A 55633-nucleotide genomic window follows, 5' to 3' on the forward strand; every position below is an offset into this window, starting at 1 on the left:
TGGCTGGCGGGGACGGCGCTGCAACTGCTGGCGTGGTGCGTGTTCCTCGCCCTGGCCGGTGAGGGCGAGGGCGTGGCGGCGGCCCGGTCCCACCACGGCCGCTACTTCCTCTTCAGCGACTTCGCCCCGGCGGACCAGCGGCCCTGGTTCGGCGTGTCGCTGCGCGAGCTGATGGCGCGCGCCCAGGCCGCCGTCCGCGCCGTCCTGGAGTCGGAGGTCAACGCCGCCGGGCTGCTCGACGACACCGCCAACGCCGTCCTGCTGCCCCGGCAGGAGTGGGAGATCGCGCAGGCGCTCGCCGACCTGACCCGTGGCGTCCGCCGTCGAGGACGGGCCGGTCGACCTCACCTTCGTGGTCACCGGCGACCGCGGCACCGCCAAGGTGTCCTACACCGCGCCCGACGGGTCCGGGGACGAGGAGGACGTCGCCCTCCCGCAGCGCCGGCGGTCCCCGCGCAGGGCGACGGGCTGCTGCCCGGCGAGTCCCGGCTCGCGCGGACGGTGAAGGTGAAGCGCTACCCGGGGAAGGGCTCGCCGCCCGCCGGCAGGGCGACCGACGACCAGGCGCGCCTGTCCTACCTGTCCTTCGGCGGCGACTGGAACGGCAGCCGCGCCGTCGACCCGGCCATGGCCGGGTTCTCGCGCGCGCAGAGCTTCGACACCGAGGCCGACTGGAAGGCCGTCATCGCCTCGGGCCTCGTCCGGGGCGAGCAGATGCGGCGCGGCGCAGGCAAAGACAGGCTCCGCGAGATCGCCGGGGCGATGCAGGACTACCGGCAGACCATGAACTTCGACGAGACCGCGCGCGGCACCGACGTCGCCTCGCAGCCGGTCACGGTGAGCGGCCGCGAGGGCTGGGTCGTCGTCCGGCGGATCCGGTTCGAGGAGAAGGACGTGCGCGCGACCCTGGACCTGTCGGCCATGATCGTGGTGGACACCGGGCGGCCCCGCGCGTCCTACCTGTGGATCGACATCCCCGACACCCACAAGCGGCTCTGGCCCGACGTCAACACGCTCCTCGGCTCGGTGCGCCTCGCGTCGGGGTGACGCACGTCACGACAACCTTCCGCCCCCCTCGATGATCATTTATAGAGAAGATGATCATCAAGGGGGGCGGATGGAGTTCATGCGGCGCTACGCGCTGGCACTGCTGGCCGGCCTGCTCGACCGGGGGCCGGGCGCGGCTAGATCTCGAACAGGCCGGACTTCTCGCGGGTGTACGCGAGGACGGAGTCGTGACCGTAACCGCTGTCCTTGTAGCCCTCCAGCGGGAACATGACCTTGCGGAAGGTGTTCACCCAGACGGTGCCCGCCTCCAGCGCGCGGAACATGCGCTGCGCGGTGCCGAGGCTGCTCGTCCACACGCCCGCGGCGAGGCCGTAGGACGAGTCGTTGGCGATCGCCAGGGCCTCCTCCTCGGTGTCGAAGGGCAGCACCACCGCGACCGGCCCGAAGATCTCCTCCTGGCAGATCCGCAGCGCGTTGTCGGAGGTCGCGAACAGCGTCGGCTCCACCCAGTAGCCGGCCGAGAACGGCCCCTCGCCGACGGCCTCGGCGCCGAACCGGCCGCCGAACGCCAGCTCGGCGCCCTCCTTGGCGCCGATCTCCAGGTAGGAGGTGACGCGCTCGAACTGCTCCCTGGAGACGATCGGGCCCATCGTCGTCTCGGCGGACATCGGGTCGCCGAGCCGGATGCCGGCCGCGATCGCCTTCATCCGCTCCAGCATCTCGTCGTAGACGGGCCGCTGGATGAGGACGCGCGACCCGCCGTAGCAGATCTGCCCCGCGTTGGCCGTGAAGATCGCCTGGGTGGTGACGCCGGTCGCGGCCTTGTCCAGGTCGGCGTCGGCGAACACGATGTTGGGGGACTTGCCGCCGAGCTCCAGGGCGAGCGGCTTCAGGGAGTCCGCCGACGCCCGCGTGATGATCTTCGCGGTGTCCACCGAGCCGGTCAGGCTGATCTTGTTGACGCCGCGGTGCCGGACCAGCGGGTCGCCGACCTCCTCGCCGAGGCCGGACACGATGTTGAGCACGCCGGGCGGCAGCACGCCCGCCAGCAGCTCGCCGAGCCGGAGCGAGGACGCGGTGGCCTGCTCGGCCGGCTTGATGATCGCGGTGTTGCCGGCGGCGAGCGCGTAGGCGGCCTTCGCCGACAGCGTCGAGATCGGCGAGTTCCACGGGATGATCCCGAGCGTCACGCCGTAGGGCTCGCGGCGGGTGACGCCGAGGCTCCTCGGCCCGAAGTCGACGCTCCTGCCCTCGGTGGCGGCCGTGCACTGCGCGGCGGCCTGGTTCCACAGGTAGGTCATGCCGGGCAGGTCGCGCTTGGCGGTCTCGGAGAGGATCCGGCCGTTGTCGCGGGTCTCCAGCTCGGCGAGCTCGGCGGCGTTCTCGGCGAACACCGCCGCGACCTTGCCCAGGTAGTGGGCGCGGGCGGCGGCCGGCAGCCCCGACCACTTCGGGAACGCCGCGCGGGCGGCCGCGACGGCCGCCTCGGCGTCCGGCGCCGTGCTGCGCGGGATCGTCGCCCAGGCCTCCCCGGTGGCCGGATCGACGGAGTCGAGCGTGCCACCGCCGGACGCGGGCGCGAGCTCGCCGCCGATCAGGTTGGAAAATGCGCGCAGTTCGGTCATCGCCGTCCCTTCGAGCCCTCCGGTACAGCAAACAAGCGTACGCTTGGTACCCTTGCCAAGGGAAGCGGGGGCTAAGGGAAGCGGGCCCGCTCGCCGTGCGGGCGCGGCAGCGCGCGGCCGGTGCGCTCCTCCAGCAGCCGCAGCGCCGCCTCGACGTGCGGGGCGCGGGCCGGGCCGAGCGGGAACAGCAGGTCGCCGTCGCGCCGGTCGGAGGGGTGGCCGAAGCGGCGCGGCAGCCGGTGCAGGTCGCCCGCGCCGAGCGCGCGCTCGGCGTAGACGGCCCAGTGGCCGCCGCGCTCGCGGCCGGGCGCGGGCGGGCGCCGCACCCGGTGCACGTCCAGCCGCTCGATCTCCGCCCACGCCCACCGGACGGTCGCGTCGTCGAGGTAGAAGGTCAGCCCGGACGCGTCGGCGGCGAGCCCGGCCGCCCCGGTCCGCAGCCGGGGCCGCACGATCTGCGGGTAGGCCATCCCGAGCGGCGGGACGAGCAGCAGCGCGCCGAGCTTCGCCAGCCCCGGCGCGGCGACCAGCACGGCGAGCGCGGCGACCGCGAACGCCGCCGCGGCCGCCGTCCACGCGCCCGCCTTCACCCGCGCGCTCGGCGGCACGTAGGCGAACCGCCAGCGCAGCGCCCGGGGCGCGGCGGGCGGGGGAGCGGTGCCGTCGCGCAGCATCCGCACCAGGTCGCCGGCGGACGGGCGGGCCGCCGGGTCCTTGGCGAGCGCGGCCGCGACGACGGCGCGCAGCGGGCCGTCCAGGCCGCCGAGGTCGGGCTCGGCGGTGGTGATGCGGTGGAACACCGCCGGGACGGTGTCGCAGCCGAACGGCGGCCGGCCCGTCGCGGCGTAGGCGACCGTGGCGCCCCAGGCGAACACGTCGGCGGGCGGCCCCACCTCGGCGCCGCCGACCTGCTCGGGCGCCATGTACGCGGGCGTCCCCATGATCAGGCTGGTGGACGCCGTCGCCGCGTCCGCCGCCCGCGCGATCCCGAAGTCCACCACCCGCGGCCCGCCGTCCGCCAGCAGCACGTTGGACGGTTTCAGGTCGCGGTGCGCGACGCCCGCGCCGTGGATCGCCGCGAGCGCCGCCGCCGCGCCCGCCGCGAGCGCGGCGAGGTCGCCGCCCGCCAGCGGGCCGCGCACCCGCACCGCCTCGGCGAGCGACGGGCCGTCGATGTACTCGGCGACCAGGTAGGGGTGCGGGCCGCCGGCGTCGGCGGCGAGCACCCGCGCGGTGCGGGCCGAGGCGACCCGCCGCGCCGCGCCGATCTCGCGCGCGAACCGGGCGCGGGCGCGGCCGTCGCCGTCGAACCGGGCGTGCAGCAGCTTCACCGCGACCGGCGCCCCGTCCGCGGCGTGGCCGAGGAACACCGTGCCCTGCCCGCCCGCGCCGAGCCGGCCCGACAGGACGTACCCGCCGATCTCGCCGGGGTCGCCGGGGCGGAGCGGTGAGAGCGGCATGAGCCGTGATGCTAGGCGCCCGGACCGCCCGCGTCGCGCAGCCGCGCCAGGCATTCCGGCAGGTCGCCGGCGTGCACGACGGTGAGCCGGCGCGTCGGGCGGGTCACCGCGACGTACAGGTCGTGGCCGCCGCGCGGCGACTCGGCGACGATGCCCGCCGGATCCACCACGATCACCGCGTCGAACTCCAGGCCCTTGGCCTCCTCGGCGGTCAGCACGACCGCCGCCGCGTCGAGCGCCTCGGGCGCCGCGCCCCGCGCGGCGTCCGGCAGCGCGGCGAGCACGGCGGCGTGCCGCGCGCCCGAGGAGATCACCGCGAGCCGCCCGGCGCCGATCCCGGCGAGCTCGGCCGCGACCAGCCCCGGCAGCTCGGCGACCGGCAGCCGGACGGCGACCGGCGGCGCCCCGTCGTCGCGGACCGGCACGGGCGGCGTCTCGCCCGGCGCGACGGCGGCGAGGACGTCGGCGGCGACCCGCGCGATCGCCGCGGGCGTCCGGTAGTTGACCAGCAGCCGCTGCTCGCGCCACCGGCCCGGCACGTAGCGGTCCAGCATCGCGCCCCACGACCGCGCCCCCGCCGGGCTGCCGGTCTGCGCGGTGTCGCCGACGGCGGTGACCGACCGGGTCGGGACGCGCCGCATCACCGCCCGCCACGCCATCTCCGACAGCTCCTGCGCCTCGTCCACGATCACGTGGCCGTAGGCCCAGGTGCGGTCGGCGGCGGCGCGCTGGGCGGTAGTGCGGTACGGGCCGTCGTCGTGGTGGCGCTCGGCGAGGAACACCGACCCGACGCGCTCGTCGCCCTGCCCGTACGCCGCGCCCGGCCGCAGTCGGTCGCCGATGAGGACCTCCTCGTCGGCGCGCTCGCGCTCGGCGGCGCGCGCGTCGGCGCCCGCCGAGTCCAGCACCTCGCGGGCGTACCGCTCCTCCTCGGCGCGCCGCAGCTCCGCCGCGCGGGCGCGGGCGCGGCCCTCCACGTCGTCCTCGCCGAGCTGCTCGGCGGCCTCGTCCAGCAGCGGCACGTCCGACACCGTCCACGGCGAACCGGCGGGGCGGGCGAGCAGGTCGCGCTCGGCGTCCGTCAGGGTGCAGGCCAGGCGGTGCAGGGCCTCGGGGGAGGCGAACAGCTCCTCCAGGAGGGCCTGCGGGGTCAGCTCGGGCCAGAGCTCGTCGATCGCCGAGCGGACGCGCGGGTCGGCCCACAGCTCCTCCTTGGCGAGCCGCAGGTCCTCGGCGTCGAACAGGGACTCGTTGTCGGACTCGTCCATGAGCTCCTGGAGCCACGTGGGCGCGCCGCCCTCGGCCGCCATCCGCTCCAGGGGCTCGTCGGCGATCCGGTCGTACTGGTCGGCGCGGTCCTGCGCGAGGGCCTCCAGCAGGTCGTGAGCGTAGAGGCGGCGCTGCACGTTGTGCGGGGCGCGCACGGCGCGCGCCCGGTCGCGGGCCTTGCGGACGGCCGCGGCGTCGGCGTGCAGCGTCAGGCCGTCGACCTCGACCGACAGGCCGTCCTCGGGGGCGCGCTGGCGGTCCAGGACGGCGGCGCGCACCGCCTCGGCCATCCGCAGGTCGCCCTTGACGACGGCCGCCTCCGGTGCCTCGTGCGCGATGGCGCGCACGCCGGGGAACAGCTCGCCGACGGAGGTGAGCACCACGTCGGTCTCGCCGAGGCCGGGCAGCACCTCCTCGATGTAGCGCAGGAACGTGGCGTTCGGGCCGACGACGAGGACGCCGCGCCGCTCCAGCACGTCCCGGTGGGTGTAGAGCAGGTAGGCGGCCCGGTGCAGCGCCGCGACGGTCTTGCCGGTGCCGGGGCCGCCCTGCACGACGAGCACGCCCTGCAGCGCCGACCGGATGACCTGGTCCTGCTCCTCCTGGATGGTGGCGACGACGTCGCCCATCCGGCCCGTGCGGCCGGTGCGCAGAGCGGCCAGCAGCGCCGCCTCGCCGACGAGCTCGCCGCGGTCGCCGGCGCCGAGCCCGTCCAGGTCGAACACCTCGTCGTCCAGGCGGACCACCTCGCGGCCCCGCAGGTGCAGGTGGCGGCGGCGGGCGAGGGTGCCCGGCGCGGACGCGGTGGCGGTGTAGAAGGGGCGGGCCGCCGGGGCCCGCCAGTCGATCAGCAGCGGCTCGTGGTCCTCGTCGCGCAGGCCGATCCGGCCGAGGTGGAAGGTGCCGCCGCCGTCGCGGTGGTCGATGCGGCCGAAGCAGAGCGCGCGCTCGACGCCGTCCAGCCGGGCGAGGCGCCGGGCCGCCTCCTCGCCGCTCACCTCGCGCTCCACCCGTGCCTGGAAGCCGGCGCCGCCGCCCGCCCCCGGACCGGCGGCGAGGGCGGCCCCGGCGGCGGCGCGCTCGGCGTCCAGGCGGGCGTAGACCCGCGTCACGTAGCGCTGCTCGACGTCCTCGGGGGAGGGGTTGACTTGACGGTCACCCATGTGTCCCGTACACTCCTGTGTAGTAGGTTAGATGCGGCTAGTTCTATGCCGCACGCGTAATCGGTCAGTTTAGCAGCGGCGCCCGTCCCCGGGCGCTTTTTTGTTGATCATCTGTGTTGGTGCTCCGGTCACTCGCGCGGCACGCGCCGTCCACCGGCCTTGATCAGGCTGTCCGACGTCCCCTGTCGGATCTGCCCGAAAGGTCATCCCCCATGGCCGTCCCGAATGGCCCCTTGGACAGGCGATCGTTCCTGGTCACCTCCGGCCTCGTCGCCGGCGGCTCCGCGCTCGCGACCGGCCTCGCCGCCGGCCCCGCGCAGGCCGCCCCGGCCGCCCGGAGCCCGCTCCCCGCCGACCCGTTCACCCTCGGCGTCGCCTCCGGCGACCCCTCCCACGACGGCTTCGTCCTCTGGACGCGCCTCGCCCTGGACCCGCACGCCGACGACGGCCTCGGCGGCATGCCCGCCAAGGACCAGCTCGTCCAGTGGCAGGTCGCCGAGGACCCGCGCTTCAAGCGCGTCGTCCGCCGCGGCCTCGCCACCGCCCGCGCCAAGGCCGCGCACAGCGTCCACGTCGAGCTGTACGGCCTGCGCCCCGGCCGCGAGTACTGGTACCGGTTCAAGACCGGCTCGCACGTCTCGCCCGCGGGCCTCACCCGCACCGCGCCCCGGCCCGACACCTTCGGCCCGGCGCTGTCGATGGCGTTCGTGTCGTGCTCCCAGTACGAGCACGGCTACTTCACCGCCTACCGGCGGCTCGCCGAGGAGCACCCCGACCTCGTCCTGCACCTCGGCGACTACCAGTACGAGTACAAGAAGGGCGTCTATGTGATCGCGGGGGGCAACCCGCGCGACCACGACGGCCCCGAGACCGTCACGCTCGCCAACTACCGGCAGCGGCACGCCCAGTACAAGGCCGACGCCGACCTGCAGGCCGCGCACGCCGCCGCCCCCTGGCTCGTGGTGTTCGACGACCACGAGGTGGAGAACAACTGGGCCGGCTACATCCCCGAGGCCGGCTCGGACACCCCCACCCTGGAGCAGTTCACGGCCCGCCGCGCCGCGGCGTTCCAGGCGTACTACGAGAACATGCCGCTCCGCCGCAGCTCGATCCCGCACGGCCCCGACATCCAGATCTACCGGCGCGTCCGGTGGGGCCGCCTCGCCGGGTTCCACATGCTCGACACCCGCCAGTTCCGCGACGACCAGGCGTGCGACGACGGCAACAAGGTGTGCCCGGCCGCCGAGGACCCGGCGCGCAGCATCACCGGCGCCAAGCAGGAGAAGTGGCTCGCCGACGGCTTCCGCCGCTCCGAGGCGCGCTGGGACATCCTCGGCCAGCAGGTGTTCTTCGCCCAGCGCGACAGCGACGCCGGCCCCGTCAAGAAGACCAGCCAGGACGCCTGGGACGGCTACGTCGCGTCCCGCAGGCGCATCACCCAGAGCTGGGTCGACGCCAAGGTCCGCAACGCCGTCGTCCTCACCGGCGACGTCCACGCCCACTGGGCGAGCGACCTGAAGCTCGACTACGACGACCCGGCGGCCAAGCCGGTCGGCTCCGAGCTGGTCTGCTCCTCGATCACCAGCACCGGCGACGGCGCCGACTCCGACCCGGCGGCGCACCCCTACCTGAAGATCAACCCGCACCTGAGGTTCTACAACAACCAGCGCGGCTACGTCCTCACCAAGATCGGGAAGGACAGCCTGACGGCCGACTTCAAGACCGTCTCCTACGTCCGCACGCCCGGCGCCCCGGTCTCGACCAAGGCCACCTTCGTGGCCGAGGACCGCGTCCCGGGCCTGCACCAGACCTACCTGCGCCCCCTCCCGTCGACGCTGCGCAGCAAGGCGGCGCCGAACGACCAGGCGATCATCGACCAGACCATCGCCAACGAGCGGGAGCCGTAACCCGCCGGCCGTCCCGGCCCGCGGCGCCTCCCGCGTCGCGGGCCGGCCGGCCTAGCTCACGCAGAACTCGTTGCCCTCCGGATCGGTCATGACGATCCACTCGCTCCCGTTCTCCTTCACGTGCGCCTGCACTGCGGCGCCGAGCCCCCGGATGCGCTCCACGTCGGCGTCCCGCTCGCCCGCCTTGCTGTGCACGTCCAGATGCACGCGGTTCTTCACCGTCTTGACCTCCTCGTCCGGCACGCGGTTGAACAGCAGCCGGCGGCCCCGGCCGATGCCGCTCTTGGCGTCGAACGGGTCGTCGGGGTGGCGCGCGCCCGCCCCGTCCCGCCAGGCGCGCCGTCCGCGGTGCTCGGTCACGACGTCGTCGGAGACGACGCCGGCGGCCAGCAGCTCGCCGACGAGGACGCTGTGGTCCTCGACCACGTACCCGAGCGCGGCCGCCCAGAACTCGGCCTGCGCGTGCGGGTCGTGCGCGTCGATGACGATCTTCCAGTGCAGCGGTGTCGAGGTCATGCCTCCCTTATAGCCCCCGCCACCGACATTCCTAGTACACGACCAGGACGCTGAACCGGTCCCGCCGCCGGGCCATGCCGGACTTCGCCGTTCGCCTGATGGGGGCGGGTCCGCTGCCTACATTGGCGGGATGGACGCGGACGCGATTCCCGAGGCGCTGGACGTGGACGAGGCGCGGGCGCTGCTCGGGCCGATCGTGCGGGCGGCCCGGCGGGGCGGGGCGGCGCCGCTCGTGACGCTGGCGGGGCGCCCGGCGGCGCGGGTCGTCCCGGCCGAGGACGCCGACTGGGAGGTCGGCGGCGCCTGGACGCCCGCCGCGCGGCGGGAGGCGGCGCGGACGGCCTGGCGGGTGCGCCTGGAACTGGACGGCCTGGAGCGCGCCGAGATCGTCGCCCGGCACAACCGGGCGTTCGTCGGCGGCCCGCGGGCGGACGCCGAGCGCGTCGAGTGCGGGCGGGTGCTGCGCCTCCTGGACGCGCAGGGCCGCGGCACCTTCCACCTGCGCGACGACTGGGCGTTCTTCGTCGGCGACACGACGGGGCAGCGCGCGCTCGCCGTCGCCGAGGCCGTCCACCACCTGCGGGGCCGCGGACCCCGCGACGACGTCGCGGGCCTCGTGGCCGCGGCCGCCGAGGTGGGCCTGTCGGCCGTGCCCGGCGCCGTGGACGGGACGCCCGTGCTGACGCTCGCCGGCGTTCCCTACCCGGTGCTGACGGGCGCCACGGCAGGCGGGGGCTGCACGCTCGCCGCGCGCCGCCTGCTCCGGGGGCCCGACGACCTCGACCTGGACGAGGCGGACGGCGAGCCTCATGGCGACGTGCCCGTTTCCGCCGATCATGACGGTGCGGGGCCGGCCGGCCATGCGCACGGCGACGTCTGAAGCGCGCTACGCCTCCTTCGGGTGCGGGCCGGAGAAGATGTGGTCGAGGTCGTAGGCGACCGGCTCCTCCAGCTGCTCGTAGGTGCAGGTCTCCGGGCGGCGGTCGGTGCGCCAGCGGCGGAAGCGGGCGGTGTGACGGAACCGGTCGCCCTCCATCGCGTCGTAGGCGACCTCGACGACGAGCTCGGGGCGCAGCGCCATCCACGCCAGGTCCTTCTTGCCCGTCCAGCGGGAGACCGCGCCGGGCATCCGGTCGGCGGTGTCCTCGGTCTGGCGGGCCCAGCCCTCCCAGGGGTGCCCGGCGAAGTCCTCCATCCGGTAGGGGGCGAGCTCCTCGACGAGCTCGGCGCGGCGCTTCATCGTGAACGACGCCGCCACGCCCACGTGCTGCAGGACGCCCGCGTCGTTGTAGAGGCCGAGCAGCAGCGACCCGACGATCGGCCCGGACTTGTGCCAGCGGAAGCCCGCGACGACGCAGTCGGCCGTCCGCTCGTGCTTGACCTTGAACTGGGCGCGCTTGTCGGGCTCGTAGGGCCGGTCGAGCGGCTTGGCGATGACGCCGTCGAGGCCGGCGCCCTCGAACTCGTCGAACCAGCGGAGCGCCGTCGCGTAGGCGTCGGACGCGGGGGTCACGTGGATCGGCGCCTCGACCCCGCCGAGTTCGGCGACGAGCCGGGCGCGGCGGTCGGCGAGCGGATCGTCCAGGAACGCCTCATCGCCGAGGGCGAGCAGGTCGAACGCCACGAACGACGCGGGCGTCTCCTCCGACAGCTTCTCGATGCGCGACGCCGCCGGGTGGATGCGCTGCTGGAGGCGGTCGAAGTCCAGGCGGGCGCCCCGCCGCATGACGATCTCGCCGTCGACGACGCAGCGCTCCGGCAGCTCGCGCTTCACCGCCTCGACCAGCTCGGGGAAGTAGCGGGTGAGCGGCTTCTCGCCGCGGCTGGACAGCTCCACCTCGTCGCCGTCGCGGAACACCACGCAGCGGAAACCGTCCCATTTCGGCTCGTACAGCATCCCGGCCTCGGGCATGGCCTTCACGGCCTTCGCCAGCATCGGCGCGAACGGCAGGCTGATCGGCAGGTCCATGGACCCATCATGCTCGCCGCCACCGACAGAACGGCCGCCCGGCCCCCTTCGCTAGGGTCGCAGGTCATGCACCGTTTGCTGCCCGGCCCCGCCGCCGACGTGGACCCCTACGACGCCTACCGGGACGCGCCGGCGCTGCGCGTCGGCATGGTGATGAGCGCCGACGGCACCGTCACCGACGCCGACGGCTGGACCGACGGGCTCGGCGGCGACGCCGACTTCCGCGTCTTCCGGACGCTGCGCGCCCTCGCCGACGCGATCCTCGTCGGCGCCGGCACCGTCCGCACCGGCCGCCTCGGCCCCGCCCGGCTCCGCGCCGACCTGCGGGAGCGGCGCGGCGCCCCGCCCGCCCCGATCGTCGTGGTGTCGGGCAGCCTCGATCTCGACTTCACGCTGCCGCTGTTCACCGCCGCCGAGACGCCGACGATCGTCGTGACGTCGGCGGCGGCGGCCGCCGCGTCCCCTCCCGCCGCGCCCGTGCGGGTCGTCGCGGCGGGGGAGCGGGAGGTGGACCTCGCCGCGGCCGTCCGCGTCCTGCGCGAGGACCTCGGCCTGCCCCGGCTGCTCTGCGAGGGCGGCCCGGCGCTGACGACGGCGCTGCTGCGCGCGGGCCTGGTGGACGAGCTGTGCCTGAACATCGCGCCCGCGCTGCACGGCGGCGACCACCACACCCGCCTCGTCAACGGGCTGCCCGCCGAGATCGCCCTCGACCCGGCGGCGGTGTACCTGGACGAGGGCGTGCTGTTCGTCCGCTACCGCGTCACCAGGTAGCGCAGGAACAGGAAGTCGTCCGCCTCCAGCGCGCCCGCGAGGCGCAGGCGGACCGCGGCGGGCAGCGCGGGGGCGTTCAGGATGCGCGTCGCGTCGCCCGCCGTGAGCTGCGGGCTCACCGTGAGGCACAGCTCGTCGAGGACGCCCGCCGCCGCGATCTGGGCGAGGACCGCGGGGCCGCCCTCGGTGAGGACGCGGCGGTGGCCGCGCTCGCCGAGCAGCCGGACGCACGCGCCGAGGTCCACCAGGTCGTCGCCCGCCACCAGCACCTCGGCGCGCTCGCGGACCGCCGCGACCCGGTCCGCCGGGGCGGCGGCGGAGGTGAACACCAGCGTCGGCGCCGTCGCCTCGGTGAACAGCGGCGAGGCGAGGTCCAGGTCGAGGGAGCGCGACACGACGGCGATCGGGACGCCCTTGTCGCGGGCCGGGCCGTAGCCCTCGACGCGGACGGTGCGCGCGCCGACGAGGATCACGTCGGCGAGGCCGCGCAGCACGTGGAACAGGGTGTGGTCGTCGTCGTTGGCGAGGCCCGCGCTCACCCCCTCGCTCTGCGCGGCCCCGTCCACGCTCGCGACCATGTTGGCGCGCACCCAGGGGCCGGGGGAGTCGGGGTAGGCGTACAGGTCGCGGAGGGCTGCCGGATCGGCAGGGAAGCGGTCCATGGCGGGGAGGGTAGCCGAACCGGCGGTCACGGTTCGTACCGCCATCTTCACGTTTCGGCCATCGCGCCGCCGCCGCCCGGGGGACACTGGGGGCGGAGAGGCGAAAGGAGTCGATGGGTGGACCTCGCTGCGCTCGTCACCTGGGTGCTGACCGCGTCGGCAGGGCTCTACCTGCTGGTCGTGTGGATCGTCAACGGCGGGGGCCTGCGCGGGCAGGCCACGAAGGTGACCCGCTTCCCGGTCGCCGTCCTCGTCGGCCACCCGTCCGCCGCCGTCGTCGGGCTCGCCGTCTGGATCGGCTACCTGTGGTCGGGCGCGGCCGCCCTCGCCTGGACGGCGTTCGGGGCGCTGCTCGTCACCATCGTGCAGGGCGTGCTGCTGTTCACCCGCTGGCTCGTCGGGCGCGGCGGCCGGCACGCCCGCGGCATCGAGCAGCCGTTCCCGGCGGTCGCCGTCATCGCGCACGGCGTCGTCGCCGCGACCACCCTCGTCCTCGTCCTCGTCACCGCGATCCTCGCCACCCGCCACTGACGCCGCTCCGGGCGGCGCCGCTCAGGAGATGCGGCGGAGGACCAGCAGCGAGCGGTCGACGAGGTCGACCTGGTCGAGGGCCTTCAGGCGGGGGCGCTCGCCGATGGTGCCGGGCTCGGCGGTGTCGAGGGCGTACTCCCAGCGCTCGCCGTACTCGGGGCCCGGCAGGGTGAAGGCGAGCGGGTCGGCGCCGGCGTTGGCGAGGAGCAGGAAGGAGTCGTCGCGGACGGGGCGGCCGCGCGGGTCGGGCTCGGTGATGGCGTCGCCGTTCAGGAAGGCGCCGATGCACTTGGCGTAGCCGGCGTGCCAGTCGTCGTCGGACATGACCTCGCCGGCGGGGGTGAGCCAGGCGATGTCGGCGAGGCCGCCCGCGCCGTTGCTCGCGCCGCTGAAGAAGCGGCGCCGCCGGAACACCGGGTGTTCCTTGCGGAACGCCGTCAGGGTGCGGATGAACGCCAGGTCGCCGGTGTCGTCCCAGCGCACCCACGACGTCGCGTTGTCCTGGCAGTAGGCGTTGTTGTTGCCGCCCTGCGTCCGGCCGAACTCGTCGCCGTGCGACAGCATCGGGACGCCCTGCGACAGGAACAGCGTCGCGAGGAAGTTGCGGCGCTGGCGGGCGCGCAGGTCCAGGATCGCCGGGTCGGACGTCGGGCCCTCCACGCCGCAGTTCCACGAGCGGTTGTCGTCGGTGCCGTCGCGGTTGTCCTCGCCGTTGGCCGCGTTGTGCTTGGTGTTGTAGGACACCAGGTCGGCGAGCGGGAACCCGTCGTGGCAGGTGACGAAGTTGATGGACGCGAACGGGCGCCGCGCGCTGTGCTCGTACAGGTCCGAGGAGCCGGTGAGGCGGGAGGCGAACTCCGGCAGCGTCGCGTAGGAGCCGCGCCAGAAGTCGCGGACGGTGTCGCGGTACTTGCCGTTCCACTCGGTCCACAGCGGCGGGAAGCCGCCCACCTGGTAGCCGCCCTCGCCGACGTCCCACGGCTCGGCGATCAGCTTGACCTGCGACACGACCGGGTCCTGCTGGACGAGGTCGAAGAACGCGGCGAGCCGGTCGACGTCGTGCAGCTCGCGGGCGAGCGCGGAGGCGAGGTCGAAGCGGAACCCGTCGACGTGCATCTCCAGGATCCAGTACCGCAGCGAGTCCATGATGAGCTGCAGCGCGTGCGGGCTGCGGACGTTCAGCGAGTTGCCGCAGCCGGTGTAGTCCAGGTGGTAGCGCTTGTCGTCGTCGCGGAGCCGGTAGTAGGCGGCGTTGTCGATGCCGCGGAACGACAGCGTCGGGCCGAGGCTGTCGCCCTCGGCGGTGTGGTTGTAGACGACGTCGAGGATGACCTCGATGCCCGCCGCGTGCAGCGCGCGGACCATCGCCTTGAACTCCAGCACCTGCTCGCCGTGCTCGCCGGAGGAGCTGTAGGCGTTGTGCGGGGCGAGGAACCCGATCGTGTTGTAGCCCCAGTAGTTGCCCAGCCCGCGCGCGACGAGCGCGTGCTCGGGCACCGACTGGTGCACCGGCATCAGCTCGACGGCGGTGACGCCGAGGTCGCGGAAGTGGTCGATCATCACCGGGTGGGCGAGCGCGGCGTAGGTGCCGCGCTGCTCCTCGGGGATCGCCGGGTGCAGCGCCGTCAGGCCCTTGACGTGCGCCTCGTAGATGACGGTCTCGTGGTAGGGGATGCGCGGCGGCCGGTCGGCGCCCCAGTCGAAGAACGGGTTGATGACGACGTTCTTCGGCATGTACGCGGCGCTGTCGTCGACGTTCGGCTCGTCGGGGTCGGCGAAGCGGTAGGAGAACAGCGACTCGTGCCAGCGCACCTCGCCCGCCACGGCCTTGCCGTAGGGGTCGAGCAGCAGCTTGGACGGGTTGCAGCGCGCGCCCCGCGTCGGCGCGTACGGGCCGTGGACGCGGTAGGCGTAGCGCTGCCCGGGGACGACGCCGGGCAGGTAGCCGTGCCACACGTGCCCGTCCACCTCCGACAGGTCGTGCCGTGACTCCCGCCCGGCCGCGTCGAACAGGCACAGCTCGACGCGGTGCGCGACCTCGGAGAACAGCGCGAAATTGGTTCCCGTGCCGTCCCACGTCGCACCCAGCGGGTACGGCGTGCCGGGCCAGACCTCCGGCATCGTCCACGACTCCTTGCTCTCGGGGCGGTCGACCGTGTCGATTGTGGCCTACCCGTTCCCCGGGCGCGGGCCGCAACCCGGCATCGGAGGTTATGCCACCTTTGCCCTAGATGACCGTCACCGCACGGCAATGTCCCCGGACCCGCCCCCTCAGAAGCCCGGCGGGACCTCGCCCCTGACGACGCCTGCGCGCCTGGCGAGGATCCGCGGGACGCGGTCGAACTCGCGGCACTGGACGGCCAGGGGCTGCGACAGGCGGCCGAGCAGTTCGTGCAGGACCCCGTGGTCGCGGGTGAGGTTGCGGTGGTGGATGGGCTCGTGGTGCATGACGCGGTTGCGCAGCACGAGCATCCGCATGAAGTCGCTGTGCAGCGGGGCCCGCCGGCCCGAGTATCCGGGAAAGGCCCGGTGCAGGGAGGGCACCCAGAACGCGCGGTCGGACCGGGTGCTGAGCAGCGAGACCCAGAATCCGAAGGACAGCTCGGCCACCACGTCGTCTGCGGTGTGCGACCGCCGTCCCTCACGTGTGATCTTCCGGCGGGCCTTGCCGACGGCGGCGCCGACCAGGCGGTGCCCCTCCTCGCTGAGCGGGGCGACCGTCCACCAGTCACGGCGGGTGTAACGCGCGCACAACCGCTCGTTCAGCGCGTTGCGAGAAGAGATCTCCAGAAGGTGCAGCAGGGGGTAGAAGGCGCCGGAGATCTCCACGTTCCACAGGTAGAGCCGGCCCGCCGCTTCGGCGTCCCCGCCGACCGCTTGGCGGTACGTACCGAAGCGGGGCGACGACAGCACTTTCCACGGGCATTCGGGAGAGCTCTCGCTGCGGACGGGCTCGGTTCCGGGGGGAATCATGGGAACTCCATATCGAGGGGGAGAGGGGAGGGCTCGCCTGTGCTACTGTTGATGTGTAAGCCCCGGGTCCGCCTCTGATTCAAGCCGCCCGGGGCACAGCTTTCTCCGCACCGCCCGACCGGCCGCCAGGCCGGTCGGGCGGTGTTGTTGTGCCTGCGTGCGGGGTAGCGGTCCCCGGTTGCCAGCGCAACGACATTTCGGTCATAAAGGCCATTGAAGAATGGCGCGGCGAGACTCGGTGCTTTCGCGGAGTCCCGCCGCGCTTCGATTATCCCAGGTCCGCGCGTGTTCTGTGGAAGGCGTTCGGCGGGTAGTTATCGTGAAATAGAGCCTTTGCGGGGCATTCCTTGGCCGTGTGCGGTCACACCGGGGCGAGGAGGAGTTCGAGCCAGAGGGATTCGGCGCCGCCGGGGCCCTGGGTGGGGTCGACGGCGCGGACGGCGGCCAGGGTGCGCTTGCCGCAGGCGTCCACGAGGTCCAGGTGGGCGTCGCACGCCTCCTCCCAGGCGCGCAGGACCTCCGCGGCCCGGTCGGCGCTGCCGAGGCGCTCGACGAGCTGGGCGTGGGTGCCGGGGAAGGGCGGCTCCTCCAGGCGGCGCCGGAGCTCGGCGGCGGCGCGCCAGCGCCAGGCGATCTCCACGAAGCGGGCGACGGAGGTGTTGAGGTAGGCGACGGCCGGCCGGTACAGGTCGCGGTAGATGCCGCGGAGCGTCGGGTGCAGGTCGGCGGCGGTCAGCGGGCGCTCGCGCAGGGCGAGGACGCGGCCGGTGCCGGCGACCGCGCCGATGCGGGGCGCGCCGTCCTGGTCGCTCCAGGCGCCGAGGTCGTAGAGGCGCTCGCCGTCGGCGGCCAGGCCGCGCTCCTGCGGGCCGGCGAGGTTGGGCGCGAGGACGGGCTCGCGGCCGGGCTGGGGCATCGGGCGCATCGGCAGGTCGGTGGGGAGGCCGAAGCGGCGCAGCGCGTCGCGGTCGGCGGCGGGCAGGTCCCAGCCGTCCACCAGGCCGGCGGGGAAGGTGCGGCGGCGCGCCCCGTCCACCAGCGCGTCCAGGGGCGCGGTCAGCGCCTCGTGCAGGCTCTGCTCGATCATCGGTCCCTCCAGACGGTCTCGCCGCCGGACGTGTCGGTGGTGGCGCGCAGCCCGATGCGGGCGGCGACGGCCGCCGAGGCGGCGTTGCCGGGGTGGATGCGGGCGGTCAGGCCGGTGACGCCGCGCGCGCGCAGCCAGGACGCGGCGGCCGTGGCGGCCTCGGTCGCGAACCCGAAGCCCTGGTAGGGCATCGCGACGACCCAGGCGAGCGCGGCGGACGGCCCGTCCGGGCCCGGCGTGACGGTGGCCTGCACGGTCCCGACGGCCTGGCCGTCGCGGCGGCGCCGGATCGCCCAGTTCAGCCAGCCCTCCTGGTGGAAGGGCGCGGGGCCCGCGGCGAGCGCGGCGTAGCGCGCGCGCAGCTCGTCCAAGGACAGCGGGGCGCCGCCGATGTAGACGTGCAGGCGCACGTCGTCCAGGACCGGCGCGAGCTCGTCGGCGTGGTGGACGGCGAGGGGCTCCAGCAGCAGCCGCTGCGTCCGCACGGGGGCGGCGATCGGTCCGAACACCAGCGCGACCCTATCCGTGCGGAGGACGGCGGGGCCGCCGTCAGAGGTGGCGCGTCCAGCGGCCCGCCGGGTGCCGGCGCGGGTGCAGCCAGAGCCACGGCTGCGAGTGGCGGAACTCCAGCTCGGTGCCGGGCTGCCAGGGGAACAGGTCGTCCTCGTCGGGCCAGACGACCTGCATGACGGGCAGCGGCGGCACCCGGTAGAAGTCGACGACGCCCCGGAACAGCGCCCGGTACCAGCGCGGGTCGGCGGCGCGGAAGGCCGCGGCCTGGCCGCGGACGACGTCGTCGCGGCGGTCGCCGTCGGCGGGCCGCCAGCCGGCGGCCGCGGCCCGGCCGAGGCCGTTGAGGATCTCCTCGGTCTCGTACACGTCCCGCCCGAACATGGCGAGCTCGGGCACGCGGTGGCTGTGCCACAGGCCGAGCGTGTACGCCCATCCCGGGCCGTCGTTCTCGCCGGGCACGAGCACCACGCTCCACCCGTACTGGGTGATGTGCACGATCGTGCGCAGCAGGAAGTTGTCCATCCGGTCACGGTCGCCATAATCGTGGCAGAGCACGCACTGGCAGGGCGGCCGACTGTCGGACATGACCTTCAGCTTACGATCATTTTTGCCGCCGGGCCCGCGCTAGAGGCCGAGCAGGGAAGGATCGGTGGCGAGCGAGGCGAACCGCGCGCCCGGGTCGGGGACGAGCCGCCGCTCCTTGAGGTCCAGGACGCCGCCGACCATCGTCAGGTCGGCCGCGACGGTGCCGTCCGCCTTGGCGATCTGCTGGGCGATCGTGAAGACCTTGCCGCCGCCGTAGGAGAACGCGCAGCTCACCGAGACCTCGTCGCCGGCGCGCAGCTCCCGCAGGTAGCGGATGGTCGTCTCCAGGACGACCGGGCCGACGCCCGCCGCGGACAGCCGGTCCAGCGCCAGGCCGGCCGCCTCCAGGAACAGCCACCGGGCGTGCTCGGCGTACTGCAGGTAGACGGCCTGGTTCAGGTGGCCGAGCGAGTCCAGCTCGTAGCCGCGGACGGTGACGGGGACGGAGAACGGGTCGGACATGCGCAGCCCATCGGTCGGGGATCGGCGGCGGAGGTCCCGCCCCGAAGGCGGAACGCCCCGCCGGCCGTCCCGATTCCCGCCCGCCCCGGCGGTCAGGCCGCGATGCGCACGAGCAGGGTGACGAGGGCGAGGACGCCGACGCCGATGGCGGGCGCCATCGCCTGGACGGTGTCGTGCGCGCGGTTGTGCAGCACCAGCGCGCCGATCATGAGGAGGGTGAGGCAGAGCGCGGCGAGCACGCCGAGCCAGCCGAGCCAGATGCCGATGACGAGCGCGGCCGCGGCGACGAGCTCCGCCACGCCGATGAGCCGGTAGTTGTCCCACGGGATGCCGAGGTGCGCCGCGGCGTCCCTCATCTGCTTGGCGCCCTGGACCTTGGCGAGACCGGCGGCGGCGAACACCGCGGCGGTCACGAGCGAGAGAATCACTGCCAGTACGAACACGATGATCAACTGCCCGGGGGCGGCTCCCGCTACCGTCGCGATCGGGTATGCGGGGGGTCAAATCCACCGGGACCGGGCGCGGCGTCCCCGTGGCCGGCGTCCCCGTGGCCGGCGTCCCGGTAGGCGGCGGCGATCCCGGCGGCGGTGCGGAGCAGCGGCTCGACGGCGCGGTGCAGGGTGCGGGCGGCGTGGGTGGCGGCGACGATCCCGACGGCCGCGACCGGCGCGCCGTCCACCAGGACCGGCGCGGCGAGCGAGCAGGAGCCGAGCGTCATCTCCTCGCTGGTGCGGGCGTAGCCGCGCTCGCGGATGCGGGCGAGCTCGCGGGCGAGCCGCCCCGGCTCGACGATCGTGTGCGGGGTGGGGCGGGCGAGCGGGCGGGCCAGGTAGGCGGCGACGAACGCCGGCGGCTGGAACGCCAGCAGGACGCGGCCGACGCCGGTCGGGTGCAGCGGCAGCCGCCCGCCGGTCTGCGACACGATCGGCACCGAGCGCCGCCCGTACACCTTGTCCAGGTAGATGACCTCGTCGCCGTCGCGGACGGCGAGGTGGACGTTCTCGCCGGTCGCGGCGTGCAGGTCCTGCATCCAGGGGTGCGCGGCCTCCTGGAGGGGGCTCGGCAGGAGCTGCCCGATCTCCCAGAGGCGGCGGCCGACGTGGAAGCGGCCGTCGGGGGTGCGGCCGAGCAGGCCCGCCTCGACGAGCTCGGCGGCGAGGCGGTGCGCGGTGCTCGGCGCCTGCCCGCCGCGCGCGGCGAGCTCGGCGAGGGTGAGGCGGGGGTGGGCGGCGTCGAACGCCGCGAGGAGCGCCGCCACCCGCGACGCGACCGACCGGCCCGGCTCCCGCGACCCGCCTGACATCGCCGTTCCTCCCCGTCTTTCCACTCAGTGGAAGGCAAGTCTAGGCCGCGTTCCGGTCCGCCGGGATGCTGGCGGTATGAGAACACAGGTCGCCATCATCGGCGCGGGACCTGCGGGGCTGCTGCTGTCGCACCTGCTGGCCGAGCGGGGCGTCGCGTCGGTCGTCGTGGAGGTCCGCAGCCGCGCGTACGTGGAGAAGCGGGTGCGGGCGGGCGTCCTGGAGCAGGGCACGGTGGACACCCTCGTCGCCGCCGGCGTCGGCGAGCGGCTGATCCGCGAGGGCCTGCCGCACCGCGGCATCGAGCTGCGCTACGGCGGCGCCGGGCACCGCATCGCCTTCGAGGACCTGGTCCCCGGCCGGGAGATCACCGTCTACGGGCAGCAGGAGGTCGTCAAGGACCTCATCGCCGCCCGCCTCGCCGCCGGCGGCGACGTCCGCTTCGACGTCGGCGAGGTGACCGTCCACGGCGCCGACTCGGACGCGCCGCACCTCGTGGTGGACGGCGAGCGGATCGACTGCGACTTCATCGCGGGCTGCGACGGGTTCCACGGCGTGTCGCGGGCGTCCTTCCCGGACGGGATGATCACCGAGTACGAGCGGGTGTACCCCTTCTCCTGGCTCGGCGTGCTCGCCGAGGTCGCGCCCTCCGCCGACGAGCTGATCTACGCGCGGACCGGGCGGGGCTTCGCGCTGCACAGCATGCGTTCGCCGACCGTCAGCCGCTTCTACCTCCAGGTCCCCTCCGGCGACCGCGTCGAGGAGTGGCCGGACGAGCGCATCTGGGCCGAGCTGAAGGCCCGCCTGGAGACCGTCCCCGGCTTCACCCTCGCCACCGGCCCGGTGTTCGAGAAGAGCATCACCCCGCTGCGCGGCTACGTCGCCGAGCCGATGCGCCACGGCCGGCTGTTCCTCGCCGGCGACGCCGCGCACATCGTCCCGCCGACCGGCGCCAAGGGCCTGAACCTCGCCGTCGCCGACGTGCGGGTGCTGACGGCCGCGATCGCCGACTGGTACGCCACGGGCGCGACCGGGGGCCTGGACGCCTACTCCGCCACCTGCCTGGAGCGGGTCTGGCGGGCCCAGCACTTCTCCTGGTGGATGACCACGCTGCTGCACACCTTCGACGAGGACCCCTACGCGCAGCGCCTCCAGCTGTCCCACCTGGACTACGTCACCTCCTCGCGGGCCGCCGCGACGACGCTGGCCGAGAACTACGTCGGCCTTCCCTACGGAGACGAGGCATGAGCATCACCGAACCCGCCGCCCACCCCCTGTACCTGTCGCCCGACTACGCCAGCACCGTCCTCCGCGCCCCCTCGCGCGGGCTGCTGGAGTTCCCCGCCGACCCCGAGGCGATGGAGCTGACCGGCCCGGTCTTCGGCGAGGGCGAGGTGACGCCCGGCGACGCCGACCTCACCACCGGCCGCAACGGCGACCCGATCGGCGAGCGCATCGTGGTGACCGGGCGCGTCCTGGACGCCGCCGGGCGGCCCGTCCGCAACACCCTGGTCGAGCTGTGGCAGGCCAACGCCGCCGGCCGCTACGACCACCCCGGCGACGTCCACCCGGCGCCGATCGACCCGAACTTCTCCGGCGCCGGCCGCGCCCTCACCGACGACGCCGGCGAGTACCGGTTCGTCACGATCAAGCCCGGCCCCTACCCCTGGCGCAACCACCACAACGCCTGGCGGCCCGCCCACCTGCACTTCTCAGTGTTCGGGACGGCGTTCACCCAGCGCCTGGTCACCCAGATGTACTTCCCGGGCGACCCGCTGTTCCCGTTCGACCCGATCATGCAGTCGGTGCGCGACGAGGCCGCCCGCGCGCGGATGGTCTCGGCGTTCGACTGGGACACGACCGTGCCCGAGTGGGCGCTCGGCTTCCGGTTCGACATCGTGCTCGGCCGCACCCCCGTGGAGGACGCGTGAGCGCGCTGCCGCCGACCCCCTCGCAGACCGTCGGCCCCTACTACTCCCTCGGCCTGCCCTACGCCGGCGACTGGGAGGCCGTCCCCGAGGGCACGCCCGGCGCGGTGCGGATGACCGGCCGCGTCCTCGACGGCGCGGGCGCCCCCGTGCCCGACGCGGTCGTGGAGATATGGACGGGCCGCCCCGGCGGCGTCCGCGCCCGCGGCCCCGAGGGGTCGGGCTTCGCGCGGTGCAGCACGGCGCCCGCGGGCGCCTACCGGCTGCGGTTCGTCCCGCCCGCCGGGCCGTACGTGCCGGTGCTGGTGTTCGCGCGCGGCCTGCTGAAGCCCGTCGCGACCCGCGCCTACCTGGCCGACGACCCGTTCCTGGCCGCGATCCCCGACGGGCGGGGCGCCACCCTGCGCGCCACCTGGACCGGCGATGCCACCCTGGAGTTCGACGTGCGGCTCCAGGGGGAGGGGGAGACGGTGTTCTTCGACTACGGGACGGGAGGCTGATGGCCCCCGCACACAGCAGCGCGGACGGCTCCGGGCTGCTCGCGCCCGTCTGGGCGGGCACCCGGGCCGCCGTAGTAACGGGCGACGCCGCCTGGGTACGGGCGATGCTGGACGCCGAGGCGGCGCTCGCGCGCGCGCAGGCGCGGTTCGGAACGGTCCCGGACGAGGCCGCGCGCGCTATCGGCGCGGCGGCCGCCGCCATCGCGCCCGACCCGGTCGTCTTGGCGGAGGAGGCCCGCGACACCTCCAACCCGGTGCTGCCGCTGGTGCGGGCGCTCAAGGACGCCGTCCGCGCGGTCGCGCCGGACGCCGCGCAGCACGTCCACCAGGGCGCCACCAGCCAGGACGTCCTGGACACCGCGGCGATGCTCGTCGCCCGCGACGCCCGCGCGCTGATCCTGGACGACCTCGCCGCCGTCGCGTCCCGCCTCGCGGACCTCGCGCGCGAGCACCGCGACACCGTCATGACGGCCCGCACCCTCGGCCAGCGGGCGGTGCCGACGACGTTCGGGCTGAAGGCGGCGACGTGGCTGACCGGCGTCCGCCGCGCCGCCCGGCGCCTCGCCGACGCCGAGCTGCCCGCGCAGCTCGGCGGCGCGGCCGGGACGCTCGCCGCGCTCGGACCGCCTGAGCTGGCCGCGCTGTTCGCCGGGGAGGCCGGCCTGGACCGGCCGCTCGTCCCCTGGCACGCCGAGCGGACCCCGGTCGCCGGGCTCGGCGGCGCGCTCGCCGGCGTCACCGGCGCCCTCGGCAAGATCGCCACCGATGTGGTGCTGCTCGCCCAGACCGAGGTCGGCGAGGTGGCCGAGGCGTCCGGCGGCGCGTCCTCGGCGATGCCGCACAAGCGCAACCCGGCGCGCGCGATCCTGGTCCGCGCCGCCGCCCTCCAGGCGCCCGCGCTCGCCTCGGTGCTGCTCGCCGCGCCGCTCGGCGAGCTCGAGCGTGCCACCGGCGCCTGGCAGGCCGAGTGGGCCGTGCTGCGCGACTGCCTGCGCCTCGCCGGCGGCGCCGCCGCCACCGGCCGCGAACTGCTGGCCGGCCTCGCCGTGGACGCCGCCCGGATGCGCGAGCACGCCGCGTCCGGCGACGTCGGCGCGGCCGGCGCCCTGATCGACGACGTCCTTGCGGAGGACCTGTGAAGCTGCACTCCCGGATCGACGGCCCGGCGGGCGCGCCGCTGCTCGTCCTCGGCCCGTCCCTCGGCACGTCCCTGGACCTGTGGGAGCCGCAGTTCCCCGCGCTCACCGCCGCGCACCGGGTGCTCCGCTACGACCTGCCCGGCCACGGCGGCTCCCCGGCCGCCGAGGGCTTCGGCATCGGCGACCTGGCGGACGCCGTCGTCGCCCTAGCCGACGAGGCGCTCGGCGGGACCGGGACGTTCGCGGTCGGCGGGGTGTCGCTCGGCGGCGCCGTCGCGACCGCCGTCGCCGCCCGCCATCCCGGGCGCGTCACCCACCTGCTGCTCTGCTGCACCTCGGCCAAGTTCGGCGACCCGGCCAACTGGCGCGAGCGGGCCGCCCTCGTGCGCGCGCGGGGGACGGCGGCGCTCGCCGACACCGTCCCGGCCCGCTGGTTCACTCCCGCCTACGACCCGGCGCCGTTCGCGCGCGGCCTCGCCGCCGTGGACGACGGGTCCTACGCCGCCTGCTGCGACCTGCTCGGCGGCCTGGACCTGACCGGCGAGCTCGCCGCCATCACCGCGCCCGCCCTCGTCGTCGCGGGCGCTGAGGACAAGGCGACGCCGCTGGACCAGGCCGTCGCGCTGGCGGGGGGCATCGCGGGCGCCGTCCTCCAGGTCGTCCCGCACGCCGCGCACCTGGCGAACGTGGAACGCGCGGACGCCGTCACCGCCGCGCTCGCCGCGCACTTGACGGGTCGGGGTTCCGCCGCGCCGGGCGAGCGGGCCCGCCGCGCCGTCCTCGGCGACGCCCACGTGGACCGCGCGCAGGCCGCCACCAGCGCCTTCACCGCCGACTTCCAGGACTTCATCACCCGCTACGCCTGGGACGGCATCTGGAACCGGCCCGGCCTGGACCGCCGGACCCGCAGCTGCGTCACGCTGACCGCGCTCGTCGCGGGCGGGCACCTGGAGGAGCTGGCGATGCACGTGCGCGGCGCGCTGCGCAACGGCCTCACCCCGGCGGAGATCAAGGAGGTGCTGCTGCAGACGGCCGTCTACTGCGGCGTCCCGGCCGCCAACAGCGCCTTCCGCATCGCCGACCGCGTGCTCGCCGAGGGCGGGGCGGGCTGAGCCCGGCCCGCCCGAACACTTGCGCGAGCGCGCAATGGACGCGACCCTGGTGGCGGGGATCTGTCCGGACGGGGCGAGGCGGGGCGGCGGACGACGGCGTGAAGCACGGCGAGGAGCGGGGACTGCTGCGGGCCGCCGCGGCGCTGGCCCGCGTGCGGGAACTGTACGGGGGCGCGCTCACCGCGCCCGACGAGGACGCCGAGCGGCGCCTGTACGCCGACCTCGCCGTCGCCGCGCAGCGCCTGTCGGACGAGGCGCAGGCCCTCGCGGGCGAGCACGCCCGCGACCGGCGCCCCCGCACGCGCACCCGCCTCCGCCGCCGCATCGCCGGCGCCGAGCGGACCGCCGACCGCATCATCCACCGCACCCGCGGCTGACCCCGCCCGCCCCCAGGCCAATGACCACCCGGTCGCCTGTCGTTGACTTGCGGCGTGTTGCCTCTTTGGAACGATCCAGGAGGGCAACACGCCGCAAGTCAACGGTGAGTGACCGGGGGGTCATGGGCGGGGGAGGGGGGCCGGGGCCGCGTTCGGGATCTTCGGGCGGGGCAGGGGGCGTGGAAGACTGGGTCGCGACGCGTTTCAGCCTGCGGGAAACGGAGCCCCCACGCGATGACGACCGGCGATGAAGAGCAGGCGCGGGCCGAGGTCGAGCTGTCCCCGGCGCTGCTGCAGGAGGCGGCCGGGCGGTTCGGGATGCTCGCCGCCACCACCCGCCTGCACATCGTGTGGGTGCTGGCCTACGGGGAGCAGGACGTCGGCACGCTCGCCGAGCGGGTCGGCGGGACCGTCGCGGCGGTCAGCCAGCACCTGGCCAAGCTGAAGCTCGCCGGCCTCGTGCGGGCGCGCCGACAGGGACGCCACCAGTTCTACGCCGTCGCCGACCCGCACCTCGCCGCGATGGTCCGCCAGACCGTCGCGCACCTGCGCGGCGACGACGAGGCGCAGGCCGGGGACGGCGGTCGCGTCCGTGGTCTCGGCGCCTGAGGGGATCGCCGGCGACCTCGCCGAGCACGCGGCGCAGCCGCCGCTCGCGCTCCTGCGCCGCTGGGAGACCTCGCCGCGCGGCCTGGACGAGGCGGAGGCCGAGCGGCGGCAGCTCGCCGAGGCGCCGCCCCCGGCGCGCCGCAGGCGGCGCCTGTCCGGAACCGCCGCCGCGCCGTTCGTGCTGGTCCTGGCCGCGCTCGGCGCGGTGTCGGCGCTCGTCGGCGATCTGCGCGGTGCGGCGCTGATCGGGCTGCTCGCCGTTATCAGCGGAGCACTGCGGTTCGGTCAGGAGCGCCGGACGGGCCGCGCCGCCGCCGAGCTGCGCGCGCTTGCCGGCGGTACCGCGACCGTCCTGCGCCGGGCGGCGGCGGGCGGCCCCTCGACGCCGCGCGAGGTCCCCGCCGAGCAGGTCGTGCGCGGCGACCTCGTCGTCCTGCACCCCGGCGACGTCGTCCCCGCCGACCTGCGGCTGCTGGCGTCGGCCGACCTCACCGTCGACCAGGCCGTCCTCACCGGCGAGTCGCACCCGGCGGGCAAGCACGCCGCCTGGACCGACCCGTCCGGCGACCGCGACGCCCCCGCCGACCCCTTCGACGACCCGCGCCTCTGCTTCGCCGGCACCACCGTCGCGGGCGGCACCGGCACCGCCGTCGCCCTCGCGACCGGCGCCGCCACCTACGTCGGCGCGGCCGGCCGCGCCCTGCCCGGCGCCGCGCCCGCCACCACCTTCGACCGGGGCGTGCGGTCCCTGTCGTGGGCGCTCGCCGCCGTCATGCTCGCCGCGGCGCCCGCCGCGCTCGCCGTCACCGGCGGCCTGGACGGCGCCCCGGGCGGCTGGCCGGGCGCCCTCGCCCGCGCCCTGCCGCTCGCCGTCGCGGTCGCGGTCGCCGCGACGCCGGAGATGCTGCCGCTCGTCGTCACCGCCCTGCTGGTGCGCGGCTCGGCGGGCCTCGCCCGCCGCCAGGTGATCGTCCGGCGGCTGCCCGCCGTGCACAACCTCGGCGCCATGGACACCCTCTGCCTGGACAAGACCGGCACGCTCACCGCCGAGCGGCTCTCCCTGGACTGCCACCTGGACGCGCGCGGCCGCCCGTCCGCCGAGGTGCTGCGCCTCGCCCGGCTGAACGCGCACTGGTCGGTCGAGCTGTCGGGGCGCCTGGTCGGCGACGCCATCGACGGCGCGCTGCTGGAGGGCGCGGACGGCGATCCCACCGGTCCCGAGGGCACCGCCGCGCTGCCGTTCGACTACGCCCGCCGCCGCGCCACCGTCGTGCTCGGCGGCCGCCTGCTCGTCACCAAGGGCGCCGTCGAGGACGTCCTCGCGCGCTGCGCCCTGGACGCCGCCGAGCGCGCCCGGCTGACGGCGCTCGCCGACCGGTGGGCCGCGGGCGGCGTCCGGCTGCTCGCCGTCGCCACCGCCGAGCGGCGCCTCGCCCGCGCCCTGTCCGCCGCGGACGAGCGCGACCTGCGGTTCGCCGGGTTCGTCGGGTTCCGCGACCGGCTCGTGCCCGTCGCCGCGCCCGCCCTCGCCGACCTGGCGCGCCTCGGCGTGCGGCCGGTGATGGTGACCGGCGACCACCCCCTGGTCGCCCGCCGCATCTGCCGCGACGCCGGGCTGCCCGCCGCCCGCGTCGTGCACGGCGGCGAGCTCGCCGCGCTGGACGACGCGCGGATCGCCGCGCTCGCCGCCGGCGGCGCCGCGTTCGCGCGCGTCGGGCCGGCCGGCAAGGCGCGGATCGTGCGGGCGCTCCGCGCGTCCGGCCGCACCGTCGGCTACCTCGGCGACGGCGTCAACGACGTCCCCGCGCTCCGCGCCGCCGACGTCGGGATCTCGGTCACCGGCGCCGCCGGACCGGCCCGCGAGGCCGCCGGCGTCGTCCTCGCCCACCGCGACCTGCGGGTCCTCGCCGAGGCGGTCCGGACGGGGCGGCGCACCTTCGCCGGCACCGTCCGCTACCTGAAGATCGCGCTGACGTCCAACGTCGGCAATGTCGCGTCCATGCTGGCCGCCGCAGCGCTGCTGCCGTTCCTGCCGATGCTGCCGCTCCAGGTGCTCGTGCAGAACATGTGCTTCGACGTCGCGCAGCTCGCCCTCGTGCGCGACCGCGTGGACGAGGGGGACCTCGCCGCCCCCCGCACCTTCGACCGCCGCGACCTCGCCCGTTTCGTCGCCTGCTTCGGCCCGATCGGCGCGGTGTTCGACCTCGCGGCGTTCGGGCTGTTCTGGCTCGTGCTGCACGTGCACGGCGACGTCGCCGGGCAGGCGCTGTTCCATACGGGCTGGTTCGCGGAGAACCTGCTCGCCATGGGCGTCGCGCTGCTCCTCCTGCGCGGGCGCGGACGGGGCGCGCCGCGCCCGCCGTGGCCCGTCGTGGCTGCCGCCGCCGCGCTCGCCCTCACCGGGCTGCTCGTCCCGTTCTCGCCGCTCGCCGGGCTGCTCGGGCTGCGGGCGCTGCCGCTCGCCGCGCTGCCGCTGCTGGCGGCGGCGCTCGCCGGCTACGTCCTCGCCACGCTCGCCGCACGGCGCCTGTACCAGCGGGCGTTCGGCCGCTGGCTCTGAGAGTCAGCGCCGGTAGCGGTCGAGGACCGGTGGGATGAGCACCGTGTTCGGGTTGTGCAGCGGCACCTTCAGGACCGGCTTGCGCACGTCCTTCTTGTAGACCCAGACGAAGCCGTTCTCCACCGACGTTCCGGCCACCTCGTCCCACGCCAGGCCGACGCCGCCGCCCTGCACGCCCGCCGCGCCGACCCGCACCCCCGCGCCGAGCTCCGCCGTGCCGCCCGCGTCGACGCGCGCGGCCGTCTCGGCGAGGAGCCGCGGCTCGACGACGCGCCGCGACAGGTCGACGAGCCGCTCGTACACCTGCGTCTCGTGCGAGGTGAACCCCTTGGCGAACGCCAGCGCCACCAGCGGCGCCTTCATGAGCGGGTAGCGGCCGACCTCGAAGTGGTAGTCGGTCTGCACGGTGCTGGACCAGCTGAGCGGCCCGACCCGCTTGTGCTCGGTGACCCAGTAGCGCACCCACTCGACCTGGGCCAGCTCGATCGACCGGCCCTCGCAGGCCACCGTCGCCTCGTCGGCGTAGGTCGGCCTGCCCTGGATCCGCTCGTCCACCACGACGGCGCCGCGCTGCTGCCGCGGGGGCGACTGCTGCTGCGGCCTGGCCTGCGTGTGCCCGGTCCAGGCGGAACCGTCCCACCAGCGCAGCTCCCCGCCGCCGTGCGGGTCGTCGTACCAGCCGGGCTGGGTCATGGGAGCTCCCTCTCGCGATCCGACAGCCGGTCAAACCTAGCGAAAGGCGGATGGTGCGGGCGGAGGGGGTGAAGATCGCCGAGGGGCAGGATCACCTGTCCATCGGGACAGTAGTGACGCAGGGTGATGGAAGATATCCATGGAGTAACGCTGTGGTGGACGCCGAGGAGGAGCACCGTGAGGACCCAGTTGATCACCGCCCTGGCGGCGGCCGCCACGGCGGCCGCGACGACCGCCGCCGCGCCCGCCGCGGAGGCGTCCCCGGCGGACGCCTCCGCGGTGACCTGCGGGCAGGACGCGCCGCAGATCATCGCCCTGGACGGCGGCGCGCCGGCCGCGCCATCCGCGCCGGCCGCGCCGGCCGCGCCGGCCGCGTCGGCCGGGCAGGCCGGCGGCGAGCATGTCAGCCTGCTCGTCCAGTGCGGCGGCGGCACCGTCAAGATCATCAGCGGTGGCGCCGCGCCGCCGCCCACCGGATCCACGCCCCCGGGGCCCGCGTCCAAGGAGGCCCCGGCCGCGCCCGGCAGGGCCGCCCCGAGCCCGCCCGCCGCGCCCGCCGGGAGCACCGCGTCCGCGTGGGCCGAGTCCGCGTCGGCCGAGGGGGCGCACGCCGGGTCGGTGTCCGTCGGGCTGGGCGACGACGAGGACGACGAGGACGCCGCCGGCAAGAAGGGCGAGGCGACGGACGAGGAGTGCGAGGCGGGCCTGGAGAAGGAGAAGAAGATCACCTACGTCTCGTCCGGCGCGAAGGCCGGAACGGTGGAGTACGAGGTCACCACCGCCGGGGCGGGCGGCGCCTCCGTCCGGCACGTCCGCCGGAGTTGGACGGGGGACGCGTCCGCCGGCTCCGGCGCCGCCGGGAGCGCCCTGCGCGACGTGCTGCTCGCGGTGGCCGGCGGCGAGTGCGGTCGCGTGCAGATCCGGTTCGGGCCGGCGGGGAAGCTCCTGGCGATCGGCTGACGGCGGCCGGGACGCGGGCGGGCGCGGCTCAGTCGTCGGCGGCGCGCGCGGCGCCGGCGGCCCGGGCGGGGCGCTGCAGGGCGGGGAGCACGACGGTGTGCGGGGAGGTGCGGGAGGGGGCGCCCGCGAGCGCGCCGAGGAGGTCGCGGGCGGTGAGCAGGCCGACGATCCGCGCGTCCGGGCCGGTGACCACCACGTGGTCGCGGCCGGCGTCCAGCATCGCGCGCGCCGCCTGGCGCACGGTGCTCTCCTGCCGCACCGTGACGGACGGCGTCACGAGGTCGGTGACCGGGCGGTCGGCGGCGCGCAGCACCGGGCCGCCCTCGCAGCCGAGGGTGTGCAGGTCCAGCACCCCGACGCAGTGGCCCTGCCCGTCCACGACCGGCAGGTGCTCGACGCCCGCGAGCTCCATCAGCTCCCACGCGGTCGCGATCGACTCGCCCGCGTACAGCGTGAGCAGCGTCGGCGTCGCGAGGTCGGCGACCCGGCGGCGGGCCAGGGGCTCCGGGGGATCCGGAGGTGCGGGAGGTTCGAGCGGCTCGGACGGTTCGGGCGGCATCGCGGTACCTCTCGGCGTACGGTGCCGGTCCCTCGTCCGGCGCGGGCGGGGACGCGCCGGCGCACGCCGGGCCCGCCCCATGCCACCAGGGTCGCGCGGCGGCGGCCGCGGCGGCAGGGACCAACGTCCCGAAGACCGCACGGGACGCCTCCCCCCGGTCCCGGCCCGCCGGGACGTTCGCCCCTGACCCCGCGCGGGCGCCCGGTGGTGGGCTGGAACCGTGATGACCAGGGATGCGGCGGACGCCGTCCGGCGCGCCGTCGCGGCCGCCGTGCGGGCGCCGTCGGTGCACAACACCCAGCCGTGGTCGTTCGCGGTGCGCGGGGACACCGTCGTGCTGCGCGCGGACCCGGACCGGCGGCTCGGCGCCGCCGACCCCGCCGGCCGGGAGATGATGATCAGCTGCGGGGCGGCGCTGTACACGCTGCGCCTCGCGCTCCGCCGCGAGGGCCGCGCCGCGACCGTCCGCGCGCTGCCCGACCCGTCCCGGCCGAACCTCGTCGCCGAGGTGGACGCGCGGCCCGGCGGCGGTCCGGGCGCGGAGGAGCTCGCCCTGTACGAGCAGATCGAGCGCCGCCGCACGCACCGGGGCGGGTTCCGGCCGGGGCCGGGCGCGGTGCCGCTGCTGCCGGTGCTGCGCACCGCCGCCGAGGCCGAGGGCGCGCGGCTCGTGCAGATCCTGGAGGCGCGCGGCATCGGGATGCTCGCCGGCCTCACCCAGGCCGCCGACCACCTGGAGCGGCGCAGCTCCGCCCGCGCGGGCGAGGCGGCGCGCTGGGCGCCCTCGCCCGGCAGCGGGCGGCGGGACGGCGTCGCCGCGACCGCCTACCCCGCCGAGCCGGCCCGCACCGAGCCGCACTTCCCGGCCCGCGACTTCGCGCACGGCCGCGGCTGGGGCACCCCGCCGGACGCGTCCGGCGGCGGCGCGGAGCTCGGCACCGTCCTGCTCCTCACCACCCTGCGCGACGAGCCCGCCGACTGGCTGCGCGCCGGGCAGGCGCTCCAGCACGTCCTGCTCCGCGCCGCGGGCGACGGCCTCGCCGCCGCGATCCACACGCAGCCGCTGGAGGTGCCCGAGCTGCGCGGCTTCATCCGCGTCCACCTGTGCGCCGGCGCCCACCCGCAGATGCTGCTGCGGCTCGGCGCGGCGGACCCGGCGGCGGACGCCCCGCCGTCGCCGCGCCGCCCGGCCGCGGACGTGACGACCGAAGAGGACTGACCCCCGCCGCGAACGACCACGACCTGTCCGGACCGGACGCGTTCGGGGCGATTGTCGAGCCGCCCGCCGGGCAGAGGACCCCGCGCGGCGGACACCGGACCAGACCCACGGAAGGGCGCACCGCATGACCGAGACCCCCGACCTCGACGGCATCGACGCCTACTGGAGGGCCGCCAACTACCTGTCGGCCGGCCAGATCTACCTGCTGGCCAACCCGCTGCTCCGCGAGGAGCTGCGCCCCGAGCACATCAAGCCGCGGCTGCTCGGCCACTGGGGCACCTCGCCCGGCCTGAACTTCTGCTACGCGCACCTGAACCGGATCATCCGCGAGCGCGACCAGGACATGATCTACATCATGGGGCCCGGCCACGGCGGCCCGGCCGCCGTCGCCAACGCCTGGCTGGAGGGCACCTACAGCGAGGTGTACCCGCACGTGCGGCAGGACGAGGCGGGCCTGGCCCGGCTGTTCCGCCAGTTCTCCTTCCCCGGCGGCGTGCCGAGCCACGTCGCGCCCGAGACGCCCGGCTCCATCCACGAGGGCGGCGAGCTCGGCTACTCCCTCGCGCACGCCTACGGCGCCGCGTTCGACAACCCCGGCCTGGTCGTCGCGTGCATCGTCGGGGACGGCGAGGCCGAGACGGGGCCGCTCGCCACGAGCTGGCACGCCAACAAGTTCCTCGACCCGGCCGGCGACGGCGCGGTGCTGCCGATCCTGCACCTCAACGGCTACAAGATCGCCAACCCGGCGGTGCTGGCCCGCATCCCCGAGGAGGAGCTGCTCGCCCTCTTCGAGGGCTACGGCTACCGCCCGCACCTGGTGTCCGGCGACGACCCGGCCGCCATGCACGCCCTCATGGCCGCGACCCTGGACCGCGCCATGGACGAGATCGCCGAGATCCAGCGCGCCGCCCGCGCCGGGGACGCCGACGGCGGCGCCGCCCGCCCCCGCTGGCCGATGATCATCTTGCGGACGCCGAAGGGCTGGACCGGCCCCCGCGAGGTCGACGGCGTCCCGGTCGAGGGCACCTGGCGCGCCCACCAGGTCCCGCTGCCCGGCGTGCGCGACAACGCCGAGCACCTGGCGCAGCTCGCCGCCTGGCTGCGCTCCTACCGGCCCGAGGAGCTGTTCGCCGAGGACGGCTCCCCCGTCCCCGAGCTGCGCGCCCTCGCCCCGCGCGGGGAGCGCCGGATGAGCGCCAACCCGCACGCCAACGGCGGCCTGCTGCTGAAGGCGCTCGACCTGCCCGACTACCGCGGCTACGCGGTCGAGGTCGGCAAGCCCGGCACCACCTCCACCGAGCCGACCCGCGCGCTCGGCCGGTTCCTGCGCGACGTCGTCGCCCGCAACCCCGCCGACTTCCGGATCATGGGCCCGGACGAGACCGCGTCCAACCGCCTCGGCGACGTGTTCGACGTCACCGACCGCGTCTTCACCGGCGAGCGGTACGCCACCGACGAGCACCAGGCGCCGCGCGGCCGCGTCATGGAGGTGCTGAGCGAGCACCTCTGCCAGGGCTGGCTGGAGGGCTACCTGCTGACCGGCCGGCACGGCCTGCTGAACAGCTACGAGGCGTTCGTGCACATCGTGGACGCGATGTTCAACCAGCACGCCAAGTGGCTGAAGGTCACCCGGCACCTGCCCTGGCGGCGCCCGATCGCCTCGCTGAACTACCTGCTGTCCTCGCACGTGTGGCGCCAGGACCACAACGGCTTCACCCACCAGGACCCCGGCTTCCTCGACGTCGTGCTGAACAAGAAGTCCGAGATCACCCGCGTGTACCTGCCGCCGGACGCCAACACGCTGCTGTCGGTCGCCGACCACTGCCTCCGCTCGCGCGACTACGTCAACGTGATCGTCGCCGGGAAGCAGCCCGCCCTCGACTGGCTGCCGATGGCGGACGCCGAGCTGCACTGCGCGCGCGGCCTCGGCATCTGGGAGTGGGCGAGCACCGACGGCGGCACCGACCCCGACGTCGTGCTGGCCTGCGCCGGCGACATCCCGACGCTGGAGACCCTCGCCGCCGTCGACCTGCTCCGCACGGAGTTCCCCGACCTGCGCGTGCGCGTCGTCAACGTGGTGGACCTCATGCGGCTGCAGCCCGACCGCGAGCACCCGCACGGCCTGTCCGACCCCGAGTTCGACGCGATCTTCACCACCGACAAGCCGGTGATCTTCGCCTTCCACGGCTACCCGTACCTGATCCACCGGCTGGCCTACCGCCGCAACGGGCACGCCAACCTGCACGTCCGCGGCTACATCGAGGAGGGCACCACGACGACGCCGTTCGACATGGTCATGCTCAACGACCTCGACCGCTTCCACCTGGTCATGGACGTCATCGACCGCGTCCCCTCGCTCGGCGGGCGGGTCGCCAACGTCCGCCAGCGGATGGCCGACGAGCGCCTCCGCCTGCGCGCGTACACCCGCGAGCACGGCGAGGACGACCCGCAGGTCAGCGACTGGGTCTGGCCGTACTAATGGACGCCGCCGCGCGCGTACTGACCGTCAACCCCGGGTCCAGCAGCCTGAAGCTCGCGCTGCTGGACGCCGGCGGAACGGTCCTGCACACCCTGGACGCCCCGGCCGGCGACGGCGACCGCGAGGCCGACCGGCTCGCCGGCGCCATCGCGGGATGGCCGCGCCCCGGCGCCGTCGGGCTGCGGTTCGTGCACGGCGGCGCCGACCTCGTCCACCCGGTCGTGGTGGACGAGGCGGTCGCGCGCCGCCTGCAGGACCTCGCCGACCTCGCGCCGCTGCACCAGCCGCAGTCGCTCTACGCGCTCGCCGAGATCCGGCGCGCGCTGCCCGGCGTCCCGGTCGTCGCCTGCTTCGACACCGCCTTCCACGCCGGCCTGCCGCCCGCCGCGTCCACCTACGCGATACCCGCCGAGTGGCGCGAGCGGTTCGGGCTGCGCCGCTACGGGTTCCACGGGCTGTCGCACGCCCACGCGTCCCGGCGCGGCGCCGAGCTGCTCGGCCTGGACCCGGGGACGGCGCGCCTCGTCGTCTGCCATCTCGGGTCCGGCTCGTCGCTCGCCGCCGTCGAGGGCGGCCGGTCGGTGGACACCACGATGGGGTTCACGCCGCTGGACGGCCTCGTCATGGCGACGCGACCCGGCGCCCTGGACCCCGGCGTCCCGCTCTGGCTCGTCCGGCACGGCGTCCCGGCCGCGGAGGTCGAGGACGCCCTCGCGCACCGCTCGGGCCTCCGCGGTCTCGCCGGCACCGGCGACCTCCGCGAGGTCCGGGAGCGCGCCGAGGAGGGCGACGCGGCGGCGCTCGCCGCCCTGGACGTCTTCCACCACCGGCTGCGCGGCTGCGCGGCCGCCATGGCCGCCTCCCTCGGCGGCCCCGACGCGCTGGTGTTCACCGGCGGCATCGGCGAGCACGACCCGGCGACCCGCCGCCGCCTCGCCGCCGACCTCGCCCACCTCGGCGTCGCGCTCGACGAGGACGCCAACGCGGCGGCCCGCGGCGACGCCGACGTCGGCGCGCCCGGCGCCCGCGTGCGGGCCGCCGTCGTCACCGCCCGCGAGGACCTGGAGATCGCCGCCGGGACGCGCGCCGCGCTGGCTACCGGCCGCCCGGACGCTCCGCCTTGAGCTGCGCCATGAAGGCGGCGGCCTGCGTGCGGCGGCTCATGTGGAGCTTGGCGAAGACGCTGGACACGTAGTTCTTGACGGTCTTCTCCGCCAGGAACATGCGCTCGCCGATCTGCCGGTTGGTGAGCCCCTCGCCGATCAGCTCCAGGATCTGCCGCTCCTGGTCGGTGAGGACGGCGAGCGGGTCGGCGCGGCGCTGCCGCTCGCGCAGGCGCTCCAGCATGCGGGCGGTGCTGCGCGGGTCCAGCAGCGACTGCCCGGCGGCGACGGTGCGGACCGCGCCGACCAGGTCCGAGCCGTGGATCTGCTTGAGGACGTAGCCGGCGGCGCCCGCCATGACCGCCTCGTACAGGGCGTCCTCGTCGTCGAAGGAGGTCAGCATCAGGCAGGCGAGGCCGGGCCGGCCCGAGCGCAGCTCGCGGCAGACGGTGACGCCGTCGCCGTCGGGCAGCCGCACGTCGAGGACGGCCACGTCGGGCCGGAGGGCGGGGACGCGGGCGAGCGCCTCGGCGGCCGACCCGGCCTCGCCGACGATCTCGATGTCGTCCTCGGCCGACAGCAGCGCCGCGACGCCGCGCCGCACCACCTCGTGGTCGTCCATCAGGAAGACCCGGATCGGGCCGGCCTCCCGCTCGCTCATCCCGCCTCCTTACCGCACGGGCGGCGATCCCGCCCGCGCGCATCGACGTTAGTCCGGATCCGGCCGCGCCCGGTAGGCGCTACGTCCCCGAACGCGGGGGACGAAGGTCCCGTTCGGCTCCGAGCATCTCCCGAAGGCGGGGATACTGCACCCGTGGCGCATGAACCCCAGCATCCCGAGGAGCGGGCGCGGCTGATCCTGCCCCAGCTCCGGCTCGACGACCTGCTGTCGGAGGTCCAGGCGCGACTGGAGGCGGCGCGCGGCACCCGCGACCGGGTGCACGCGCTGCTGGAGGCGGTGGTCTCCATCGGCAGCGAGCTCGACCTGGCGATCGTGCTGCGCCGGATCACCGACGCGGCGATGACGCTGGTCGACGCCCGCTACGGCGCGCTCGGCGTGATCGACGAGGACGGCGAGAAGCTCGTCCAGTTCATCACCGTCGGGGTGAGCGACGCCGAGATCGCGGCGATCGGGCACTGGCCGCACGGCCACGGCATCCTCGGCCTGCTGATCAAGGAGCCGCACCCGCTGCGGCTGCCCGACCTCGCCGAGCACCCCGAGTCGGTGGGGTTCCCCGCCGCCCACCCGCCGATGCGGCGGTTCCTCGGCGTGCCGATCCGGGTGCGCGAGGAGGTGTTCGGCAACCTGTACCTGACCGAGAAGGCCGGCGGCGGGGAGTTCGAGGAGGAGGACGAGGTCGTCGTCACCGCCCTCGCGACGGCCGCCGGCATCGCGATCGAGAACGCCCGCCTCTACCAGGAGACGCGCCGCCGCGAGCGGTGGCTCCAGGCGTCGGCGGAGGTGTCCACCGCGCTGCTGTCGGGCACCGACCCGCACGAGGTCACCACCCTGGTGGCGCGCCGCGCCCAGGAGATCGCCGACGCCGCCATCGCCACCGTCGCGCTCTCCGACGAGCGCACCGGCGGCTCCGGCGGCGTCCTGGTCGTGGAGGCCGCCGAGGGGCTGCACGCCGACGCGCTGCGCGGCCTGGCCATCCCCGCCGACCACCACGTCGCGGGCCGCGTCTACCGGACCGGCGAGCCGATGCGGCTGAGCGACGGCGCCGAGGCCGCCCGCAGCGCCGACGTCCCGAGCGAGGTGGCGGTGGGCCCGGTGCTGCTCGTCCCGCTCGGCCTCGGCCCGGCGGCGCGCGGCATCATCGCGGTCGCGAACCCGCCCGGCGGGCCGGCGTTCAGCGACGCGACGCAGCGGCTGCTGGAGGCGTTCGCCGGGCAGGCCGCCATCGCGCTGGAGCTCGCCGACCGGCGCCGCGACACCGAGCGCCTCGCGCTGCTGGAGGACCGCGACCGGATCGCCCGCGACCTGCACGACACCGTCATCCAGCGGCTGTTCGCCACCGCCATGACGCTGATGAGCGCCATCAAGATCACCCAGAAGCCGGACGTGGCCAGCCGCGTCCAGCACGCCGTCGACGACCTCGACGAGACCATCCGGCAGATCCGGTCGACGATCTTCGCGCTGCAGAACGACCCCGGCGACACCGGCCTGCGCGCCCGCCTGCGCGCGGTGATCGACGCGGCCGCCGACCACCTCGGGTGCGCGCCGTCGGTGCGGCTGGACGGGCTGCTCGACACCGCCGTGCCCGACGCCGTCGCGGGCGAGCTGCTCGCCGTGCTGAGCGAGGCGCTGTCCAACATCGTCCGGCACGCCAAGGCCACCCAGGCGCTGGTGGCCGTCGAGGTCGGCGACCACCTGACGCTGCGGGTCGAGGACGACGGCGTGGGCCTGCCGCAGGGCGGCCGCCGGAGCGGCCTGCGCAACATGGCCGACCGCGCCGCCGCGCTCGGCGGCACGTTCAGCGCGGGCGAGCGGCCCGGCGGCGGCACCGTCCTCGTGTGGCGGGTGCCGATCCGCCGCTAGCGCTTCCGGGTCAGCGGGTGGACGGGCGGCAGAACTCGGCCCACTCCAGGTCCCACTGGCGGTAGCGGCGCCGGTCGCAGGCCCGCCGGACGCCCTGGTAGGCCAGGAGCAGCGGCAGCCCGGCGCCCGCCGCGGCGGCGGCCGACCCGGCGAGCACCGCCTCGCTGACGGTCCGCTCGTGCCGGCGGGACGGCTCCAGCGACGGGCGGCCGTCGGCGCCGATCCAGATGCGGCGCTGCTGCCCGCCGTCCACCGCCTGCCAGGTGGTGAACGTCCCGATCCGGTGCGCGCCGCCCGCGTCGGTCCACTCGGCGGTGACGGTGCGGCCGCGGGTGCCCGCGTCGACCCGGGTGAGGGTGGCGGTGACGGCGTGCCGGGTCGCGGCGTCGCGCTGCTCCAGCCGGAGGCCCCGGTCGTAGGCGAGGGAGCCGGCGCGCGCGGCGAACAGCCAGCCGGCCGCCGCGAACAGCAGCAGCAGGACGAGGCCGATGCGGCGCTGGCGGCGGTCGACGTCGCGCCGCAGCTCGTTGCCGTCGAGCCCGAGCCGGTGCCGGACGCGGGCCAGCCGCGGGCGCACGGCGGATGCAGGGGTGGGTCGCACTTCGTCCTCCCAGGGGGCCGTCACCGTGAAGGGTAGGCGAATTCAAGAAGTGGTACAGACCGACACAAGGAACGGCCATGGGGGACGAAAGTCCTCCCGGCGCGCCGCCGCGCGCCCGGGCGGGGGGTTCGGGACCTAGGTCCCTGGCGGGAGCGTGCTCGCGGCGTCACGATGGGTGATCTGCAAGCTTCGGGTCGGGGGGGACGATGAGGATCCTGATGACCGAGGCCGCTCCGGGGGACGGGCACATGATCGGCGCGCTGCTGGCCGTCGAGGGCCACCAGGTCGCGTTCTGCCATCCGCCCGGCACGGCCACGGGACCGTGCGCGGCGATGGCGCGCGGCGGGCGCTGCCCGCTCCGCGAGCGGCCGGTGGACGTCGTGGTGGACGTGCGGATCGGCGGCGAGGCCGCCCGCGCGGACGGCCTCGGCGCCGGCTGCGCGGTCCGCAGCGGCGTCCCGCTGCTGGTCGCCGGGACGGAGCCGCCCGCGGCCGACGTCGCCGAGCGGGCCCTGTTCGCCTGCGGTCCCGAGGACGTGGTGGCGGCCTGCGCGGGCTACGCGGACGGCCGCGCGGCCCGCTCGGCGGGCGGCGGCCCGGTGCGAGAGGGCGGGCCGGCCGGGCGCTAGCATGATCGCGTGACGGGACCGGGGGGCGCGGCCGCGCAGCGCGCGCTGCTGCGCCACATGGGCCTGTCGGTGGCCGCGGCGCTCGCCACCATCGCGCTGAAGTCCGCCGCCTGGCTGGTCACCGGCTCGGTCGGGCTGCTGTCGGACGCCGCCGAGTCGCTGGTGAACCTCGTCGCCGCCCTGGTCGGCCTCGGCGCGCTCCGCTGGGCGGCCCGGCCCGCCGACGAGGAGCACGCCTACGGGCACACCAAGGCCGAGTACTTCGCGGCCGGCGCGGAGGGCCTGATGATCTTCGTGGCGGCGGCGGCGATCGCCGTCGGCGCGGTGGAGCGGCTGCTCGCTCCCCGCCCGATCGACGCCGTCGGGGTCGGCCTCGCGATCTCGGCCGCCGCGTCGGTGCTGAACGGCGCGGTCGGCCTGCTGCTGGTCCGCGCCGGGCGCCGCCACCGCTCCATCGTCCTGGAGGCCGACGGGAAGCACCTGCTGACCGACGTGTGGACGTCGGCCGGCGTCATCGCGGGCGTCGCGGCCGTCGCGCTCACCGGCTGGGAGCGGCTGGACCCGATCGTCGCGCTCGCCGTCGCCGTCAACATCCTGTGGGCGGGCTTCGGGCTGCTCCGCCGGTCGGGCGGCGGCCTCATGGACCGCGCCCTGGAGAGCGCCGACCAGCGGCTCATCGCCGAGGCGCTCGCTCCGTTCGAGGCCGACGGCATCGTGTTCCACGCGGTGCGCACCCGCGAGTCCGGCAGCCGGGCGTTCGTGTCGATGCACGTGCTCGTCCCCGGCGCCTGGACGGTGCGGCGCGGCCACGACAAGGTCGAGGAGGTCGAGGCCGCCGTCCGCGCCCGGCTCCCGCACGCGACCGTCTTCACCCACCTGGAACCCGTCGAGGACCCCGCCTCCTACGCCGACATCGGCCTGGACCGCGACCCGCCGCCCGCGCCCTGATCGGCGGGGGCGGACGCGGACGCGGCGGCCTCGCGGCGGTTGCGGACGACCGAGGCGGCGAACGCGGCGATGATCAGGCCCGCGCCGAGGCCGCCGGTCAGCCACTCGGGCACCTCGTGCCCCACGCTCACCAGCATGCAGACGGCCAGCGCGCCGATCGCCCAGTGCGCGCCGTGCTCCAGGTAGACGTACTCGTGCAGCGTCCCCTTGCGGACGAGGAAGACCGTCAGGGACCGGATGTACATGGCGCCGATGCCGAGCCCGATGGCGATGATGATCGGGTCGGTGCTGATGGCGAACGCGCCGATGACGCCGTCGAAGGAGAACGAGGCGTCCAGCACCTCCAGGTACACGAAGAGGAAGAAGGCGGCCTTGCCGACGGCGCCGGCCGCCCCGGCGCGCTCCTCGGACTCCTCCTCGGCCTCGGCGAACAGCTCGCCGAGCCCGTTCACCAGCACGTAGGTGACCATGCCGAGCACCCCGGCGACCATGACGTCGCCGGCGTCCGCCGCCCAGAACGAGGCGACGAGCACGAGCGCGCCGCCCGAGATCACCACGGGCAGCCGGTCCAGCGCCCCGAGCCGCGCGAGGGGGCGCTCCAGCCAGGTCAGCCAGCGCTCCTCGCGGTCCGCGAAGACGAACTCCAGGAACAGCATCATGAGGAACATGCCGCCGAACGCCGCGATCATCGGATAGGCGTCCTCCAGCAGGTGCTGGTAGCGGGCGTGGTCGTGCAGCGCCAGGTCCAGGGCGCGCCCCGGGCCGAGCCGGGCGGTGATCCCGACGATCAGCAGCGGGAAGACCAGCCGCATGCCGAACACCGCGATGGCGACGCCGACGGTCAGGAAGACCTTCTGCCAGAACGGGCTCATCCGGTCCAGCACCTTGGCGTTCACCACGGCGTTGTCGAACGACAGCGAGATCTCCAGGACGGCGAGCACCGCCACCAGCGCGAGGCCCGCGCTCCCGTCGTAGAGGAAGGCGGCCGCCAGGCCGGCGAGGGTGACCACGAACGCGCCGGCGAACGTGCGGGTGATCACGGGCTGCCTCCAGGGCGCTCGGCGGACGGGTCCGGGCGGTGTGCGGTTCCATGGTCGCGTGCCGCCGCCGGCGGTGCCACGCCGCCCCGCGTCACAGGACCGACAGGGCGACGGCGGACACGAGGAACACCGCCTGGGCGGTCCACGCCGTCACGGTGGCGGGCACCGGGCGGAGCCGCGCGCAGGTGAAGGCGGCCGACCCGGCGGCCAGGGACGCGAGCAGCGTCCACAGGCCGTACCGCGAGCCCCACAGGCCGTACCGCGCCCCGGCGAGCAGCGTGATCAGCGCGACGGGGACGGCGGCGACGACCCCCAGCGCGCGGCGGCCGCCCTTCGGGCGCGCCTCGAACGTCCCCCGGGCGAGCAGCAGGACGAGGGCGAGCGCGCTCGCCGCCGTCATCGCCAGCCAGGCGAGCACGGCGGGGTCGACGGTGCCGGTGAGGAGGTAGCGCAGCCGGAACGCCAGGAAGGGCAGGAGCACGGCGAGGGCCGCCGCCCCGGCGTCGGCGGCCCGGCCGCGGACGAGGGCGAGCACGCCCGGCAGCAGCATCAGCAGCGTCGCCGACACCACCGCGACGGCCGTCTGCACGCCGGACGTCTCGGAGGTGTCGTGCAGGTACACCGCCGACTGCGCGATCCATCCCACGACGGCGAGGGCGCCGGTGGCGAGGCCGAGGAGCCGCGCGGCCGGACCGGGGCCGGTCCCGGAGCGGGCGGGGACGCGCCCGGCGGCGTGCGTGGGCGCGATGGGGGCGGACGGGAACGGCGTCGGGACCGGCTGCTGGAAGACGGTCGCGGGCGCCTGCTGCGGGACCGGCCGCGTGACGGGCGGCGGCATGGTGGGCGGCGGCGGGACGGGCCGCCCCGCCGCGGCCTGCTCCAGCGTCCGCCGCATGGCGGCGGCGTCCGGGAAGCGCTGCCCGGGGTCCTTGGCGAGCGCGGTGAGGACGACGGCGTCCAGCGCGGGCGGCAGGCCCGGCCGGTGCGCCGACGGCGGCTCGGGGTGCCGGCTGATGTGGTGGAGCAGCACGACCGTGGGGATGTCGGCGACGAACGGCGGCCGTCCCGTGAGCATCTCGTAGAGGACGCAGCCGACCGAGTACAGGTCGCTGCGGGCGTCCACCGGGTGGCCCTCGGCCTGCTCGGGCGACAGGTAGGAGGGGGTGCCGACGAGCGCGCCGGTCCAGGTGAGGCGGGTGGCGGCGTCCGACAGCAGCCGGGCGATGCCGAAGTCCATCACCTTCACGTCGGGGCGCGGCCCGGCGCCGTGCACCATGATGTTGGACGGCTTGATGTCGCGGTGCACGACGCCCTTGCCGTGGCTGTGCTCCAGCGCCTCCAGGACGGCGCCCGCGATCGCCGCCGCCCGCGCGGGCGGCAGCGGGCCCTCCCCGACCTCCTCGCCGAGCGTGCGGCCCGGGACGAGCTCCATCACCAGGTAGGGCGTCGGCTCGTCGTCGGCGGTGTCCTCGCCGAGGTCGTGGACGTGGGTGATGCCGCGGTGGTTGAGGGCCGCCATCGCCCGCGCCTCGCGCTGGAAGCGGGCGCGCGCCCCCTCCGACCGGGTGAGCTCGGCGGGCAGCGTCTTCACCGCCACGAGGCGGTCCAGCGGCAGGTCGCGGGCGCGGTACACCACGCCCATCCCGCCCCGGCCGATCGGGCCGAGCAGCTCGTACCTGCCGGACAGCACCCGTCCCGGGCCGTCCGGCCCGCCCGTTCCGCGCTCCTCGGTCACCACGGGAGGGTAACAGCGGTCCGGGCATAACGGACGGCCGCAAAGGGGCGCCCGGGAAACGGGCGGCCAGGTGTGGACAGCGGGCCGCCGTCCGCCGGCCGCGGGCGGTGCCGCGAGCAGGGGCGGGGGAGCGGCGCGGCGGCGCCGCCCCACTTATTTCGCTGCGTGATTTAACCCGTGAATTTAGGGTCCGTCAAGGTCCCCCGAGCCCCGCGCCGGACGCCGCCGCCGGTCCGCCGCCGCCCGCCCGGCGGCGTTCTTGACAGCCGTCCGGACCGGACAGATCGTGCCTTTCGACCCCGACCGCCGATCTCCACCCCCGATCGAGGAGGGACCTCGTGCGCACCCCCCGTATCCCGCGCCGGCGCGCCGCGCTCGCGGCGGCGCTGGCCCTGGCCGGCGGCCTGCTGCCCGCCGGCTCCGCGCAGGCCGCCCCGCCCGGCGCCCCGCCCGCCGCCGCCCCCTACCTGAACCCCCGGCTCCCGGTGGCGGCCCGCGTGCAGGACCTGCTCGGCCGGATGACGACCGCCGAGAAGATCGGCCAGATGGCGCAGGCCGAGCGCGGCGCGATCGACGCCGACCCCGCCCAGATCACCGCCCTCGGGCTCGGCTCGGTGCTGTCGGGCGGCGGCTCCACCCCGGCCGACAACACCCCGGCGGGCTGGGCCGACATGGTGGACCGCTACCAGCGGGCCGCGCTCGCCACCCGGCTGCACATCCCGCTCATCTACGGCGTGGACTCGGTGCACGGCCACGGCAACCTCGTCGGCGCCACCGTCTTCCCGCACAACATCGGGATGGGCGCGACCCGCGACCCGGCGCTCGTCCGCCGCGAGGAGCAGATCACCGCGATCGAGACGCGCGCCACGGGCCCGCAGTGGGTGTTCGCGCCCTGCTTCTGCGTCGCCCGCGACGACCGCTGGGGCCGCACCTACGAGAGCTTCGGCGAGGACCCCGCGCTCGTCACCGCGATGACGACCGCCGTCGACGGCTTCCAGGGCACCCGGCCGGGCGACCTCGCGGGCCCGGGCCGCGTCCTCGCGACCGCCAAGCACTTCGCCGGGGACGGCGACACCGTCTACGGCACGTCCACCAGCGGCACGTACACCATCGACCAGGGCGTCACGGTCAGCTCCCGCGCCCGCTTCGCACGGATCGACCTGCCGCCCTACGTCGCCGCCGTCCGCGCCCACCACGTCGGGTCGATCATGCCGTCGTTCTCCAGCGTGGACTGGACCGACGACGGCGTCGGGAACCCCGTCAAGATGAGCGCGCACGCCGAGCTGCTCACCGGCGTGCTGAAGAAGAAGATCGGCTTCAAGGGCTTCCTGATCAGCGACTGGGCGGCGATCCAGCAGCTCCCCGGCACCTACGCCGACCAGGTCCGCGCCTCGGTGAACGCCGGCATGGACATGTTCATGGAGCCCTACAGCACCCCGCAGTTCACGCGGACGCTCGCCGCCGAGGTCGCCGCGGGCCGGGTGAAGATCTCCCGCATCGACGACGCGGTGCGCCGCATCCTCACCGCCAAGTTCGAGCTCGGCCTGTTCGAGCACCCCTACACCGACCGGCGCAACATCGGCACGATCGGGTCGCCCGCGCACCGCGCCGTCGCCCGCCAGGCCGTCGCCGAGTCGCAGGTGCTGCTGAAGAACAGCGGGCACGCGCTGCCGCTGAAGCCGTCCGCCAAGATCTACGTGGCGGGCGCCAACGCCGACGACATCGGCAACCAGTCCGGCGGCTGGACGGTCACGTGGCAGGGCCAGTCCGGGAACGTCATCCCCGGCACCACGATCCTGCAGGGCATCCGGCAGCGCGCGTCGGACGTCACCTACAGCGCCGACGCCTCCGCGCCCGTCAGCGGCCAGGACACCGGCATCGTCGTCGTCGGCGAGACCCCGTACGCCGAGGGCGTCGGCGACGTCGGCAACGGCCACACCCTGAACCTGTCCGGCGCCGACAAGGCGAACATCGGCAAGGTCTGCTCGGCGGTGAAGACCTGCGTCGTCCTGGACGTCGCCGGACGCCCGCAGATCGTCACCGACGAGCTCGCCGAGACCGACGCGTTCGTGGCGTCCTGGCTGCCCGGCAGCGAGGGCGCGGGCGTGTCCGACGTCCTGTTCGGCGCCCGGCCCTTCACCGGGAGGCTGCCGGTGAGCTGGCCGCGCAGCGAGGCGCAGGAGCCGGTCAACGTCGGCGACCGGGACTACGCGCCGCTGTTCCCCTACGGCTACGGCCTCACCACGCGGCGCTGACCGCCGGCCCCGCACGCCCGCCGGGTGTGCGGGGCCGCACGCCGGGGGAGGGTCGGGACATGGACAACGCCCACGACATCCCCGCCCTCGTCCGCGAGCACCTGGACGCCGCCCGCCGCTCCGACCACGGCCGGAGCGCCCGCCTGCTCGTCCACGACGGCCCGCTCCGCCAGTCGATCATCGCGTTGCGGGCGGGCGGCGCCCTGGACGAGCACGAGGCGCCGCCCGCCGCGTCCCTGCACGTGCTGGCCGGGAAGGTGCGGCTGAACGACCGGGCGCTCAGCGCGGGCGAGCTGGTCCCGATCCCGCACGAGCGGCACGCCCTGTCCGCCGACGAGGACGCGGCCGTCCTGCTCACCACGGTCACCGGGATCTGACGCGGGCTCCGGCGCCTCAGCCGTTGTTCTGCGCGAAGTTCACCACGCGCCAGCCGGTGGCCGGGTAGGGGTCCACGTAGAAGTGGGTGGAGCCGCCGCCCTGCGCGGCGTAGTAGCAGTCGTAGGCGTAGCTCACCCCGACGGCGGAGCCCTGCCGGCAGCTCTGGATGCGGGTGGTGGTGTCGACGGCCCCGGCGAAGACCTTGTCGACGGTCCTCGGGCCGCCGGCCTTGAGGGCGGCGTTCTTGTCGCCCTTGTGCCAGGCGGCGAGCAGCGCCTCGGCGGCTGCCTGGGCGGTGGGGAACCTGCCGCCCGCCGCCGGCGTCCCGGCCGAAGCCGGGCCGGTGGTGGACGCTCCGGGGGCGGACGCTCCGGGGGTGGCGGCCGACTTCGGGGACGGGTCGTTCCCGAGGGAGCACCCGGCGGTCAGGAGGAGGCAGGGGAGGAGGGCGGCGGTCAGCGGACGGCGCATCGGGTCTCCAGCATCTCGAAGGACAACCGGTGAGATGGCCGGGCGCGTCCGGTAGTTCGCTTTCGGCCGGTCCGGGTCAGCGCCCCGTTCAGAGCAGGAAGACCTCCAGCGTCCGCGGGCCGTGCACGCCCTCCACCCGCGACAGCTCGATGTCGCTGGTCGCCGACGGGCCCGACACGAACGTCAGCGGCCGGGTCACGTCGATCCGGGCGAGGGCGTCCGGCACGTCGGCGGCGATCTGGTCCGCGCGGACGACGACGAGGTGGTGGTCGGGGACCAGGGTGAGGGCGCGCCGCCCCTGCCCCGGACCGTGGTCGAGGACGATCGTGCCGGTCTCGGCGATCACGGCGGTGCAGCCGGTGACCGTCCCGGCGGCCCACTCCAGGTCGGCGTCCGGGCCGGCGAGGCGGGCGGCGTCGATCCCGGCCGTCCACGCGGCGGGCAGGCCGTCCGGGACGACGTAGGCGCCGGGCCGGAACGCGGCGGCGAGCGCGGCGGGCAGATCCGCCTCCGTCACGCGGTGGACGGCGGCGCGGTAGTCGGCGATCCGCTCGGCGGCCAAGTCGAGGAGGCCGTTCTCGTGGTGGCGCCGCAGGTAGGGGCGGGGGATCGCGGCGTACGCGGCGGCGGGGTCGCCGCCGGCGGGGCGGAGCCGGGCGAGGATGTCGTCACGAGCCGTCACGGGTCCTCCTCCACCAGGCGCGGAACGATTCGGCGGGCGGCACCGGCACGTCGCGGGTGTCGGTCCAGGCGCGCGGGACGCGGGCGTGGCGGGCGAAGCGCCGCCCGCGCCCGGCGAGCGCCTGCGCGGCGGCGAGGCGGGCGGCGGAGTTCAGCGCCCAGCCCGCGGCGCCCATCGCCGCCCGCTCGGCGGGCCTCTTCGGCGCCCTGGCGCGCAGGTGCACCAGCACCTCGGGGATGTCGATCGCGACGGGGCACACCTCGTAGCAGGCGCCGCAGAGCGAGGACGCGAACGGCAGCGAGGCGTCCACCTCCGACCCGATGCCGCGGATCTGCGGCGACAGGATCGCGCCGATCGGGCCGGGGTAGGGCGAGCCGTAGGCGTGGCCGCCCGCCCGCGCGTACACCGGGCACACGTTGAGGCAGGCCGAGCAGCGGATGCAGCGGAGCGCCTGCCGCCCGACGGGGTCGGCGTGCGTGGCGGTGCGGCCGTTGTCCAGCAGCACCAGGTGGAAGGCCTGCGGGCCGTCGCCGGGGGTCACGCCCGTCCACGCCGAGGTGTAGGGGTTCATCCGCTCGGCGGTGGACGAGCGCGGCAGGAGCTGGAGGAACACCTCCAGGTCGCGGGCGGTCGGCAGCAGCTTCTCGATGCCCATGACGGTGATGAGGGTGTCGGGCAGCGTCAGGCACATGCGGCCGTTGCCCTCGGACTCCACCACGAGGACGGTGCCGGTGTCGGCGATCGCGAAGTTGGCGCCCGACACCGCGACCTTCGCCGACAGGAACTTGGCGCGCAGGTGGCGGCGGGCGGCCTCGGCGAGCGCCGCCGGGTCGTCGGTGAGGTCGTCCGGCGCCGACGGCATCCGCGCGCGGAACAGCGCGCGGATCTCGGCGCGGTTCTTGTGGATCGCCGGGACCAGGATGTGCGACGGCCGGTCGTCGCCGAGCTGCACGATGAGCTCGGCGAGGTCGGTCTCGTGCGCGGTGATCCCGGCCTCGGCGAGCGCCTCGTTCAGGCCGGTCTCCTGCGTCGCCATCGACTTGACCTTCACGACCTCGGTCTCGCCGGTCGCCCGCACCAGCCGGGTGACGATCGCGTTGGCCTCGGCGGCGTCGCGCGCCCAGTGCACCGTCCCGCCCGCGGCGGTGACCCGCTCCTCCAGCAGCTCCAGGTAGTGGGCCAGATGGGCGAGGGTGTGGTCCTTGATCGCCTTGCCGGCCGCGCGCAGCTCGGCCCAGTCGTCCAGCTCGGCGACGGCGGCCGCGCGGCGGGCGCGGATCGTCCCGGTCGCGTGCGCGAGGTTGCCGCGCAGCCGGGTGTCGGCGACGGCGGCGCGGGCCGCCTTCGGGAACGCGGGCATCCCCACGTACGTCGGCATCGTCATGCGCTGCTCGCAGGGGTCACGAGGGTCACGAGGGTCACGGGGGTCACAGGGGTCACGGGGGTCATGAGGTGCTCGCCAGGATCTCGGCGAGGTGCGCGACCCGCACCCCGCTCCGCTGCCGCCCGAGGGCGCCGCCGATGTGCATGAGGCAGGAGTTGTCGGCGGCGCAGAGCACCTCGGCGCCGGTGCTCTTCACCGCCGCGACCTTGTCGGCGCACATGGCCGCCGACACGTCGGCGTTCTTCAGCGCGAACGTGCCGCCGAACCCGCAGCACTCGGCGGCGTCCGGCAGGTCGACCAGGTCGAGGCCGCGCACCTCGCGGAGCAGCCGCAGCGGCTTGTCGCCGAGCTTCAGCATGCGCAGCGAGTGGCACGTCGGGTGGTAGGCGACGCGGTGCGGGAAGGACGCGCCGACGTCCGTCACCCCGAGCACGTCCACGAGCAGCTCCGACAGCTCGTGGACGCGCGGCGCGAGCGCGGCGGCGCGCTCGGCGAGCCGCTCGCGCCCGCTGCGGGCGGCGAGCCTGGCGTGCCACTCGCGGACCATCGCCGCGCACGACCCGGACGGCGCGACGACCGCGTCGCAGTCCTCGAACGCGCCGGTGAACGCCTCGACCAGCTTCACGGCCTCGCCGGGGTAGCCGGTGTTGAGGTGCATCTGCCCGCAGCAGGTCTGCGCGGGCGGGAACGCGACCCGGTGGCCGAGCCGCTCCAGCAGCGCGACGACGGCTTTCCCGGTGTCGGGGAACAGCGTGTCGTTCACGCAGGTCACGAACAGTGCGATCTTCATTCGGCGCTCTTCACGGGACGGCGGGCTCGGGCGGACGGGCGTCCCCAGCAGCATCACACACCGCCCCGCCCGCCCAGAACGGGCCGCCCCGCCGCCCTCGCGCGCTTTCGCGAGTGCTTGAGCGTGCGCCCCCACCTGCGCGTTACCCCGGCGGCTTCACGACGTGTACGACCGCTGTTCATCTTCGCGGCACCCGCGGCACGGCGGGGAGGTCCACCCTTCCGTGGTGTGAATACTCCTCGAATGGGCGTTCCCGACGAGCTGGCCGCGCGGATGAGCATGGCCGAGCAGCACGAGTACCTGCACTCCAAGTTCTCCCGCCGCCGCCTGCTGCGCGGCGGCGCGACCACCGCCGGCGCCCTCGCCGCCGGCGCGCTGCTGACCGGCCGCGCGGACGCGGCGCCGACCGTGCTCACCGCGCCCGCCACCGCGAAGATCGACGGCGCGCTCGTCGCGCCGATCGGCCGCCACCTGGCGTTCGGCAACGACCCGCGCACCCAGATGACGGTGTCGTGGCAGGTGCCCGCCGCGGTGAAGAACCCCTTCATCCGCATCGGCACCGCCCCCTGGAACCTCTCCCACAAGATCGCCGCCGAGGTGCGCAGCCTGTACACGCCCGCGGGCGTCGGCGCGAGCCCGAACCTCACCCAGTACTTCCTGCACGCCCAGCTGTCCCGGCTGAAGCCCGGCACCACCTACTACTACGGCGTCGGCCACGACGGCTTCGACCCGGCGAACGCCCACCTGGCCGGCACCGTCGGCACGTTCACGACGGCGCCCGCCACCGGCGGCAAGTTCACCTTCACCGCCTTCGGCGACCAGGGCGTCAGCTACCACGCCCTCGCCAACGACAGCCTCATCCTGGCGCGCAGGCCCGCGTTCCACCTGCACGCGGGCGACATCTGCTACGCCGACTCCTCGGGCGCCGGCCAGACCGGCGACACCTTCGACGCCCGCACCTGGGAGCAGTTCCTCGCCCAGACCGAGACGGTCGCCAAGCAGCTCCCGTGGATGGTCGCCTACGGCAACCACGACATGGAGGCCTGGTACTCGCCGAACGGGTACGGCGGCGAGGAGGCCCGCTTCTCCATGCCCTCGAACGGCCCGGACCCGCGCAACCTGCCCGGCGTCTACTCGTTCGTCTACGGCAACACCGCGGTGATCTCGCTGGACGCCAACGACGTGTCCTACGAGATCAAGGCGAACCTGGACATCTCCAAGGGCGCCCAGACCGCCTGGCTGGAGAGGCAGCTCAAGGGCTTCCGGGCCCGCCGCGACGTCGACTTCGTCGTGGTGTTCTTCCACCACTGCGCGTTCTCCACCACCAACCAGCACGCCTCGGAGGGCGGCGTCCGCGAGAAGTGGGTGCCGCTGTTCGAGAAGTACCAGGTGGACCTGGTCGTCAACGGCCACAACCACGTCTACGAGCGCACCGACGCCATCAAGGGCGCCGCGCTGAAGACGCTGCCGATCGGCGGCACGGTGAACCCGGCCGAGGACGGCGTCGTCTACGTGACGGCGGGCGGCGCGGGCCGCAGCCTCTACAGCTTCCCCTCGCCCGACAGCTACGAGGGCCACGAGGCGAACGTGGACACCGTCGCGTCCTACACCTGGGACAAGGACGGCAACAAGGTCCCCGAGTCGGTGCACTGGTCGCGCGTCCGCTACACCGGCTACTCGTTCATCTCGGTGGACGTCACCCCGGGGCACTTCGGCCGCCCGTCGACGCTCGCGGTCACCGCTCTCGCCGAGAACGGCACCGAGGTCGACCGCTTCACCATCTCCCGCCCGGCCCGCTGACGCACGCGGGCGGCGTCCCCCGGCCGGGGGACGCCGCCCGCGCCGCGCTAGAGGCCGTCGGCGGCGTCGGGGGCGGCGACGACGCCTTCGGCGAGGCGGATGAGCTTGACGTTGAGGTTCTGCGAGGCGCTCGCCAGCACGTCGAACGCGTCGCCGGGCGTCAGGTGGCGGCGGGCCATGAGGATGCCCGTCGCCTGCCCGATCACGGTGCGGGTGTCCACCGCGCGGCGCAGGTTCTCGATCCGGGCCTGGACGCCGGCGCGCTCGGCGTCGGCCCGGCTCGCGGTGAGGGCCGCGCGCAGGGCGAGGGAGGCGTGCGTGGCGAGCAGCAGCGCGACGTCGCGGTTGTCGCCGGCGAGCGCGCCGCGGGTCCGCGAGTACAGGGTGAGCGTGCCGTCCACCACGACCGCCGCGGGCGCGCCGGGCGGCGCCGACGACAGCAGCGCCGTCGACAGGACGGCGAGATGGCCGCGCCCGGCGGCGTGCGGGCCGAACCGCGGCCAGGCCGGATCGGTGTCGAGGCCGCCGCTGTAGGCGTAGCCGGGGCCGGCGGGCGCGGCGGCGTCCAGGCAGGGCCCCTCCCCGTGGCGGTGCTGGAAGGCGTCCAGCTCGGCGGCCGCGTCGTCGCTGCGGGCCGGCGTCCGGACGGCGCCGTCCGGGCCGCGCAGGGTGATGCCGGCCGCGTCGGCGTCGGGGACCAGCAGCCGGGCGGCTCCGACGACGCGCTGCAGCACCCCCTCGACGCTGTCGGCGGCCAGCAGGGAACCGGTCAGCTCGGCCAGCCGCCGGGCCAGCGACGCGGGGCGCCGGCCATCGGGTTCCGGTCGGACAACGGATCGGTCGGTCGTCATGCGTCCCTCGGGAGGCGCCCGCCGGTCGGCGGCGGGAGCGGGCGGAGCGGAGGACGATCACGGCATGCCGCCGCACGGCGCGCCACCGGGGCGGCCGAGGGGTGGGACGGCGGGTCGTGCGGGCGCAGGCGTCATCGTCTCCGGAGCGTGGAGTGGCGAACCAGGCCGGCTGTTTGACCCGAAGGGCACCGGATCGATCCGGTGCCCTTCGCAGACGCTACACCGAACGCCCGCACGGCGAGCACCGCCCGCGCCGGTGGGGCGCGGGCGGTGCGGCGGGAAAGGATGGCAGAGTGGAGGGCGACCCAGCGCGCGAGGTGAGGACGGCAACGTGGCCCCCGAGACCGACGACGAGTTCCCCGCCGCGGAGCTGAGCGAGGTGACCCGGCTCCTGCTGAAGGCGGCCAACGTCGCCGAGGTGCTGCAGCGCGTCACCGACGCCGCGCGGGCCCTCGTGCCCGGCGTCGACGTCGTCAGCCTGACCCTGCGCGACGGCCGCGGCAGGCTGCACACGCCGGCGCTCACCGCGCCCGTCGCCGAGGAGCTGGACGCCCTCCAGGAGCGCTTGGCGGAGGGCCCCTGCCTGGACGCCGCGCTGATCAGCGGGGCGTCGTTCGTGGAGAGCACCGACCTGGCGGGCGACGGGCGCTGGCCGGCGTTCGGGCCCGGCGCGGCCGGCCTCGGCCTGACCGCCGTCCTCGCCACGCCCCTGGTCGCCGAGGGCGACGAGCACGCCGGCGCGCTCAACCTGTACGCGCGGCACCGCGATATGTGGGAGCCCGCCGTCCGCGGCGTCACGCTGATCCTCGCCGGGCACGCCGCGCTCGCCCTCGCCGGGACGCGGGCGCGCGACCGGGCCGCGCTGACCGAGACCAACCTGCGCCGCGCGATCGACAGCCGGGACGTCATCGGCCAGGCCAAGGGCATCCTCATGGCCCGCCGCGGCATCACCGCCGACCAGGCGTTCGCCCTGCTGTCGCGGACCTCCCAGGACCTCAACATCAAGATCGGGGAGCTGGCGCGGGCGCTCGCCGACCGGCCCGAGGCGCTCGACCCGCCCCGCTGAGCGTTTCGCCGGCCGCGCGCGGGTAGGGGGAGCGTCCGCGACGATCCCGCGGGGGACCTGGGAGGACGTGCCGATGCGCGCGGTAGTGATCAACTGCACCCTGAAGGCGAGCCCGGAGCCGTCCAACACCGGCGCCCTCGCCGGTGAGGTGGTCAAGGCGCTCGAGGAGCGCGGCGTCACGGTGGACACCGTGCGGGCCGCCGACCTGAACCTGCCGCCCGGCGTCCGGACCGACATGGGGCCCGGCGACGACTGGCCGCGCGTGCACGAGATGCTGCTCGACGCCGAGATCCTCGTCGTCGCCTCGCCGACCTGGGCGGGGCACCCGTCCTCGTTCGCCCAGCGCGTCATCGAGCGGATGGACGCGATGATCTCCGAGACCGACGGCGACGGCCGCCCCGTCGCCTACGACCGGGTGGCGGGCGTCGTCTGCACCGGCAACGAGGACGGCGCCCACCACGTCATCAGCGAGATCACCGGGGCGCTCGGCGACTTCGGCTACACGATCCCCGCGCAGGCGTGGACGTACTGGAACAAGGGCCCCGGGCCGGGCGACGACTACCTGGACACCGACGAGGGGCACGGCTGGGCGGCGAAGACCGGCCGGGCCATGGCCGCGAACCTGGTGACGGTCGCCGAGGCGCTCGCCGCGCACCCCCTCCAGGCGCCGCCGGAGTGACCCGGGCGCCGGGCGGGAACCGCACGGGCCGGTGCCCGCCCCTCCTCGGGCACCGGCCCGGTCGTGGGGCCGCGTCCCAGGACGGCGTCCTCCTGACCCGGGGCGGGGGCGTGAAACATCCCCGTGAAACATCCGGCCGCCCGCGGGTGGGGGAGTAACCTCGCGGCGGCCGGGTAGACCCCACGTCCGTGCACGTCAGGGGGGTGGCCGTGGGGGCTGGGTCGGGCCGTGTGGAAGCGCGCTTCCGGGAGGTGGCCGGGCGGCGCCCGCCGCTGCCCGGCGGCGGCCGTACCCGCGAGCGCTGGGCGCTGCTCGCCGACCTCGGCGGCGAGGACCTGGCGCTCGCCCGGCTCTGCGAGGGGCATTTCGACGCGCTCGCCATCCTGGCCGAGCTGGGCGGGCCCGAGCCGCCGCCGGGGTCGCTGTGGGCGGTGTGGGCCGCCGCGCCCGGCGCCACCCGCGTCGAGGGCGGCCGGATGCACGGCGTGAAGCCCTACTGCTCGGGCGCCGCCGTCTGCACGCACGCCCTCGTCACCGCCGGGCCCGACCTGTACGTCGTGCGGGGCGGGAAGCCGGTGCCCGGCACCTGGCCCGCGACGGGCATGGCCGCGAGCGACAGCCGCGACGTCCGCTTCGACGGGGCGCCCGCCGAGCGGCTCGGCCCCTACGTCGACCGGCCCGGGTTCCACCACGGCGGCGTCGGCGTCGCGGCCGTCTGGTACGGCGGCGCGCGCGCCGTCGCCCGCCGCATGATCGGCGTCACCGACCCGCACGCCCGCGCGCACCTCGGCGCGGCCGACGTCGCCCTGCGCGCCGCCCGCGCCGCGCTGGACGGCGCCGCCGACGAGATCGACGCCGACCCGCTCGACCACGGCAAGGGCGGCGCGCTGCGGGCGCTGCGGGTCCGCGCGCAGGTCGCGGACGCCGCGTCGCTCGCCCTCGACCGCACCGGCCGCGCGCTCGGCGCCGGGCCGCTGTCGCACGACGCCGAGCACGGCCGCCGCGCCGCCGACCTCGCCGTCTACATCCGCCAGCACCACGCCGAGCGCGACCTCGCCGCGCTCGGCGAACGGGTCACGGGGGAGGACTGGTGAGCGGAGAGCCGAACGCCATCGACGCGCCCGGCACCCCGGAGGACGCCTGGCGCGCCTGGGACGGCCTCGCCGCGCTGCCCGCGCTGGACTTCTCCGCCTGGCGGAGCGTCGCCGTCGTCGCCGCCCACCCCGACGACGAGGTGCTCGGCGCGGGCGGCCTGCTCGCGATGCTCGGCGTCCCGGTCCGGCTGATCGCGGTCACCGACGGCGAGGGCTCGCACCCGCACGAGCCGCCCGCCGCGATCGCCGCCCGCCGCACCGCCGAGACCGCCGCCGCCCTCGCCCGCCTCGGCGACGTCGAGGTGGTGCGGCTCGGCATGCCCGACACCGCCGTCCGCGACGACGCGCTCGCCCCCGAGCTGCGCGCCCTCGCCGCCGGGCACGACGTCCTGCTCGCGCCCTGGGAGCACGACGTGCACGCCGACCACGAGGCGGCCGGGCGGGCCGCGCTGGCCTGCGCCGACGTCGTCGGCGAGGTGCTGCGCTTCCCGATCTGGACCTGGCACTGGGCGCGCCCCGGCGACCCGCGCGTCCCCTGGGACAGGGCGCTCCGCGTGCCCTTGACGGCGGACGCGGCCGAGCGCAAGCGCGCCGCCATCGGCTGCTTCGAGAGTCAGCTCGGCACGATCCTGCCGCCGGAGACGGTGGCGCACTTCACCCGCCCCTACGAAGTGGTGATCCGGTGACTCTCGGAGCCGATTACTTCGCGGGCATGTACGGCGCGTCCGACGATCCGTGGAGCCTCGCCACCCGCTGGTACGAGCAGCGCAAGTACGCCGTGACGCTCGCGATGCTGCCGCGCCCCCGCTACGGCGACGCGTTCGAGCCCGGCTGCTCGGTCGGGGTCCTCACCGCGCGGCTCGCCGAGCGCTGCGACCGGCTGCTGGCCTGCGACGTGTCGCCGGTCGCGGTCGAGCAGGCGCGGCGCCGCGCGCCCGCCGCGACCGTCCGGCAGGCGGCGCTGCCCGGCGGCTGGCCGCCCGGCACGTTCGACCTGATCGTCCTGTCGGAGCTGCTCTACTACTTCGGCGACGCCGACCTGGACCGCGTGCTGGACCTCGCCGCCGCGTCGCTGCGGCCCGGCGGGACGCTGCTCGCCGCGCACTGGCGCCACCCCGTCCCCGAGTACCCGCAGACCGGCGACGCCGTGCACGCCGCGCTCGACCGCACCGGCCTGGAGCCCCTCGCCGCCTACCGGGACGAGGACTTCCGCTGCGAGGTGCGGGTGCGCGGCGCGGCGACGTCGGTGGCCGGGGCCGAGGGGCTGGTGTGATCGCCGGGGTCGTCGTGCCCGCCCACGACGAGGAGGACCTCCTCGGGGCGTGCCTCGCCGCGCTCGCCCCGGCCCGCGTTCCCGTCGTGGTCGTCGCCGACGCCTGCACCGACGGCACCGCCCGCCTCGCCCGCGCCCTCGGCGCGCACGTCGTGGAGATCGCCGCCCGCAACGTCGGCGCCGCGCGGGCGGCGGGCGCGGCCGAGCTGCTGCGCCGCGGCGCCCGCTGGATCGCCACCACCGACGCCGACACCGTCGTCCCGCCGGACTGGACGGACGCGCAGCTCGCCTGCGCCGCGCGCGGCTGGGACGCGGTCGCGGGATCGGTCACCGTCCTCGACTGGCAGGGCCGCCCCGGCTGGCTGCCGGGCGCCT

54 protein-coding genes (2 of these 54 running past the window's edge) are annotated in these 55633 nt (G+C 75.7%); 29 read left to right on the forward strand and 25 right to left on the reverse strand.

All coding sequences use genetic code 11. From position 1 onward, the window contains the following. Positions 1 to 1047, forward strand: the 3' portion of a protein-coding gene (locus K1Y72_RS08425; protein WP_220164869.1) for a hypothetical protein. 51 nt of this gene lie to the left of the window's left edge; only the last 1047 of its 1098 coding nucleotides appear in the window; its start codon lies off the left edge, out of view; the stop codon is at positions 1045 to 1047. A gap of 137 nt (positions 1048 to 1184) precedes the next feature. Here K1Y72_RS08425 and K1Y72_RS08430 read toward each other — a convergent pair whose 3' ends face one another. The 3 genes from K1Y72_RS08430 to K1Y72_RS08440 form a co-directional block, all read right to left on the reverse strand. Continuing rightward, entirely contained in the window at positions 1185 to 2633 is a 1449-nt protein-coding gene (locus K1Y72_RS08430; RefSeq protein WP_220164871.1) for an aldehyde dehydrogenase family protein, read from the reverse strand. 71 nt (positions 2634 to 2704) lie between these two features. Then, positions 2705 to 4093 carry a protein kinase domain-containing protein gene (locus tag K1Y72_RS08435; RefSeq protein WP_220164873.1) on the reverse strand — a complete coding sequence of 463 codons (1389 nt, stop codon included), beginning with the start codon at positions 4091 to 4093 and terminating at the stop codon, positions 2705 to 2707. An 11-nt stretch (positions 4094 to 4104) separates the two neighbouring features. Continuing rightward, positions 4105 to 6525 carry a HelD family protein gene (locus K1Y72_RS08440; RefSeq protein ID WP_220164876.1) on the reverse strand — a complete coding sequence of 807 codons (2421 nt, stop codon included), beginning with the start codon at positions 6523 to 6525 and terminating at the stop codon, positions 4105 to 4107. Between the two features lie 212 nt (positions 6526 to 6737). Between K1Y72_RS08440 and K1Y72_RS08445 the strand changes: the two genes are divergently transcribed. Beyond that, positions 6738 to 8432: an alkaline phosphatase D family protein gene (locus tag K1Y72_RS08445; RefSeq protein WP_220164878.1), complete on the forward strand. Its 1695-nt coding sequence runs from the start codon at positions 6738 to 6740 to the stop codon at positions 8430 to 8432. Positions 8433 to 8483: 51 nt separating this feature from the next. Here K1Y72_RS08445 and K1Y72_RS08450 read toward each other — a convergent pair whose 3' ends face one another. After that, the gene (locus K1Y72_RS08450) at positions 8484 to 8948 is read right to left on the reverse strand and encodes a VOC family protein (RefSeq protein WP_220164880.1); all 465 of its coding nucleotides are present in this window, start codon (positions 8946 to 8948) and stop codon (positions 8484 to 8486) included. A gap of 130 nt (positions 8949 to 9078) precedes the next feature. Between K1Y72_RS08450 and K1Y72_RS08455 the strand changes: the two genes are divergently transcribed. After that, on the forward strand, positions 9079 to 9828 hold the full coding sequence (locus K1Y72_RS08455) for a type II toxin-antitoxin system prevent-host-death family antitoxin (protein WP_220164882.1): 750 nt from the start codon (positions 9079 to 9081) through the stop codon (positions 9826 to 9828). Between the two features lie 6 nt (positions 9829 to 9834). On the opposite strand, the gene K1Y72_RS08460 is transcribed toward K1Y72_RS08455, so the two are convergent. Beyond that, positions 9835 to 10917, reverse strand: a complete 1083-nt coding sequence (locus tag K1Y72_RS08460) for an ATP-dependent DNA ligase (RefSeq protein ID WP_220164884.1) — start codon at positions 10915 to 10917, stop codon at positions 9835 to 9837. Positions 10918 to 10983: 66 nt separating this feature from the next. Here K1Y72_RS08460 and K1Y72_RS08465 point away from each other — a divergent pair, with 66 nt between their 5' ends. Continuing rightward, on the forward strand, positions 10984 to 11688 hold the full coding sequence (locus K1Y72_RS08465; RefSeq protein WP_220164886.1) for a dihydrofolate reductase family protein: 705 nt from the start codon (positions 10984 to 10986) through the stop codon (positions 11686 to 11688). Here the strand turns inward: K1Y72_RS08465 and K1Y72_RS08470 are convergent. Beyond that, positions 11670 to 12350 (reverse strand): dihydrofolate reductase family protein, encoded by a 681-nt coding sequence (locus tag K1Y72_RS08470; protein WP_220164888.1) that lies wholly within the window; start codon positions 12348 to 12350, stop codon positions 11670 to 11672. The two genes, K1Y72_RS08465 and K1Y72_RS08470, sit on opposite strands and share 19 nt — an antisense overlap. Before the next feature lie 117 nt (positions 12351 to 12467). Here K1Y72_RS08470 and K1Y72_RS08475 point away from each other — a divergent pair, with 117 nt between their 5' ends. Then, positions 12468 to 12881, forward strand: a complete 414-nt coding sequence (locus tag K1Y72_RS08475; protein ID WP_220164890.1) for a hypothetical protein — start codon at positions 12468 to 12470, stop codon at positions 12879 to 12881. 21 nt (positions 12882 to 12902) lie between these two features. On the opposite strand, the gene glgX is transcribed toward K1Y72_RS08475, so the two are convergent. The 8 genes from glgX to K1Y72_RS08515 form a co-directional block, all read right to left on the reverse strand. After that, a complete protein-coding gene (gene glgX / locus K1Y72_RS08480) occupies positions 12903 to 15002 on the reverse strand; it encodes a glycogen debranching protein GlgX (protein WP_220164892.1) in 2100 nt (699 codons plus the stop codon). A 150-nt stretch (positions 15003 to 15152) separates the two neighbouring features. Next, positions 15153 to 15854 (reverse strand): hypothetical protein, encoded by a 702-nt coding sequence (locus K1Y72_RS08485; RefSeq protein WP_258572108.1) that lies wholly within the window; start codon positions 15852 to 15854, stop codon positions 15153 to 15155. A 361-nt stretch (positions 15855 to 16215) separates the two neighbouring features. Continuing rightward, positions 16216 to 16941, reverse strand: a complete 726-nt coding sequence (locus tag K1Y72_RS08490; protein WP_220164894.1) for an SUKH-4 family immunity protein — start codon at positions 16939 to 16941, stop codon at positions 16216 to 16218. Further along, positions 16938 to 17450 (reverse strand): GNAT family N-acetyltransferase, encoded by a 513-nt coding sequence (locus K1Y72_RS08495; protein ID WP_220164896.1) that lies wholly within the window; start codon positions 17448 to 17450, stop codon positions 16938 to 16940. Before K1Y72_RS08495 ends, K1Y72_RS08490 begins: the two co-directional genes overlap by 4 nt. A 40-nt stretch (positions 17451 to 17490) precedes the next feature. Continuing rightward, complete coding sequence (locus K1Y72_RS08500) at positions 17491 to 18039, reverse strand: DUF4262 domain-containing protein (RefSeq protein WP_220164898.1); 549 nt, start codon at positions 18037 to 18039, stop codon at positions 17491 to 17493. A gap of 39 nt (positions 18040 to 18078) precedes the next feature. Continuing rightward, positions 18079 to 18501: an acyl-CoA thioesterase gene (locus tag K1Y72_RS08505; protein WP_220164900.1), complete on the reverse strand. Its 423-nt coding sequence runs from the start codon at positions 18499 to 18501 to the stop codon at positions 18079 to 18081. Positions 18502 to 18593: 92 nt separating this feature from the next. Further along, complete coding sequence (locus K1Y72_RS08510; protein WP_220164902.1) at positions 18594 to 18944, reverse strand: DoxX family protein; 351 nt, start codon at positions 18942 to 18944, stop codon at positions 18594 to 18596. A gap of 29 nt (positions 18945 to 18973) precedes the next feature. Beyond that, a complete protein-coding gene (locus K1Y72_RS08515; RefSeq protein WP_220164904.1) occupies positions 18974 to 19804 on the reverse strand; it encodes an IclR family transcriptional regulator in 831 nt (276 codons plus the stop codon). A gap of 76 nt (positions 19805 to 19880) precedes the next feature. Between K1Y72_RS08515 and pobA the strand changes: the two genes are divergently transcribed. The 8 genes from pobA (at position 19881) to mgtA (ending at position 28027) form a co-directional block, all read left to right on the forward strand. After that, positions 19881 to 21050: a 4-hydroxybenzoate 3-monooxygenase gene (gene pobA, locus K1Y72_RS08520; protein ID WP_220164906.1), complete on the forward strand. Its 1170-nt coding sequence runs from the start codon at positions 19881 to 19883 to the stop codon at positions 21048 to 21050. Then, positions 21047 to 21733: a protocatechuate 3,4-dioxygenase subunit beta gene (pcaH, locus tag K1Y72_RS08525; protein WP_220164908.1), complete on the forward strand. Its 687-nt coding sequence runs from the start codon at positions 21047 to 21049 to the stop codon at positions 21731 to 21733. Before pobA ends, pcaH begins: the two co-directional genes overlap by 4 nt. Continuing rightward, the gene (locus tag K1Y72_RS08530; RefSeq protein ID WP_220164910.1) at positions 21730 to 22230 is read left to right on the forward strand and encodes a peptidase associated/transthyretin-like domain-containing protein; all 501 of its coding nucleotides are present in this window, start codon (positions 21730 to 21732) and stop codon (positions 22228 to 22230) included. Before pcaH ends, K1Y72_RS08530 begins: the two co-directional genes overlap by 4 nt. Beyond that, a complete protein-coding gene (gene pcaB, locus K1Y72_RS08535; RefSeq protein ID WP_220164911.1) occupies positions 22230 to 23369 on the forward strand; it encodes a 3-carboxy-cis,cis-muconate cycloisomerase in 1140 nt (379 codons plus the stop codon). Before K1Y72_RS08530 ends, pcaB begins: the two co-directional genes overlap by 1 nt. Next, a complete protein-coding gene (gene pcaDC / locus K1Y72_RS08540; protein ID WP_220164912.1) occupies positions 23366 to 24481 on the forward strand; it encodes a bifunctional 3-oxoadipate enol-lactonase/4-carboxymuconolactone decarboxylase PcaDC in 1116 nt (371 codons plus the stop codon). Before pcaB ends, pcaDC begins: the two co-directional genes overlap by 4 nt. 98 nt (positions 24482 to 24579) lie before the next feature. Beyond that, positions 24580 to 24858 carry a hypothetical protein gene (locus K1Y72_RS08545; protein ID WP_220164913.1) on the forward strand — a complete coding sequence of 93 codons (279 nt, stop codon included), beginning with the start codon at positions 24580 to 24582 and terminating at the stop codon, positions 24856 to 24858. 234 nt (positions 24859 to 25092) lie between these two features. Then, complete coding sequence (locus K1Y72_RS08550; protein WP_258572110.1) at positions 25093 to 25467, forward strand: ArsR/SmtB family transcription factor; 375 nt, start codon at positions 25093 to 25095, stop codon at positions 25465 to 25467. Further along, a complete protein-coding gene (mgtA, locus tag K1Y72_RS08555; protein WP_220164914.1) occupies positions 25451 to 28027 on the forward strand; it encodes a magnesium-translocating P-type ATPase in 2577 nt (858 codons plus the stop codon). Before K1Y72_RS08550 ends, mgtA begins: the two co-directional genes overlap by 17 nt. A 3-nt stretch (positions 28028 to 28030) precedes the next feature. Here mgtA and K1Y72_RS08560 read toward each other — a convergent pair whose 3' ends face one another. After that, positions 28031 to 28720 carry a DUF2510 domain-containing protein gene (locus K1Y72_RS08560; protein WP_220164915.1) on the reverse strand — a complete coding sequence of 230 codons (690 nt, stop codon included), beginning with the start codon at positions 28718 to 28720 and terminating at the stop codon, positions 28031 to 28033. 177 nt (positions 28721 to 28897) lie between these two features. Here K1Y72_RS08560 and K1Y72_RS08565 point away from each other — a divergent pair, with 177 nt between their 5' ends. Next, positions 28898 to 29680, forward strand: a complete 783-nt coding sequence (locus K1Y72_RS08565) for a hypothetical protein (RefSeq protein ID WP_220164916.1) — start codon at positions 28898 to 28900, stop codon at positions 29678 to 29680. A 28-nt stretch (positions 29681 to 29708) separates the two neighbouring features. Here the strand turns inward: K1Y72_RS08565 and K1Y72_RS08570 are convergent, their stop codons facing one another. Continuing rightward, positions 29709 to 30239: a CBS domain-containing protein gene (locus K1Y72_RS08570; protein ID WP_220164917.1), complete on the reverse strand. Its 531-nt coding sequence runs from the start codon at positions 30237 to 30239 to the stop codon at positions 29709 to 29711. A gap of 223 nt (positions 30240 to 30462) precedes the next feature. Between K1Y72_RS08570 and K1Y72_RS08575 the strand changes: the two genes are divergently transcribed. From K1Y72_RS08575 to K1Y72_RS08585, 3 genes are all read left to right on the forward strand, one after another. Continuing rightward, on the forward strand, positions 30463 to 31458 hold the full coding sequence (locus K1Y72_RS08575; RefSeq protein ID WP_220164918.1) for an Acg family FMN-binding oxidoreductase: 996 nt from the start codon (positions 30463 to 30465) through the stop codon (positions 31456 to 31458). A gap of 124 nt (positions 31459 to 31582) precedes the next feature. After that, the gene (locus K1Y72_RS08580; RefSeq protein ID WP_220164920.1) at positions 31583 to 33937 is read left to right on the forward strand and encodes a phosphoketolase family protein; all 2355 of its coding nucleotides are present in this window, start codon (positions 31583 to 31585) and stop codon (positions 33935 to 33937) included. After that, on the forward strand, positions 33937 to 35061 hold the full coding sequence (locus tag K1Y72_RS08585) for an acetate/propionate family kinase (protein WP_220164923.1): 1125 nt from the start codon (positions 33937 to 33939) through the stop codon (positions 35059 to 35061). Before K1Y72_RS08580 ends, K1Y72_RS08585 begins: the two co-directional genes overlap by 1 nt. Here K1Y72_RS08585 and K1Y72_RS08590 read toward each other — a convergent pair. After that, a complete protein-coding gene (locus K1Y72_RS08590; protein WP_220164924.1) occupies positions 35033 to 35701 on the reverse strand; it encodes a response regulator transcription factor in 669 nt (222 codons plus the stop codon). The two genes, K1Y72_RS08585 and K1Y72_RS08590, sit on opposite strands and share 29 nt — an antisense overlap. Before the next feature lie 153 nt (positions 35702 to 35854). On the opposite strand from K1Y72_RS08590, the gene K1Y72_RS08595 reads away from it, so the two are divergent. Continuing rightward, on the forward strand, positions 35855 to 37582 hold the full coding sequence (locus K1Y72_RS08595; protein ID WP_308286954.1) for a GAF domain-containing sensor histidine kinase: 1728 nt from the start codon (positions 35855 to 35857) through the stop codon (positions 37580 to 37582). A gap of 10 nt (positions 37583 to 37592) precedes the next feature. On the opposite strand, the gene K1Y72_RS08600 is transcribed toward K1Y72_RS08595, so the two are convergent. Further along, complete coding sequence (locus K1Y72_RS08600) at positions 37593 to 38183, reverse strand: Rv1733c family protein (RefSeq protein WP_220164926.1); 591 nt, start codon at positions 38181 to 38183, stop codon at positions 37593 to 37595. A gap of 218 nt (positions 38184 to 38401) precedes the next feature. On the opposite strand from K1Y72_RS08600, the gene K1Y72_RS08605 reads away from it, so the two are divergent. Both K1Y72_RS08605 and K1Y72_RS08610 read left to right on the forward strand, forming a co-directional pair. Further along, on the forward strand, positions 38402 to 38812 hold the full coding sequence (locus K1Y72_RS08605; RefSeq protein WP_220164928.1) for a hypothetical protein: 411 nt from the start codon (positions 38402 to 38404) through the stop codon (positions 38810 to 38812). A 9-nt stretch (positions 38813 to 38821) separates the two neighbouring features. Next, positions 38822 to 39760 carry a cation diffusion facilitator family transporter gene (locus K1Y72_RS08610; protein ID WP_308286955.1) on the forward strand — a complete coding sequence of 313 codons (939 nt, stop codon included), beginning with the start codon at positions 38822 to 38824 and terminating at the stop codon, positions 39758 to 39760. On the opposite strand, the gene K1Y72_RS08615 is transcribed toward K1Y72_RS08610, so the two are convergent. Next, on the reverse strand, positions 39715 to 40800 hold the full coding sequence (locus K1Y72_RS08615) for a DUF475 domain-containing protein (RefSeq protein ID WP_220164930.1): 1086 nt from the start codon (positions 40798 to 40800) through the stop codon (positions 39715 to 39717). The genes K1Y72_RS08610 and K1Y72_RS08615 overlap by 46 nt on opposite strands. A gap of 91 nt (positions 40801 to 40891) precedes the next feature. Then, entirely contained in the window at positions 40892 to 42535 is a 1644-nt protein-coding gene (locus K1Y72_RS08620; protein ID WP_220164932.1) for a protein kinase domain-containing protein, read from the reverse strand. Between the two features lie 338 nt (positions 42536 to 42873). On the opposite strand from K1Y72_RS08620, the gene K1Y72_RS08625 reads away from it, so the two are divergent. After that, a complete protein-coding gene (locus K1Y72_RS08625; RefSeq protein ID WP_308286957.1) occupies positions 42874 to 44790 on the forward strand; it encodes a glycoside hydrolase family 3 protein in 1917 nt (638 codons plus the stop codon). Positions 44791 to 44849: 59 nt separating this feature from the next. Further along, on the forward strand, positions 44850 to 45167 hold the full coding sequence (locus K1Y72_RS08630; protein ID WP_220164934.1) for a cupin domain-containing protein: 318 nt from the start codon (positions 44850 to 44852) through the stop codon (positions 45165 to 45167). A gap of 16 nt (positions 45168 to 45183) precedes the next feature. Here the strand turns inward: K1Y72_RS08630 and K1Y72_RS08635 are convergent, their stop codons facing one another. The 4 genes from K1Y72_RS08635 to K1Y72_RS08650 form a co-directional block, all read right to left on the reverse strand. After that, positions 45184 to 45639 (reverse strand): hypothetical protein, encoded by a 456-nt coding sequence (locus tag K1Y72_RS08635; protein WP_220164936.1) that lies wholly within the window; start codon positions 45637 to 45639, stop codon positions 45184 to 45186. Between the two features lie 88 nt (positions 45640 to 45727). After that, positions 45728 to 46321, reverse strand: a complete 594-nt coding sequence (locus K1Y72_RS08640; protein ID WP_220164938.1) for a LutC/YkgG family protein — start codon at positions 46319 to 46321, stop codon at positions 45728 to 45730. Then, positions 46308 to 47705, reverse strand: a complete 1398-nt coding sequence (locus tag K1Y72_RS08645) for a lactate utilization protein B (protein ID WP_220164940.1) — start codon at positions 47703 to 47705, stop codon at positions 46308 to 46310. The genes K1Y72_RS08640 and K1Y72_RS08645 overlap by 14 nt, the downstream gene beginning before the upstream one ends. A gap of 61 nt (positions 47706 to 47766) precedes the next feature. Beyond that, positions 47767 to 48495, reverse strand: a complete 729-nt coding sequence (locus K1Y72_RS08650; RefSeq protein WP_220164942.1) for a (Fe-S)-binding protein — start codon at positions 48493 to 48495, stop codon at positions 47767 to 47769. 243 nt (positions 48496 to 48738) lie between these two features. On the opposite strand from K1Y72_RS08650, the gene K1Y72_RS08655 reads away from it, so the two are divergent. Next, entirely contained in the window at positions 48739 to 50295 is a 1557-nt protein-coding gene (locus K1Y72_RS08655) for a purple acid phosphatase family protein (RefSeq protein WP_220164943.1), read from the forward strand. A 47-nt stretch (positions 50296 to 50342) separates the two neighbouring features. Here the strand turns inward: K1Y72_RS08655 and K1Y72_RS08660 are convergent, their stop codons facing one another. Then, positions 50343 to 51146 (reverse strand): ANTAR domain-containing protein, encoded by an 804-nt coding sequence (locus K1Y72_RS08660; RefSeq protein WP_220164945.1) that lies wholly within the window; start codon positions 51144 to 51146, stop codon positions 50343 to 50345. A 331-nt stretch (positions 51147 to 51477) separates the two neighbouring features. Here K1Y72_RS08660 and K1Y72_RS08665 point away from each other — a divergent pair, with 331 nt between their 5' ends. The 6 genes from K1Y72_RS08665 to K1Y72_RS08690 all read left to right on the forward strand — a co-directional run. Continuing rightward, entirely contained in the window at positions 51478 to 52212 is a 735-nt protein-coding gene (locus tag K1Y72_RS08665) for a GAF and ANTAR domain-containing protein (RefSeq protein ID WP_220164947.1), read from the forward strand. Between the two features lie 73 nt (positions 52213 to 52285). Beyond that, a complete protein-coding gene (locus K1Y72_RS08670) occupies positions 52286 to 52891 on the forward strand; it encodes a flavodoxin family protein (protein ID WP_220164949.1) in 606 nt (201 codons plus the stop codon). Between the two features lie 230 nt (positions 52892 to 53121). Continuing rightward, positions 53122 to 53985, forward strand: coding sequence for an acyl-CoA dehydrogenase (locus K1Y72_RS08675; RefSeq protein ID WP_220164951.1), 864 nt, complete (start codon positions 53122 to 53124; stop codon positions 53983 to 53985). Continuing rightward, positions 53982 to 54671, forward strand: coding sequence for a PIG-L deacetylase family protein (locus K1Y72_RS08680; protein ID WP_220164952.1), 690 nt, complete (start codon positions 53982 to 53984; stop codon positions 54669 to 54671). The genes K1Y72_RS08675 and K1Y72_RS08680 overlap by 4 nt, the downstream gene beginning before the upstream one ends. After that, the gene (locus tag K1Y72_RS08685; RefSeq protein ID WP_220164953.1) at positions 54668 to 55258 is read left to right on the forward strand and encodes a class I SAM-dependent DNA methyltransferase; all 591 of its coding nucleotides are present in this window, start codon (positions 54668 to 54670) and stop codon (positions 55256 to 55258) included. The genes K1Y72_RS08680 and K1Y72_RS08685 overlap by 4 nt, the downstream gene beginning before the upstream one ends. After that, on the forward strand, positions 55255 to 55633 hold the 5' portion of the coding sequence (locus K1Y72_RS08690; protein ID WP_220164954.1) for a glycosyltransferase family 2 protein. 281 nt of this gene lie beyond the right edge of the window; only the first 379 of its 660 coding nucleotides appear in the window; it begins with the start codon at positions 55255 to 55257; its stop codon lies beyond the right edge, outside the window. The genes K1Y72_RS08685 and K1Y72_RS08690 overlap by 4 nt, the downstream gene beginning before the upstream one ends.

The sequence above is a fragment of the Actinomadura parmotrematis genome (assembly GCF_019458805.1).
GTDB lineage: Bacteria > Actinomycetota > Actinomycetes > Streptosporangiales > Streptosporangiaceae > Spirillospora > Spirillospora parmotrematis.

Bases quoted from the DNA above. Each gene is read 5' to 3' on its own strand.
- K1Y72_RS08430 (WP_220164871.1), bottom strand. From the start codon at position 2,633: ATGACCGAACTGCGCGCATTTTCCAACCTGATCGGCGGCGAGCTCGCG.
- K1Y72_RS08435 (WP_220164873.1), bottom strand. From the start codon at position 4,093: ATGCCGCTCTCACCGCTCCGCCCCGGCGACCCCGGCGAGATCGGCGGG.
- K1Y72_RS08440 (WP_220164876.1), bottom strand. From the start codon at position 6,525: ATGGGTGACCGTCAAGTCAACCCCTCCCCCGAGGACGTCGAGCAGCGC.
- K1Y72_RS08445 (WP_220164878.1), top strand. From the start codon at position 6,738: ATGGCCGTCCCGAATGGCCCCTTGGACAGGCGATCGTTCCTGGTCACC.
- K1Y72_RS08450 (WP_220164880.1), bottom strand. From the start codon at position 8,948: ATGACCTCGACACCGCTGCACTGGAAGATCGTCATCGACGCGCACGAC.
- K1Y72_RS08455 (WP_220164882.1), top strand. From the start codon at position 9,079: ATGGACGCGGACGCGATTCCCGAGGCGCTGGACGTGGACGAGGCGCGG.
- K1Y72_RS08460 (WP_220164884.1), bottom strand. From the start codon at position 10,917: ATGGACCTGCCGATCAGCCTGCCGTTCGCGCCGATGCTGGCGAAGGCC.
- K1Y72_RS08465 (WP_220164886.1), top strand. From the start codon at position 10,984: ATGCACCGTTTGCTGCCCGGCCCCGCCGCCGACGTGGACCCCTACGAC.
- K1Y72_RS08470 (WP_220164888.1), bottom strand. From the start codon at position 12,350: ATGGACCGCTTCCCTGCCGATCCGGCAGCCCTCCGCGACCTGTACGCC.
- glgX (WP_220164892.1), bottom strand. From the start codon at position 15,002: ATGCCGGAGGTCTGGCCCGGCACGCCGTACCCGCTGGGTGCGACGTGG.
- K1Y72_RS08485 (WP_258572108.1), bottom strand. From the start codon at position 15,854: ATGATTCCCCCCGGAACCGAGCCCGTCCGCAGCGAGAGCTCTCCCGAA.
- K1Y72_RS08490 (WP_220164894.1), bottom strand. From the start codon at position 16,941: ATGATCGAGCAGAGCCTGCACGAGGCGCTGACCGCGCCCCTGGACGCG.
- K1Y72_RS08500 (WP_220164898.1), bottom strand. From the start codon at position 18,039: ATGTCCGACAGTCGGCCGCCCTGCCAGTGCGTGCTCTGCCACGATTAT.
- K1Y72_RS08505 (WP_220164900.1), bottom strand. From the start codon at position 18,501: ATGTCCGACCCGTTCTCCGTCCCCGTCACCGTCCGCGGCTACGAGCTG.
- K1Y72_RS08515 (WP_220164904.1), bottom strand. From the start codon at position 19,804: ATGTCAGGCGGGTCGCGGGAGCCGGGCCGGTCGGTCGCGTCGCGGGTG.
- pobA (WP_220164906.1), top strand. From the start codon at position 19,881: ATGAGAACACAGGTCGCCATCATCGGCGCGGGACCTGCGGGGCTGCTG.
- pcaH (WP_220164908.1), top strand. From the start codon at position 21,047: ATGAGCATCACCGAACCCGCCGCCCACCCCCTGTACCTGTCGCCCGAC.
- pcaB (WP_220164911.1), top strand. From the start codon at position 22,230: ATGGCCCCCGCACACAGCAGCGCGGACGGCTCCGGGCTGCTCGCGCCC.
- K1Y72_RS08550 (WP_258572110.1), top strand. From the start codon at position 25,093: ATGACGACCGGCGATGAAGAGCAGGCGCGGGCCGAGGTCGAGCTGTCC.
- K1Y72_RS08560 (WP_220164915.1), bottom strand. From the start codon at position 28,720: ATGACCCAGCCCGGCTGGTACGACGACCCGCACGGCGGCGGGGAGCTG.
- K1Y72_RS08570 (WP_220164917.1), bottom strand. From the start codon at position 30,239: ATGCCGCCCGAACCGTCCGAGCCGCTCGAACCTCCCGCACCTCCGGAT.
- K1Y72_RS08575 (WP_220164918.1), top strand. From the start codon at position 30,463: ATGACCAGGGATGCGGCGGACGCCGTCCGGCGCGCCGTCGCGGCCGCC.
- K1Y72_RS08580 (WP_220164920.1), top strand. From the start codon at position 31,583: ATGACCGAGACCCCCGACCTCGACGGCATCGACGCCTACTGGAGGGCC.
- K1Y72_RS08585 (WP_220164923.1), top strand. From the start codon at position 33,937: ATGGACGCCGCCGCGCGCGTACTGACCGTCAACCCCGGGTCCAGCAGC.
- K1Y72_RS08590 (WP_220164924.1), bottom strand. From the start codon at position 35,701: ATGAGCGAGCGGGAGGCCGGCCCGATCCGGGTCTTCCTGATGGACGAC.
- K1Y72_RS08605 (WP_220164928.1), top strand. From the start codon at position 38,402: ATGACCGAGGCCGCTCCGGGGGACGGGCACATGATCGGCGCGCTGCTG.
- K1Y72_RS08630 (WP_220164934.1), top strand. From the start codon at position 44,850: ATGGACAACGCCCACGACATCCCCGCCCTCGTCCGCGAGCACCTGGAC.
- K1Y72_RS08635 (WP_220164936.1), bottom strand. From the start codon at position 45,639: ATGCGCCGTCCGCTGACCGCCGCCCTCCTCCCCTGCCTCCTCCTGACC.
- K1Y72_RS08645 (WP_220164940.1), bottom strand. From the start codon at position 47,705: ATGACGATGCCGACGTACGTGGGGATGCCCGCGTTCCCGAAGGCGGCC.
- K1Y72_RS08650 (WP_220164942.1), bottom strand. From the start codon at position 48,495: ATGAAGATCGCACTGTTCGTGACCTGCGTGAACGACACGCTGTTCCCC.
- K1Y72_RS08655 (WP_220164943.1), top strand. From the start codon at position 48,739: ATGGGCGTTCCCGACGAGCTGGCCGCGCGGATGAGCATGGCCGAGCAG.
- K1Y72_RS08660 (WP_220164945.1), bottom strand. From the start codon at position 51,146: ATGACGACCGACCGATCCGTTGTCCGACCGGAACCCGATGGCCGGCGC.
- K1Y72_RS08670 (WP_220164949.1), top strand. From the start codon at position 52,286: ATGCGCGCGGTAGTGATCAACTGCACCCTGAAGGCGAGCCCGGAGCCG.